Here is a 55,342-nt window from a genome sequence, read left to right on the forward strand (position 1 = left end):
CCGTCCGCGTGGGGACCCCACGAGCCCACGCTCAGGGAGTGGGACCGTGAACGGATCACGGGTTTCGCCGCCGAGCGCAGGCCCCGGGCGTCGATCCTGTACCTGTCCGGGCCGTTCGGCCTGGGACAGCCGCTCTCCGGACAGATCGGTCTCACCTGGCACGGATCCCGCATCCGGGAACGGATCTCGATCGCGGCCGGGTTCGAGGACGGGGACGCGGCGCCCTTCGACGCGCTCCCGCAACTGGTGGAGGCACTCGCCGCCGAGGGGCTTCTCGACGGCTTGCGGGTGCGCCACCTCCCCGGGCACAGCGACACCACCTGCTCACCGGTGTGGGCGGGGCCCGCCATCCCGGTCGGACTGGCGATCGGACCCGAGCGTCTTCGTGCGGTCGGGTCCGACCGCGCCCAGGCGGGCCCGATCGGGGGCACGCTCCTCGGTGAGGGGGCGGATCAGGCGGTCTGGTACCCCGTGCTGAGCAGCGCGGAGGCTCCCTTGCAGGGCCTGGAGCTGATGGGGCGGCAGACCGACTACCTGGCAGCGGATCCCAGAGGGTGAGGGCCGAGCCCGGGATGGTGCCACCACTCGATCTCGTCGATCAGGCCTCGGGGCTGACATCTCGGCTTCGTCGAATGGAATCCGAATGAAGGACTGGGAAACTCGCTTCTGTCAGACAACGGCAATGGTGATGCACATCACTTGATGTGAATGGGTGCCGTGAAAGGCGAACATTCGGGCTGCTCAGGTAACCCTTCATGGTTGTACGGACGGTATTCGACGCACATTTATACCCCGGAGAAAAGTCACCACATGTAGGCATACTGCTACTGCGACCCATGCGGGTCAGGCGCAGTGCCGACAAGGAGAAGAGGCTGGGGCGGATGAAGTTCGAGCTGGTAGAGCCATCAGAGGAAGACTCCACCAACCGTGAACTCCCCGCCCCCGGGGCCAGGAGCGAGGGAGCGCAGGAGCCGTCGGCGCCCCCTCTCGGCCACGAGCACGCCGACGCCCTCGTCAGACCGGTCAGGGAACGTATGAACACGGCGGTGGAGGGTGTTCGTGCTTCCTTGAACCAGCTCAGGGCCCATGTGGCGGACGAGAACACGGCGGAAGCCCTCCGCTCTGTCGCCTCCGTCCCGGAGATCGGAGCCGGCACCGTGTTCCACGCACACCGGTTCGCCGCTCCCACGCAGGCGGGTGAGCGATGAGCCAGTGGGACATCGACGTCCACGGCGTTGCTCTGGTCCTGACCGACCTCAGCACCCAAATCGGCCTCGAAGGCGACGGATTCTCCGCCACCATCGACACCACCGCAGACGGCATCGACATGGCCCTGACCAATGTCAAGAGCCCACCGGTGGAAGCCGCGCTCGGCGGTTTCCTCGGGCACTTCACCAGCCAGACGAACGCCATGTTCACCCGCAGCCTGTCGTGCCTGCAGGGTGCCAACGACGCCGCACTGGCCTACAGCCAGGGGCAGGAGGAGATGGCCGCCGAGGCCCAGAGCCAGGCGGGAACCGGGTTCAACCTCGACCTGGGCCCTGACGCCCCGGCCACCCCCGGAGGACCGCGGTGACGTTCGAGCCGACCCAGCCCCAGGACGGGGTGGACCCGAACATGTTCACCCTCATCGACCCCGGGGCCATCCCCTACCCCCTGACCGACACCTGGTCCCTGAACTACGCGGCCGAGACACTGCGCACCGGCGGGGAGAACCTCTTCGGCGGCGCCGAGGACATGCACGCCACCTGGGGCGGCCTGCAGGCCCACTACGTCGCGCCGGAGAGCGAGACGCTCTTCGCCGCGATGAACCCGGTGGTGACCCGGGGCGAGGACATCCAGAGCGACCTGGCCACCGTCGCCGGCGCGCTGGAAGAGCTGGCCGACGCGGCCGCCACCGCGCGCTCCTCGCTCAACACCCTCAAGATCGAGGCCCAGTCGTTCTGGAACAAGCACCACGACAAGAAGGTGTGGTGGCTGGACAAGGACGACGAAACGGACGAGTGGGCCATCCAGGAGAACATCAGGCTCAAGGACGGGGTCAACACCGCCTGGGCCACGTTCAACGAGGCGGAGAACGCGTGCGCCACCCGCATCTCCACCCTGTTCGGCGGCCCCTCCTACGCCTCCCCCGACCAGGCGGGCGGGGACGACGTGCTCGTCTACGGACTGCCCACCGACGCCGGTGAGCGGGAGGCTCCGGGGTTCGACGAGACTCTCATGGACCCGGCCAACGACTTCACCGCGTGGCTGGGCACCGAGTTCCACCCCTCGATGGCCAGCTTCTCCAACAGCACCGGCCAGGCGGCCTGGGACAACATCGTGGTCGACGGGCTGTGGGGGTCCGCGGTGGGGCTGGCCGGGCTGTCCGGTGTATGGCACCCCCAAGGCGGGTGGCAGCTCACCCCCAGCGGGCGCTGGGAGAACGTGAAGAGCACCGTCAACGACGGGTGGATGGACGCGATGACCTTCATCGGCATCCACGACGACCAAGGGTGGGTCGCCGAGGGCGCCGAGGGCACTCGGTTGGATCGCTGGACCACCAACATCGGCGTCAGTTGGGACGAGGCGGTGGAGGGCCACACCGCCTGGTCGGTGCGGGAGGAGGACCTCGAGTACACCGGTGCCACGAGCACCATCAACACGGCTCTGATGACCGCTGGGTTGCCGATCAAGGTGGCCACGACCGTGCTGACCCTGGGCCCGGGCGGCGACGTGCTCTCACCCTCGTCCCGGAACGGCTCCTACTCCGACGGGTACGACCAGAACTCCGCACATGGCGGGCGTACACCGGTGGGTCCGAGCAGTCCGCTGCCCCGCCACCTGGAGGAGGGCACCGCCCCGATCGGTGAGCGTTTCGGGCACGACCTCACCCTTCTGAGGGAATCGCTCCTGGACCCCGAACAGCACCGCAACACCCCCGCCCCACAGCCGGACAGGCCGTCTCCCACCCCGAACCGTCCCGTGGCCGGCGACGGAGTCGACCAGCCCGCCCGAACCCCGATCACACCGGAGCGCGGCGACACCCCGCACAGCCCGAACGAGGGCTCTCTGCCCCACCGTCCCCGTGAGGAGGCGGATGCGCCGAGAAGCCAGGAGGAGAGGCCCGGCGCACCGGCCTCGACCACGGGGTCGGACGACGGGCCGCGTCGCGGCGACTCCGACGGTCAGCGAGCCGTTGAACCTACGGAACAGCGTCACGCGAATCGCGATGATGACCATTCCAGTGGCCAGGGTGGCGACCGCCCTGCGCGTGGTGATGGCTCCTCACGGGAGGAATCGGAGGCGCCGGAACTCGCCCAAGGCAGCGGAGAGGGTGGCGGTGAGGAGCCTCCCAGGGGTCGTACTGGAACCGGAGGTGGTGACGGTGATGGTGACAGCAACGCCGACAACCGTGATGGCAGTGATGACCCCGTCTACGAGAAGCCTGAGCCTACGAACCCTGACAACCAGAAGCCGGACCACAGCGGGCCAATGTCTCCCGACCGCCGGTCCGAACTCCGGGAGGAGATCCAGCAGGTGCCTGGCTTCAGGCAGCTCGGATTCGACGACAGGGACTATGCGAGCCTCTACAACTCTTTGGAGAACAAAAGGTCGACCGTCGGTGCGCAAACCGCAGATATGATCCTGCAAGGGCGGCTGGCCAATGTTGAAGGATTCAGTGACATGATTGCCTCCCTCAAAAACAGGAACGACCTCCCCGCAAGAAACCAGGAAATGAGAATCGCCACTGATCTGCTAGATGCGGGGTTTTCGGGGGAAAGGGTTTCATTTCCCGGAAAGAATCCGAACACCGGAGAGGATCTTGATGTGGCGTTAAGGGGGGATGATGGTAGGATCGAGTACGGGTATCAGGCGAAGGTTGTCGAAAATCCGGAAGGGATCAGAAGTGCCCTTCGGAAGATTCGAAAGCAGTTCCCGGCGGAAACCGAAGCGGTTCATCGAGGTGGAATCATTGAGGCAAACTTCGAGATGAGCGCCCTTATGGACAGGGATCTGAAGAATCTTATCAATGCGGCGGAGGATGAGGGTATCTCCTTCCATATCAACTTTCAGGACGGAACGCTAGATTTTCCCCCCGGCACCCCTATGTATCCGACTAGCTAGAGAGTTCTGATGTCAGCACTACTGCGAGCGCCCAGTGAAGTCGGTTCGTGGATTTGGTACGTCGAGGCGCCCGAGGAGATAAGTATCGATGGCAGTCTCCTTGTTCTCGCCGGGGTGGCGAGTGTTCTGGAAGATCACCATCTTCTCAGGTCGGATGTCATAGAAGTCTGCTGGAAAGAGCGAGGGAGGGGAAAAATTGGCATTTGGACAAAGTTGGCCCCAGGAATTCCCTTCGCCGATCCTGATTATGCAACGTTTGTGCGGCAGAGCCGGCCGTCTGGGTTCCCCAAAGCCCATGCGGCGCATCTCGACACGGTTGGCACTGGGACATGGATCGATGCGCGCGGGCGCAGGCGCCAAGAACTCCAGCTGGTCAACCTTACGGTCTCCCCTGAGCCTGGTGAGATTCAGGTGGAGATCAGCGTGCACCACGACATCTGGGCTTGGTACGACTTCTCAGGGCGCCCGCATCCCGAGATCTACGACCAGAACGCCCCTCGCCTTGCGGCGGCGCTCGAAGACGTAGAGACGGCGCTCCAAGTTGAAACCGAGAATGGCGAAGGAACGTACTTCGGGCGGGCAGAAGGATTCTGGATCAAGCGCCCGGACTCCGAAGACCTGGTGGACGGATTGGCTATGAATTCCACTGACAGGTTGTGAATTACCGCATAATTTGTGTCCCGTTTGCGAATCGCTCGGGTGCGTGTCCCGTCATGGGTGTAAATCTCGGGCGAGCTGACAAATGTGAATGATGTGTGTTGGCGTATGCCGACTCCGAAGTTCGCTGACTCTTTGAAGCGAACGTCGCCGAACTGCCGCTCTGTGACGGAGGGCAATTCCCGCACGTCAAGTACCTCGGTGGGAAATGGCAGTGGGATGGGGGCGGGCGAAGGTGTGGAACGGTCGCCACTGGCGCCAAGTGAGCCGCACAGGCGGCGAGGTGCACGACAAGGATGCCCTGCCAGATGAAGTCTCCGTGCCGGAGGTGGGTCACAGATTTCGGCGGGTTCCCGTGTGTAGCGCACCAGAAGAGAGCCTTCCCTTCCCTGGTCGGAGCGGTTCCGGACACCCAGGGCGTCCAGAACCGTGTCGATCGCCTCCTGGCCGTCACGGGAGGGCCGGGGGAAGGTCCGGCCCGTCTGCTCGATGGGGGCGGGTGGTCGACGAGATCCCCGACGGCTGGCCACCCCCGAAGCACCACAACGGCAAGGTGGAAAATTATTCACATCGACCAAACGCCTGATGGGAGCGCTCCCTTAGTCTGTTCGCTCCGCTAAATCGAGTTGACACCCGACAGGGGCGAGGATAGGTTCCACGTCGCCCAGTCATAGCAGCGTGGACGCGTACCGCTGTTTTTCTCCTCAGTATTCGATGACGACACGAAGCGATCGACTTCCCCATTGATGCACGCCGAGAGAAAGGCTGGTGCACAGGGTGTCTATCCCTGCCGCCGACGAAGTGGTGCGCCCTGGAAAGAGCAGCCCGATGGCCCTGCTCAAGGCGCGGAGGGAATGGGTCTTCTTCGGCACCCTGTGGAGGTCCCACCGGAGGCTGACCGCGGTGTGGTGGGCGCTGATCCTGTTCCAGGGGGTTCTTCCCGCCGGATTCGTCGTGGCGGTCGGCTCGCTCATCGGCGCCGTCGCCGACGGCTCCCCGCTGCTGGCACCGCTGCTCCTGATCGGCGTCGTCTTCGTCCTGATGCAGGTCACGACACCCCTGCACAACCAGGTCGGTTCCCTCCTGGGCGAGCACGTCTCCGATCGTCTGCACGATCGCCTGCTCGTCGCCGCCGGCACCCCCGAGGGTCTCGCGCACCTGGAGAACCGCGAGCACATGGACGAGCTGACCGCCGCCCGGGACTTCGACCTCGGGATGACCGGCCCGCCCCTGCACATGTCGATGGGCTTCATCGCCGGCGGCCTGGTGGAAGCCATCGCGGGCCTGGCGCAGGCGGTGGTCCTGGCCGCCTACGCGTGGTGGGCGCCGCTCCTGGTGGGGGGCGCCTGGCTCTCCACCCACTGGCTGCTCCGTGAGAGCACCCAGTGGGACCGCAACACCGGGGAGGTCCTCGACGCACAGCGCCGCGCCGAGTACTCCTACAGGCTGGCGGTGGACTCTCCCGCCGCCAAGGAGATCCGGCTCTTCGGCCTCGCGAGCTGGTTGACGGACCGCTTCGCCTCCGAGCGCAGGACCCTGGTCGAGTTGCGCTGGCACACCACCCGGCTGCGGCAGAAGCCGATGGGCTGGGCGGTGGCGGTCCTGACGGTCTCGGGAGGGCTGTTCTTCTGGTCCCTGGGAAGGGACGCCGCCTCGGGCGCCATCGACCTGGGCCAGGTGAGCACCTTCGCCTACGCGGCGGTCGGTGCCAGTGCGCTGGCCTTCGGCGGGCTGAACTGGGCCCTGTCCCTGGCCGCCGACGGGGTGGCGGCCGTGCTGCGCGTGGAGAGGACGATGTCCTCGAGCGCCGAGGCGCGCAGTGTGGTCTCCGGACGGACCCCGGCCGAGGGGATGCCGGCGGCCGAGATCAGGTTCCGCGACGTGACCTTCGCCTACCCGGGCATGTCCGCACCGGTCCTCGACGGTCTCGACCTCACCATCCCGGCCGGGAGTTCGCTGGCCGTGGTCGGCGTCAACGGTGCGGGCAAGTCGACCCTGGTCAAGCTCCTGTGCCGCCTCTACGACCCGGTCTCCGGGACCATCGAGGTCGACGGCACGGACCTCAAGGAGCTGGACCTGGACTCGTGGCGCCGCCGGATCAGCGCGATCTTCCAGGACTTCATCCGCTACGAGCTCTCCCTCAAGGACAACGTCGCACCCCTGGGCGCCGTCACCGAAGAGGTCGCCGACGCCCTGAGGACCGCCGGCGCCGCGGATCTGCGCGACCTCGACCGGATCCTCTCCTCGGGGTACGAGAACGGCACCGACCTCTCCGGAGGACAGTGGCAGCGCGTCGCCCTGGCCAGGGTCCTGTACGCCGTGGGCAGGGGGGCCGGGGTGGTCGTCCTCGACGAGCCCACGGCACAACTGGACGTGCGCGGCGAGGCCGAGGTCTTCGACCGTGTGCTGGAGGCCACCCGGGGGTGCACGACCGTCCTCATCTCCCACCGCTTCTCCACGGTCCGCCGCGCCGACCGGATCTGCGTCGTGGACAGGGGCAGGGTCGTGGAACTCGGGAGCCACGACGAACTCATGGTCCTCGGGGGCACCTACAAGCGACTCTTCGAACTCCAGGCCACGCGGTTCAACGAAGAACAGGACGGAGCCGACTGTGCCGGCTGAAGACCACCCCCTACCCGCGTCCTGGCGGGGCCTGGGCCGCACGCTGCACCTGGGCTGGACGGCCTCACCCGGGCTCATCGCCGTCGCGTTCGCGACGACCATCGGCGCCTCCCTGCCGGACGTCCTGATCGCCGCCGCCCTGGCGATGCTCGCGGACGCGGTGCTCTCCGGGAACCAGGTCGACGTAACCACCGCCGCCGTGCTCCTGGGCGCCCTGGCGGTCATGAGCTGGCTGCTGCGCCTCCTGAGCGAGAGGGCCAACCGTCGCTTCGCCGACCGCACAGCCGTGTTCATGGAAGCCCACGTGGTGCGGCTCCAGAGCGGCATCCCCTCCCTGGAGCACCACGAACGCCCCTCCTACGTCAACCGCGTCCAGCTCGTCCGCGATCACGCGGACACGCTGAGCGAGGTCTACCAGTACCTGTTCCAGGCGGTCGGCGCCGTCCTGCGCCTGGTCCTGACCATGGGCCTGCTGATGACCGTCCACCCCCTGCTGGGCCTGCTGGGTCTGTTCGCGGTACCCACCGCAGTGGTCTCCCACTGGCGTGGTGGGGCGGAGCACGCGCTGGAGGAGAGGGTCGGGCACCACGAGCGCCTGGCACGGCACTTCTTCCTCCTGGGCACGAACGCCTCACCCGGGCGCGAGCTCCGTGTCGCCCGCGCCAGGGAACGGGTGCGCGCGGGACGCCACCAGGCGTGGGCCGCACGGCACCATGCCATGTCCCGGGCCCGCTGGACGACCACGGCGTGGCAGGCGGCGGCGCTCACGGTCTTCGGTTGCGCGTTCGCGGGCTCCGTCGCCGGGGTGGCGCTGAACGGCGGTTCGGCGGCCGAGGTCGTCCTCCTCCTCGCCGCCGGCAGCCGCCTGGCCCAGTACATCGGCCAGACGCTCAGCCAGGTCCACTTCCTGCGCACGATCTGGTTGGAGGGAGGACGCCGCCTGCTGTGGTTGGAGGAGCTGTCCTCCATGGCGGCCGAATGGAGCCCGGCGCCTCCGCCGGAGCGGATGCGCTCCGGCATCACCCTGGACGGGGTCTCGTTCAGCTACCCCGGGACGGACCGGCAAGTGCTGGACGACGTCACACTCCACCTTCCGGCGGGAGCGGTGGTGGCCATCGTCGGGGAGAACGGGGCGGGCAAGTCCACGCTGGTCAAGCTCCTGGCGAAGATGTACGAGCCCGACTCCGGGAGAATCGTCGTCGACGACGTCCCCCTGGCCGACGTGCCGGCCGACGCGTGGCGGACCCGGCTCTCGGGCGCCTTCCAGGACTTCGCGCGCTTCGAGTACCCGCTGCGCCTGTCGATCGGCCTGGGCGACCTGGCCAGGGCCGAGGACGGGGAGGCCGTCGATCGGGCGGTGGAACGGGCCGACGCCCGCGCCCTGGCCGACCGGCTCGACCGGGGCCTGGACACCCAGCTGGGCAACACCTGGGCCGACGGGGCCGAACTGTCCGAGGGGCAGTGGCAGAAGGTCGCGCTCGCCCGCGGCTACATGCGCGACCCCCTGTTGCTTCTCCTGGACGAACCCGCCTCCGCCTTGGACGCCGAGACCGAGCACCTGCTGTTCGAGCAGTACGCCGAGCGCTCCAGGGCCCTCAAGGACCGGGGTCGCCTCACGCTCCTGGTCTCGCACCGCTACTCCACCGTGCGCATGGCCGACCTCATCGTCGTCATGGACGGGGCCCGGGTATGCGAACAGGGCAGCCACGAGGAACTCGTCGCGCTCGGTGGGCGCTACGCCGAGCTGTACGGGATCCAGGCCCGCGCCTACCGCGTCGAGACGTGATCATCGTGGCTCTCCCCTCTCGTGGGTGCCGGGGAACGCGGATGGGGGGCTGCTCCTGACCGGTCGCGGGCAGCGTGGCGGGTCATGTGGCGTCGATCCGGGGGATTCTCGGTGCCGGGGCGGTCGAGCGGTGGTCGGGGGACAACTGCGGTCGTCGGCGTTGCGCGAGAATCAGGGCGAACGTGGCCCATCGAGCATGCAAGAGGTAGCCGTGGCAGACGAAGCGCAGGCATGGGAACTGCTCCGGTTCGCGGACCCGGTGCAGAGCGTCGCCGTCGAGGTGGAGTTCGGTGCTCCTCTGACGATGGGGCGGGAGCGCTACTTCACCGCTCACATCGTGCTGGAGAGCGGCTTCGTCAAGGGGCGGCTCGGACTCCTGTTGGCCTCCAGGGATCTGGACGACTGGGAGCGCTGCCTGGACGCTCTCCAGGCTGAGGAGCGGATCACGTGGCCCATGGGTGATCGCGTTGCCTGGTTGGAGGTGGCGCCGGAGGATCCGGTGGAGGTGACCGTGCGCGATGCGCCCTCGACACAGATCGTGGTGCGCGTGCCGATCGACGTGACGGATGACTGGCTGGATGAGAACCGAGCGCGGCTGGGACGTGCGCGCAGGGCCATGGAGTGGTGATGCGTCTGCGAACGGCGGTTCGGTCGGGCCGGGTACCGCGTGGTGGCGCTCCCGGAGAGGGCGGGAGCGGCAAGGGCCCGCGCCGGTGAAGCTGGTCCCGCGCTGCCGGAGGCGTCGAGGGTGATCACGGACGGCTCCGGGCACACGCCCGGAGCCGCTCTGCCGTGGGAGCCTCGGAGACCTCGCACACCGGGTCGGGACGCCGAGGGGCCTCGGCGATCCGGGTGATGCACAGGCCCCGCTCTCCTGCGGGGCGTCAGGTGCCCGTCAGGTGCCCGCTGTCCCGGTCTCAACGACGTCGACGACCTCGTGCAGGCGCAGCCGACGGTTGAACCCGCCGGCCACCCGCGCGACGACGGTGCGCGGCAGCAGGCGCGCGGGCCAGGTCAGGACCCGGTTCACGGTCCGGCCCGGGTACGACACCGCGCGCCGCCGGGCGTAGTCGTCCAGCGTGTGGGCCGCGACGGTGGCCGCCGTGTCGGCCTGGGGGCCGATCGTGGCCGAGGTGCCGTCGAAGAAACCCGTCGCGATCGCGCCGGGGTGCGCCGCCATGACGTGGACGCCGGTGCCGCGCAGCTCCTCGGCCAGCGCCTCGGTGAAGGAGAGCACGAAAGCCTTGGTCGCGGCGTAGCTGGCCTGGTAGGGCATGGGCTGGAAGGCCGCGGTGGACGAGACGTTGATGATGCCGCCGGAGCCGCGGGCGACCAGCTCGGACCCGATCGCGTGGGTGAGCGCGAGCAGGCCGCTGACGTTGAGCCCGACGGAGCTCAGCTGCGGCCCGAGCGGGCGGCCGAGAAACGGGCCCACACTGCCCGCGCCGGCGTTGTTGAGCAGGAGGTCGACGGTCAGGCCGCGCTCGCGCAGCTCCCGCAGGATCCGCTCGGGTCCGTCCGGGGCGGCGAGGTCGCCGGTGATCACCTCGGCCGCCTCGGTGTCCGGCGCCCCGGCGGCCGGTCTGCCGTGCCGTTCCCGGATCTGTGCGGCGAGCTCCTGGAGGTCCCCGTCCGAGCGGGCCAGCAGGATCACCCGCGCTCCCCGCCGCGCCAACTCCAGCGCGTACGCCCGCCCCAACCCCTTGGACGCGCCTGTGACGAGTGCGGTCACACCGCGGTAGTCGTCTCCCACAAGTCCTCCATTGTTTCGAGTCTCGAAGCATCAAGCTAGCATGATCCTTCGATGCTCGAAGCGTCGGTAGGATGGCGGCATGACCACACCCGAGCTCACCGCGGTGGTCGCGGCGACCCACGACATCTGGATGCGGACCAACGACCTGATCGGGCAGGCACTGGTAGAGCACCGGCTGACACCGGCGACGTTCCAGGCGCTGTGGGCCATCGACCCGGCCGAGCCGCCGCCCTCGATGAAGGTGATGGCCGAGCGCCTGTACTGCAACGCCCCGAACCTGACCTTCATCAGCAACCAGCTCGCAGACCGCGGCCTGGTGGAGCGCGCCGTGGACCCCGCCGACCGCCGCTCCCGCGTCCTGGTCCTGACCGGCAAGGGGCGCCGGGTCCGCGACGAGCTGGTCCGGACAGCACTCGAGAAGTCTCCGCTGGCGGTGCTGTCCGACAGTGAGCTGAGGCAGCTCATGGCCCTGCTGAACCGCGTCGTCCGACCCGGCTGACGCGCCGGGCCGAACCCGGAGGCGGCGCCGAGCCCGCCGACCGCGGTGTGCGCGGCCCGGGTCGGCAGGGAGCCGCCGCCGCGGTTGCGGATGAGCAGGCCGGCGGCGGCTCGGCCGAGTTTCCGCCCGCCCGCTCACGACGGGCGCGATCGGTGCGCGCATGAGCTCCGAGGCGTGCAGGCCCGTGGCCGCTGCCAGGTGCCGTCCGGGTGTAGGTTCCACGGCCGAACGGGTCCGTCGTGCCGACTTCGCAGTTCAGGGTGATCGTGGCAGCGCCCCGACCTTCCGGGGCCCCATGCGGGCTTCCCCGGTCCCGTTCCGCCGGAGGCGTAGGGGCTTTCGCGCAAGGTGCGGCGCCGGACGTGTGCCCGGAGCCGCTACCTGCACAGGAGAGGCCCCGGAAGCCCTGAACCAGGGCTTCCGGGGCCTCACGTCGCGCTACCTGTACCTGTAGCCCTGGCCGCGTCCCACGAGGAACCACAGAACGGCCCCGATCAGGGGGGCGATGATGACGAAGATGAGCCAGACGACCTTCATCGACCCGTCCACCGGTGACCCGATGATGCTGAACACCGCGGCGATGATGAACACGACCACGGCCAGTCCCGCCAGCAGGGCCATGATCAGGATGGCGGCCGCGATTCCGGTTTGCATGGTCGTCGAGTCGGCCAGTGTCAGCAGGGACATGTCATGCCCTTTCGGGGTCGGTCGGAGGGTCGTCGTCCCGGCGGGACCGGACGGCCCCGGGGAACGTTCTCCACGCTAGGTGCGGTGACCCCGCCCGCGCCTCCACCTGCGGGCCACACCGTGACGACGACCAAAGCGGCACAACCGCGGGCGTCCGCGCCCCTTTGGTCGGTGCGCGTACCGACTTTCGTCGGTGGGGTCCGCGATCCGGCCGGCTCCGACCCGTCGGGCGCCGGCCCCTGCGAGGACCTTGCCCCTTCCCATCGTGTGGTGGGGCGCCTGATCGTAGAATCGGGTGATCCCGCAGGATGTCCGAACGTGAGGGGTCCCATCCATGGCCGTGTCCACCGATCTGACGGCTTCCTCCGAGTGGTGGCGAGGCCTGACCGCGGCCATGGCCACCCGGCGCCCCCTGCCCAGGGTGCAGCCGTTGGTCAAGGAACATCTGCGCTGGTACCCCAAGGCGGACGTCGCGCTGCTCAGCCGTGCCTACGCGGTCGCCGACCACCTGCACCGCGAGCAGAAGCGCAAGAGCGGCGAACCGTTCATCATCCACCCGCTCGCGGTCGCCACGATCCTCGCGGAGATGGGGCTGGACACCGCCACCCTGGTCGCCGCGCTCCTGCACGACACCGTGGAGGACACCCCCTTCAGCCTCGCCCACCTGGCGGCCGAGTTCGGCTCCGAGGTCGGGATCATGGTGGACGGTGTCACCAAGGTCGACCAGTCCATGTACGGCAGTGCCGCCGCGGGGGAGACGTTCCGCAAGATGGTCGTCGCCGCCAAGGACGACCTGCGGGTGCTCCTCATCAAGCTCGCGGACCGGGTCCACAACCTCAGGACCCTCCAGTTCCAGCCGCCGCACAAACGGATCAAGATCGCCCGGGGCACCCGAGAGCTGCTGATCCCGCTGGCCGAGAGGCTGGGCGTGTACCAGCTCAAACGCGAGCTGGAGGACCTGTGTTTCGAGTACCTGGAGACGGAGGACTTCGCGCGCGTGCGGGAGCGCACCGACGAGATACGCCGCTCCCACCAGTACGAGATCGACTCCCTGCGCGTGAGCCTGCGGGACGTGCTCCACGCCTTCCGGGTCAAGGCGGAGGTCGTGGTGCGCGAACGGCACCTGTACTCCGTGTACACCTCCGGTCTGCGCTCGGGGACGCAGGTGGGACCGATGGCCACGGTCAGGTTCGTGGTCGTGGTGCGCGGCGGGGAGCAGAACGCCTACCTGGCCCTGGGCGCGGTCCACGGGAGGTGGCGCCCGGTGCCGAGACGGTTCCGCGACTTCATCGCCACCCCCAAGTACAACCTGTACAAGGCGCTGCACACCACCGTCGTCACCGAGTCCGGGCGCCAGGTCCAGATCATCATCTGCGACCCCCACGCCCGTGAGGTGTCGGAGTTCGGGATCATCGCGCAGATCCGCCAGGAGACCTCGAAGGACGGCCGCCTCCTCCAGGGGCGCACGCGTGCCGACCCCGAGTGGCTGACCCGGCTGCTCGGCTGGCAGGAGCAGGCCAGCGCCGAGGACCTGCTCACGGGTGCGCGCACCGACCTGGCCGACACGATCACGGTGCTGACCGGCGAGGGCCGGGTGCTCACCCTCCCCGAGGGGGCGACCCCCGTGGACGTGGCCTACGCCCTGGGGGAGGAGACCGGGAACCACTTCTCCGCGGCCACGATCGGCGGTCGCCTCGCCGGACCCGCGGCCAGGGTGCGCGAGGGCGACACGGTGCGGATCGTCACCACCGACGAGCCCGCCCCCGACCAGGGGTGGCTGGACTCGGTCAGGACGGGTGAGGCGCGGGTGGGCATCACCGCCTGGCACCGCGTCCGCGCCCGCGAACGCGCCTCCGAGGCCGGGCGCGCAAAACTCTCCGACCTGCTGGGACAGGACAGGCTGGTGGAGGCGGAGGGCGCCGGAAAGCTCATCGGGGTCGCCCGGCGCATGGGCCACCCCGACATGGAGGACCTCTACGCAGCGCTGGGCGAAGGGCGACGCGATCCCGGGGAAGTCTCCGACCACCTGTCCTGAGGGCCGCCGCAGAGGAGAGCCGTCGGGCGGGGCGGCGGTGATGCCGGGCACGGGTCCCCGGTCCCGGCGGGGAGTGTGACGGCCGCGGCGGACGTGCCACGGCGAGAATCCGAGGGCCCCGCGACCGTCGTCCGTGTGCCGGCCGGCGTGCTGGTTCGACCCCCGCGGCACCGTGCCGAGGGAGTGGGGGAGCGCCCCGTCCTCGGCGGTAGGACGCGACACGCCGGTCTCCCACGTCCCCCGTGATGCGGGCGGGCATCGCAGGATGTACTCATGGAAAGCACGCAAGACGAAGTTCAGGGCAGGGGATACGAGGATGGTGACGACCCCATCCAGGTGAGTCTGGTCGGTGGGCCGCGTGCCTGGTCCGGTCTGGTGATGGAGGACGTGTTCACCCGCGACGAGATTCTCGGAGTGCCGTGGGAGGACCTGGGCGCGGACCTGGTTCTTCCGGGCGACGTGCGCCCCGATCCGCCGGTGGCCCGCTACCGGCCCCGCGCCGAGGCGGCACGGTGGGTGTGGCACTTCACGGGATGGGAGCCCCCCGAGGCGGACCCGACGGCCGAGGTCCAGCCGACGCAGCGCACCCGGGAGAACGCCCTCCCCCAGTGAGGGCGGCACACCGCGGCTGCTCGGTGGCGCACAGGCTCCGACGGGCCCGACCGGACCCTCCGGTCGGGCCCGTCGGCGTTCCGGGACCGGCTCCTCGGCTCAGGAGGCGGTGGCGCGGGTCCGGGCGACCGGACGGATCACTGGCCGAGCGTGATGGCCTGGGCCTCCACCTCGACCGGCTCGGGTCCGTCGTCGACCCTGCGCAGCGCCCGGCGTCCGAGGAGGACGATCGCCGCCGCCACGACGACCGACCCCGCGGCCGCGTACATCGGGGCGCCCGGGGACAGCGCGGCGGCCAGAGCCGAGGCCGCGGGGGGAGCGGCTGCTCCGCCGAGGAAGCGGATCGCCGAGTAGGACGACGACGCCACCGGCCGGGGAAGGTCGCTGGCCTCCATCACGGACTCCGTGAGCACCGTGTTGAGCACCCCCAGCAGGAGTCCGCCCAGCACGACGCAGGTGATCAGGCCCGCCGTGGAGGAGATGAGGGCGCCCGCGGCGACCAGGTCGGCGGCCAGCAGGAGCAGGGTGGTCCACAGCACGCCCGTGCGGCGCCACCGCCTGGTCAGGACGGGTGCGACGAAGACCGAGGTGACGGCGACCGCCAGCCCCCAGCCGAAGAAGGTGAACCCCAGCCCCATCTCGTCCAGGCCCAGGGGGAAGGGCGTGTACGCCAGCAGCGCGAAGAAGCCGATGTTGTAGAACAGCGCGGTGAACGCCAGCACGAGGATGGCGGGTTCGCGCAGCGCCGTGAACGGGGCCGACAGCGGGACCGGTGCGGTCCTCTCGATGGTGTCGCTGCGCAGCAGGGTGGCGATGGTGACGAACCCGACCGCCATGAGCACGGCGGTGCCGAAGAACGGCCCGCGCCAGCTGACGCTGCCGAGCAGCCCGCCCATCAGCGGTCCGGTGGCGATGCCCAGCCCCAGCGAGGCCTCGTAGAGGACGATCGCGGAGGAGGAGCCGCCGCTGGCCGCGCCGACGATGGTGGCCAGGGCGGTGGAGATGAAGAAGGCGTTCCCGAGCCCCCATCCCGCGCGGAAGCCGATGACGGACTCGACGTTCCCGCCGGCTCCGGCGGCTGCCGCGAAGACCACGATCAGCGCCAGGCCGAGCAGGAGGGTGCGCTTGGCCCCGATCCGGCTCGACACCCAGCTGGTCACGAGCATGGCCAGGCCGGTGACGAGCAGATAGCTCGTGAACAGCAGGGACGTCTGGGTCTGGGTGGCCTCCAGGCTGCGGGAGATCGCGGGCAGGATCGGATCGACCAGGCCGATGCCCATGAAGGCGATGACGGAGGCGAACGCCACCGCCCACACCGCGCGGGGCTGCCGGAGGATCGACCCCGCCGGCGGGGGTGGTGCGTCCCCCGGCTCGTACGGGGTGGTGCGCTGGTTGTCGGTCTCCGCCACCATGCGTCGGAACTCCTGTCGGTTGTCGGTGGGGAGGACGGCGGCCGGTGCGGTCGGGGTCCTCGAGAGGATTCGTATAGGTAACCTATGTTAACGCTCGAAGATTCCCGGACGCACCGGAACGGCGCCGGCGAGGAGGGCGGAAGAGGGGTGCGGACCTGCGGGAAGACGCCCCGCTCAGGCCTCGCCCCGCCGCAACCGGCCGTCCAGGAGCCGCACCGAGTCCCCGAGCAGGTGCCGCTCGTGCTCGGACAGGTCGGTGAACAGCGGGGTCAGCGCGGCGCCGATCCGGGACCGCCAGTCGTCCAGCGCGGCCTCTCCCGCGTCGGTCAGCTCGTGGAGGTTGGCCCGCCCGTCGTCGGGGTCGGGGCGGCGCTCGACGTACCCCGAGGAGAGCAGGGACTCCACGATCACCGTCATGGTGGGCTGGCGGACCCGGCAGTGTTCGGCCAGCACCCCCAGGCGCAGCGGGCCCTTCTCCCGGAGGACGCTGAGCGCGCGCCAGGTCGCGGGCGAGGTGCGCTCGCCGGTCGCGTGCGCGGCATAGCGTGCGAGACGGTTGCTGATGTTGATCAGGCGGACCAGCAGCTCGGAGACATCGTCGTCCTCGCGGCCCTCATGGTCCTCGTTGTTGCTCACGCGGTCAGGCTAGTCGCCACGGGCCCCGGTGCTGCCACGGTGGCGCGGGCACGCCCGTGCGGTGCCCGGGACCGGTTCCCGGCCGCGGACCAGGACGCGCGCTCCTGGGCTGCCGGAGCAGGACGGCCGACCGGTCCGCGGGGAGGGTGAAGTGCGCCCGCGCCGCGCCCGGCGCCGCCGGCGGGGAGCGCCGGTCCGGCCCGGCCGACGGGAACGGGGCGCCCGAATGGTAGAACTACCGCGTACACGGGGCGAGCAGGCCGGTCGACGCGGCCGGACACGCCCCGCACCGACCGCCCCCGGGAGGGCACCGTGAGTGACGACCTGTCCGTGAGCGTGGAGGGCCACGTCGGCGTCCTGGAGTTCCGGCGCCCGCCCAACAACCACTTCGACCTGACGCTCCTCCGCGACCTCGCGGACGCCGCCGCCGAGCTGGAGAGCGCACGCGGCTGCCGAGCCATCGTCCTGTGCTCCGAGGGCAGACACTTCTGCGCCGGTGTGGACTTCGGAGGCGAAGGGGTCGGCCCCGACCCGGACACCTCGCTGAGGGCCATCTACGCCGAGGGACTGCGCCTGTTCTCCGTCCCCGTTCCCGTGGTCGCCGCGGTGCAGGGCGCGGCCGTCGGGGGCGGCCTCGGGGTGGCGTGCGCCGCCGACTTCCGTGTCGCCGCGCCCTCGACACGGTTCCACGCCAACTTCGGTGCGCTCGGCATCCACCAGGGGTTCGGCCTCAGCGCCTCCCTGCCCCGGATCATCGGCGCGCAGGGCGCCGCCGAGATGCTGTACACCGCTCGGCGGGTCACCGGCGAGAAGGCCCTCGCCCTCGGCCTGGCGGACCGGCTGGTCGAGGACGGGAAGGTGCGGGAGGCCGCCGTCGCCTACGCGCACGAGATCGCCGCCAACGCCCCGCTGGCCGTGCGGTCGATGAGGCAGACCCTGCGCTCGGGCTACGTGGACGAGGTCCGTGCCGCCATGGAGCGCGAGGTCACCGAGCAGACGCGGCTGCTGGCGACCAGCGACAGCGAGGCCGGTATCGAGGCGTCCCTGGCGCGGGCCGCGCCCGTCTTCACCGGAAAGTAGGCCCCGCCCCGCGGAGCGGACGGCTACCCTGGCGTGCCATGCGCCTGCTCATCATCTCCGACACCCACCTGCCCAGACGCGCCCGTGACCTGCCCGCGCAGGTCTGGGCGCAGGTCGAGCGGGCCGACGCGGTGATCCACGCGGGGGACTGGTGCGTCCCCGACGCGCTGGACGCCCTGCAGGCGCGCGCCGCGAGGGTCGTGGGCGTCTACGGCAACAACGACGGCCGCGAGCTGCGCGAGCGCCTGCCCGAGGTGGCGCGGGAGACCCTCGGCGGTGTCCGGTTCGCGGTCGTCCACGAGACAGGGCAGGCGACGGGGCGGGAGAAGCGGTGCGCCGAGCGCTTCCCCGACACGGACGTCCTCGTCTTCGGGCACTCGCACATCCCCTGGGACACGCGCGCGGACAGCGGACTGCGGCTGCTCAACCCGGGGTCGCCCACGGACCGCCGGCGCCAGCCGCACCACACCTACATGACGGCCGAGGCCGCCGAAAGGATCCTGTCCGACGTCCGGCTGCACCGCATCGACCCCGCCTGAGCCGGGACGGCGCGGTCCCGGGCGGCCGTCGTGCCGGGCCGCCCGGACCGCGTGATCCTAGGGCGTGTTCTGTGGATACTTTCGGTTGACTCGGCGCTTGCGCCGATCGACGCGAGCGGCTTCCAGACCATCTCTCGCAAGACGGGTAGCGCAGGTCAGCCCGGGTTCGGCTGTCCGAGCGCAGTCGGTGCGGCGAGAGGCAGCCCGGGGGACGCGAGCCCGGAACGATCCGCGGAACTCGGCCTAGTTCTCGGTGGCGCGGAGCAGGCGCAGCTGCCCGATCTCGGCGGCGTTCTTCATCAGCTCGGCGTTGACCCAGGCCGCCGTGTGCGCGACGGTCAGGCCGGAGTCGGGCGGCCACGGGAAGGAGGCGGGCGCGTCCAGGCCGTCGGCCGTCAGCCCGTCCAGCACCTCCAGCCACTCCGAGCGCAGGCCGCGCAGCCACGCGACCGCCTCGTCCGCGCCGGGCCAGACGACCTCCTCCCGCTCACGCGGGGCATGCCCTCGCAGGTGGTCGAGGGTCACCGACCACCACCAGCCGATGTGCCAGGTGACCCACGCGACGGTGGGGACGGGCACGGGGTCGGGCTCGGTGTCCGCCCAGTCCGGGACCCACACGCCCTCCTCCTGCCAGACGGTCCAGCAGAGGGGGCCGGGCTCCCAGAGGAAGTCGCCGGGTTCCAGACGCTCCAGGTGGTATTCGAACAACGACCAGGTGAGGTCGAACTGCCAGCGCAGCAGTTCGCGGGGTGTGTCGGGCATGGGGACACCCTGGCACAGGGGTCCCTCCGGGCCGAAACCCTTTTCCGCGGTCGGCCCGGTGGCGGGACCGGAGCCCCCGGGAGGTCCGTGCGCCCGGGCACCGCCCGCCCGACCGCCGACCCGCACCGACCTCGCGCGGAGGACCTGGAATGCCCGCTCGGGACACCGAGAGCCACATGGTGGATGCTGTGGGTAGTTGCCGGGGTGGAGTATCAGCGGGCCCATCCGGGGCCCGGGCCTGCCCGCCCAGGCCACCAGACCCCCCGGAGGCGCCGAGGAGGTATCCCCTCCCCCCGAGGCGTCTCCGGGGCCCCTCCGGCTCCGTCGCCACCACCCCGCGACCGTCGGGGACGGGGGCCGCACCGCCGCGGAGCTCGGACTCCACCCCGCGGGGGTGTGATGGGCCTCAGCCGACGGCCTGCCTGACCAGCGCGGCCATCGCCTCCTCGGCCTTCTCGGTCAGTCCGGACACGGCGTACGAGGTCGGCCACAGGCCGCCGGGATCGTCGAGGTTCGCCTCGGTGGTGAACCCGAACGAGGAGTAGCGCTCCCTGTCCGCCTGCCCGCTGCGGAAGAAGCAGACCACCTTCCCCTTCCGGGCATAGGCCGGCTGCCCGTACCAGAGCTTCGGCGCCAGCTCCGGGGCGTTGGCCGTGACGATGGCGTGGATGCGTTCGGCCACCGCGCGGTCGGGCTCCTCCATCTCGGCGATCTTCGCCAGCACGTCGAGTTCGGCTGCGGCGGCCTTGGTGCCACGGCCCGACTCCTTCCTCAGCTCCGCCGCGCGCGCCTTCATGGCGGCACGCTCCTGCTCGGAGAAACCCTGCGACTTCCCGGTGCCCCTGCCCGCGGCGTCCGTGCCCATGGTCGGCATCCTCCTGCTCGTGACCGGTGTTGATGTGCTCGTCACGCTAGCCCCGCCGGGACGCGCGGAGCTTCTCGATTCCTGACCGACACCCCCCGGCGCGGCGTGGGATGATGGCGCCTATGGCCGACAGGGGTGCGGAGAAGCAGAGGTTGCGCGACATCGCCGTCATCCGCCGTGTCCGCGACCGGATCGACCGCGAGTACGCCGAGCCGCTCAACCTCGAGGCCCTGGCCCGCGGGGCGCACATGTCGGCCGGGCACCTGAGCAGGGAGTTCCGCCGCATCTACGGTGAGTCGCCGTACTCGTACCTGATGACGCGGCGGATCGAACGGGCGATGACGCTGCTGCGCCGCGGAGACCTCAGCGTCACCGAGGTCTGCTTCGCGGTGGGCTCCTCCTCGCTGGGGACGTTCAGCACGCGGTTCACCGAGCTGGTCGGCGTGCCCCCGAGCGTCTACCGCCGCGACCACTCCCAGGCGGCGGCGGGTATCCCGCCGTGTCTTGCCAAACAGGTGACCAGACCGGTCAGGAATCAAGAAGCGCGCACCCCGTAGCCGTGCCTAGCGTGAGGGGCATGAACCTCACCATCCACTACGCCTTCCTGCCGCACACCGACCCCGAGGCCGCCCTGGCCTTCTACCGCGACGTCCTCGGGTTCGAGGTCCGCAACGACGTCGGCTACGAGGACATGCGCTGGATCACCGTCGGGCCGGTCGGACAGCCCGGAACCTCCATCGTCCTGCACCCGCCGGCCGCCGACCCCGGCGTGACCGAGGACGAGCGCCGCACCGTCCTGGAGCTGATCGCCAAGGGCTCCTACGGCGCGATCACCCTGGCCACCGACGACCTCGACGGCCTCTTCCAGCGCCTGGAGGCCGCGGACGCCGATGTGGTCCAGGAGCCCATCGACCAGGGCTACGGGGTCCGCGACTGCGCCTTCCGCGACCCGGCCGGCAACCTCATCCGCATCAACCAGCTCCCCTGAACGCGTCCGTGAGGACCCCGCCCGGGGCCGACCAGGCCCGCCCGGGCCGGAGGACACCGGCCCGGGCGCCCCGTCAGCCGTCGTCAGGGGTGACGCGGCCCTACAGGACGTCCGGCGAGACGTCCAGGACGGTGCGGTCGCGGGACGCCACCAGGTCGAACTGCGGCCCCGTGCGGGGCAGCTCGTGGCGGAAGAAGTACGCCGCCGCCGCGCGCTTGCCCTCGTAGAACCCGCCGGAGCGCCCGTGCGCGGCCACCAGCTGCTCCAGCCACAGCCACGCCACCACCACGTGTCCCACCGCCTCCAGGTAGGGGGTGGCGTTGGCCAGGGCGACCGCCGGGTCGCCCTCCGACCAGGCGGAGGCCGCCGTCTCCGCCGTCCGCACCAGGGCCTTCGACAACAGGTCCGCGTACTCGGCCTCCGGCCCGCCCAGCCCCCGGGCGCGGTCCGCGGTCCGCTGCGCGGTCTCCACCAGGAGCGCCAGCCGGGCCCCGCCGTCCTGCACGGCCTTGCGCCCCAGCAGGTCCAGGGCCTGGATGCCGTGGGTGCCCTCGTGGATCGGGTTGAGCCGGTTGTCCCGGTAGTGCTGCTCCACGTCGTACTCGCGCGTGTACCCGTACCCGCCGTGCACCTGGATGGCCAGGCTGTTGGCCTCCACGCACCACTGCGAGGGCCAGCTCTTGGCGATCGGCGTCAGGACGTCCAGGAGCAGGTTCGCGCGCTCGCGCTCCGCCGCGTCGTCGGCGCTCGCCGCCTCGTCCACCAGCCTCGCGCAGTACAGCACCAGGGCGAGGGCGCCCTCCACGTAGCTCTTCTGCGCGAGCAGCATCCGCCGCACGTCGGTGTGCCCGATGATCGGCACCTGCGGCCGGGCCGGGTCCTTGTCGCCGAGGGGGCGCCCCTGGAGCCGCTCGCGCGCGTAGGCCAGCGACTTCAGGTAGCCGGTGTAGCCGACGGCGGTCGCACCGGCGCCGACGCCGATCCGGGCGCCGTTCATCATGTGGAACATGTACCGGAGGCCCTGGTGGGGCTCGCCCACCAGGTAGCCGACCGCACCGGGACGGCCGCCGGGGGTGTGCTTGCCCTCGCCGAAGTTGAGCAGGGCGTTGACGGTGCCCCGGTACCCCATCTTGTGGTTGAGCCCGGCGGGGACGACGTCGTTGCGCTCGCCGATCGACCCGTCCGCCTCCACCAGGTACTTGGGGACGACGAACAGGGAGATGCCCTTGACCCCGGGAGGGCCGCCGGGGAGCTTGGCGAGCACCAGGTGCACGATGTTCTCGGTCAGCTCGTGGTCGCCGCCCGAGATCCACATCTTGTTGCCGAAGACCCGGTAGCCGCCCTCGCCGTCCTCCTCGGCGCGGGTGGTGATGTCGGCCAGGGAGCTGCCCGCCTGGGGTTCGGACAGGCACATGGTGCCGGTGAAGCGCCCCTCCACCATCGGGAGCACCCACGTGTCGACCTGCTCGGGACTGCCGTGCGCCAGGAGCAGACGGGCGTTGCCGGAGGTGAGGAAGGGGTAGGCGGAGGTGCCCAGGTTGGCGGCCTGGAAGTAGGCGCCGCACGCGCTGGACACGACCTGCGGGATCTGCGCGCCGCCCACGGAGGAGGGCATGCCGGCGGCGCCCAGGCCCGTCTCGGCGTAGACCTCCAGCGCCTTGCGCACCTCGGGGATGACGTGGACGCGCTCGCCGTCGAAGCGGGGCTCGTTGGCGTCGTTGGCCTTGTTGTGCGGGGCGAAGTGGTCGGTGGCCACACGCTCGGCCAGCTCCAGCGCGGCGTCGAAGGTCTCGCGCGAGTGGTCGGAGTAGCGGGGGCGCGCGGTGAGGGCCTCGGTGTCGAGCCACTCGTAGAGCAGGAAGTGCAGATCACGCGCGGACAGCAGGGTGGACTCCACGGTCGCCTCCTCAAGATCTTTAACCGACTGGTCGGTATGCTATCCGTTCTTTGAGTGTCCTCCGTGACCGGGGTCACGGGGGTGTCCTGGGGCCTAGGCTGGTGGCGACCGACCCCAGAAGGAGCCCTGGCCCATGCCCGCTGCCGCCGAACCGTCCCGCACCGTCCTGCTGCTCAACGGCCCCAACCTCAACCTGTTGGGCACCCGCGACCCCGAGCAGTACGGCACCGTCACCCTCGACGAGGTCGAGCGGCGGGTGGTGTCCCTCGGCGTCGAACTGGGGGTGGAGGTGGTGTGCGCGCAGAGCAACAGCGAGGGCGTGATGGTGGACCGGATCCACGCCGCCCGGCACTGGGCGGGCGTGGTGCTCAACCCCGGCGCCTACGCCCACTACGGCATCGCCCTGCGGGACGCCATCGACGCGGTGGAGGCGCCCGTGGTGGAGGTGCACATCTCCAACATCTACGCGCGCGAGGAGTTCCGGCACACGTCGGTGACCGCGCCCGTGGCGGCCGGGTACGTGGCGGGATGCGGGGTGTTCGGCTACGAACTCGCCCTGCGCGCGGTGCTCCGGCGCGACGCCGAGCGCCGCGCCTGAGATCCCGGCTCGCGGAGCCCCGGTCGCGGGCGGGCGGTGTCCCGCCCTCGGCCCCGGCCGCCGGGAAGAAAGACCCCAGAGACTCTCCGTGGCGTGCGACCCGCGCCCGAGGTACGCGCCCCCTCCGCGGGGGGCGTCGGCTGCGCCGCAGGGGGGCGGACGGGCCCTGTCGAGAGGGAACCGCCCGACGTGGAAGCTGATCGGCGCCACCCGCAAGATGGCGCCGACCAGCCTGGGGCCATTGTGCCCCACGTCAGCGGTAGGTCATCAACCCGGGGCCGCCCTGTTCCAGATGGGCGTGGTCGTTGAAGGACAGCACCTGGGTGCCGCCGCGCCCGTGCAGCAGCTTGCTCACCGAGCCGTTGACCACCACCCGGTTCATCGCCAGGAACCCGGCGGGGGAGGCGCCCAGCAGCGTCGAGCACACCGTCGCGACCACCCCTGCCGAGGTGAACACCAACGCCGTCTCGCCTCGCCCCAGGCCCGAGACCAGGTCGGACAGTGCGGAGCGCACCCCGCCCCGGAATTCCTCCCAGGTGCCCGGTCCGCTGTCCCCGGACCCGATCCACGAGGTCAGGGCCGCGTCCAGGCGGTCCTGGAGGGAGCCCTCGCCGACGGGACGGGCGTGTAGAAGGCCCAGGTGGTCGTACTCGTCCCACCGGGGGTCGGTGGCCGGCTCGGCGCCGATGCCCGCCTCGGCGAGGACGGCCGCCGCCGTCTGCCGCTGCCTGCGCAGCGCGCCCGTGGCGACCGTTCCGACCCGCAGGCCGCGCCGCTTGAGCTCGGCGCCGAGCAGTCGGGCCTGCTCGTAGCCGGTGGGGCTCAACTCGTCGTAGTCCTCGGCCTCCGGTGAGGCCTTCCCGTGGCGGATGAGGTAGATAGCTGGCATCGCACCAGGGTACGAACGGGCCCCGGACCGTCCGGCGCCGGGGTCCGAGTAACATACCGTCCGGTCGGTTCGGGTGTTCTCCGTGGTGGCGACCGGGGTTCGCGAGCAGTCCCCTCCTCTCCCCGATGTCTTCGGTTCGGCCATGGCAGGGGGCTGGTGCGGTCGACCGCTCGCGTGAGGCGCGGTCGGGGCAGGGTCGTTCGGCGCGCCCGGGCCGGGCGGTCCTGACCCGCGTCGCGCCGAGCGCCCTCTTCGGGGGACGTGACGAGATGCCGAGGCGATGTCCGTGCTCGGCCTCCGTCGGTGCGGGCGGCGCTCCGACTGTGATCGCCGCTCCAGAACCGGTATAGTATGGCCGGTATAGTTATTCGTTGCATGAGAAGGGCGTCGCATGATCGAGATCCTGAAACCCACCGAACTGGCCCGAGCCAAGGACACGGGCGCCCTGGTCGCCGACATCCTGCAGACTCTGAAGAGCCGTAGCGCGGTCGGCACGAACCTCCTGGACATCGATCGGTGGGCCAAGGCCATGATCATCGAGGCCGGAGCGGAGTCCTGCTACGTCGACTACGAGCCGTCCTTCGGGCGCGGGCCGTTCGGCCACTACATCTGCACGGCCGTCAACGACGCCGTGCTCCACGGACTGCCCCACGACTACACGCTCGCCGACGGCGATCTGCTCTCACTCGACCTCGCCGTCTCCCTCGGAGGAGTCGCCGCGGACTCCGCCATCAGCTTCGTCGTGGGCGCGTCGGAGCCTCCGGCGAGCGTCGCGATGATCAGGGCGACCGAGCGCGCTCTGAGCGCGGGGATCGCCGCCGCCCGACCCGGGGCCCGCATCGGCGACATCTCCCATGCCATCGGCTCGGTCCTCCGCGGGGCGGGCTACCCGATCAACATCGAGTACGGCGGCCACGGGATCGGAACGACGATGCACCAGGACCCGCACGTCGCGAACACCGGACAGCCCGGCCGCGGGTACAAACTGCGCCCTGGGCTCATGCTCGCACTGGAGCCGTGGGTCATGGAGGACACCGCCGAGCTCGTCACCGATGCCGACGGGTGGACGCTCCGCAGTGCGACGGGCTGCCGGACGGCACACAGCGAGCACACGATCGCCATCACCGACGACGGAGCCGAGATCCTCACCCTGCCGAAGCAGGCGCGCCACTGAGGTCGGAGCCGGGCCGCGGCGCCACGGTCGGGCGGGTGCCTCCGGACGACGGGAGCGCCCACGGGCCTGCCGGAGCCGGCCAGGCGCCCACCACGCGACCGGCCGACGCCCCGGACCGGGAGACCTAGTTGCGCCCGCCGCGGGACCAGCGCTGTGCGGCCAGCGCGGCCGGGGCGTCCGCGAGCCGATCCGCGAACGGCCGCACGACCTCCGCCGCCTCGTCCGGCAGGGCCCGCACGGCCGCGATCATTCCGGTCGTGTGGGTCCCGCCGTCGTCGACGAGGAGTGCCGCGAAGAGCAGGCGGCCACCGGGGCCGGTGTCCGACGGCAGCGGGTCGGACCCGCCCTCGGACCGGGGCCTCGGGGGCCACGCGCCGGTGACCAGCGAGTGGGGCGCATCCGCCTCGTCGGTGTCCCGCCCGCGGTCGAACAGCACGACCGCGCGGACGGCCGTGTACCCCGCGTAGAGCCCGGCCGACCAGTAGGGCTCCTCGGTCGCGAACCGCTCCGCGGCGGCGCGGTCGGGGACCTCGACCACGTGGATGCTCCCCGTGTGCTCCTCACCGTCATCGGTCAGGGTGGGGCCCCGCAGGACGAACCGGTCCTCGAACCGGTCCATGTAGGACCAGTGCTCCTCCGCGAGGTCGTACAGTTCGGACCCCAGCCCGGGGCGGTCCTCGGCGTGCACGTGAAACAACATGGGCGAAAGATACCGTTTCGCCCCCCGGGTGGCGTGCCGGGGGTAGCTCGGACCGCCCGCGTCGACGACGCCGAGGACCGGGTACCCCCGCCCGGTGGGCGCGGGACCAACCGGCTCGAACGCCGACGGACGGTGGCCCCGCGCCACGACAGGATCTCCCGCCGGTACGGGGTCGCCGTCCGCGGTCACCGGGGATCGGATCCGAACCCCGGCCGGACCCTAGGAGCCGATCGCCCCGGAGTCCGGCTCGAAGCGCACCACCACCGACTTCGACGTCGGGGTGTTGCTCACCTCCGCCGTGGAGTCCAGCGGGACCAGCACGTTCGTCTCCGGGAAGTAGGACGCCGCGCAGCCGCGCGCCGTCGGGTAGTGCACCACCCGGAAGTGCGCCGCGCGCCGCTCCCGCCCGTCCCGCCACTCACCCACGATGTCGGTGTACGCGCCGTCCTCCAGCCCCAGCTCGCGGGCGTCCTCCGGGTTGACCAGCACGACCCGGCGGCCGTCGGTGATGCCCCGGTACCGGTCGTCGAGGCCGTACACCGTGGTGTTGTACTGGTCGTGCGAGCGCAGCGTCTGCAGCAGCAGCCGCCCCTCCGGCACCTCCGGCGCGTACGTGCCGTTCACCGTGAAGTTCGCCAGCCCCGTCGCGGTGGGGAAGCGACGGTCGTCGCGCGGAGCGTGCGGCAGGGTGAACCCGGCGGGCTTGCGAGCCCGGGCGTTGAAGTCCTCGAACCCCGGCACGACCGCCTCCACGTGATCGCGCACCCGGTCGTAGTCGAACAGCTCCGACCACGCGACCGGCTCCTCGCCCAGCACCCGCCGGCCCAGGTCGCAGATGATGTCGACCTCCGAGCGCATGCCCTCCGACAGCGGCGGCAGCACCCCGTGCGAGGCGTGCACCTTGCCCATGGAGTCCTCCACCGTCACCCAGCGGGCCTCGCCGTCGCGCAGGTCGCGGTCCGTGCGCGCGAGTGCGGGCAGGATCAGCGCCCGCGCCCCCGTCACCACGTGCGACCGGTTCAGCTTGGTCGACACGTGCACCGTCAGGCCCACACGCCGCATCGCGTCCTCGGTGACGAGGGTGTCGGGCGTGGCCGCCACGAAGTTGCCGCCCATCGCGAAGAAGACCCGCACCTCGCCGCGTCCCATCGCATGGATGGCGTTGACGGTGTCGTGGCCGTGCTCGCGCGGGGGCTCGAAGCCGAACTCGGCGCCCAGGGCGTCCAGGAACTCGTCGGAGGGGCGCTCGAAGATCCCCATCGTCCGGTCGCCCTGCACGTTGGAGTGGCCGCGCACCGGGCACACGCCAGCACCGGGGCGTCCGACGTTGCCGCGCAGCAGCAGGAAGTTGACGACCTCGCGGATGGTCGGCACCGAGTGCTTGTGCTGCGTCAGGCCCATCGCCCAGCACACGATGATCCGCTCGGACCCGGTGACCATCGCGGTGATCTGCTCGACGAGCTCCCGCTCCAGGCCGGTGGCCCGCTCGACCCTGGGCCAGAACTCGTCGTCCGGTTCGGCCAGCAGGTCCTTGGAGAACTCCTCGAACCCGTGCGTGTGCGTGGCGATGAACTCCCGGTCCAGGACCTCCTCACCGCGCTCGTGGGCCTGCAGCAGCAGCCTGTTGACCGCGGAGAACAGGGTGAGGTCGCCACCCAGGCGGATCTGCGCGAACAGGTCGGTGAGCTCCGTGCCCCGCCCGAGCAGGCCGCCCACGTTCTGCGGGTTGCGGAACTCGCGCATGCCCGCCTCGGGCAGCGGGTTGACCGTGATGATCCGGGTGCCGGAGCGCTTGGCCTTCTCCAGGGCGGAGAGCATCCGCGGGTGGTTGGTGCCGGGGTTCTGACCGGCGACGATGATCAGGTCGGCCTTCTTCAGGTCGTCCAGGGAGACGCTGCCCTTGCCCACCCCCAGCGTCTCGGTGAGCGCGGAGCCGGACGACTCGTGGCACATGTTGGAGCAGTCCGGCATGTTGTTCGTGCCGAGCTCACGGGCGAAGAGCTGGTAGCAGAACGCCGCCTCGTTGCTGGTGCGGCCGGAGGTGTAGAACACGGCCTCGTCGGGCGAGGACAGCGCCCGCAGGTCCTCGGCGACCAGGTCCAGAGCCCGGTCCCAGCTCACCGGCTCGTAGTGGGTGGCGCCCTCGGCCAGGTACATCGGCTGGGCCAGCCGGCCCTGCTGCCCGAGCCAGTAGCCGGAGCGCTCGGCCAGCTCGGCGACCGGGTGCGCGGCGAAGAACTCGGCGGTCAGCGACTGGGAGGTCGCCTCCTCCGCGACGGCCTTCGCGCCGTTCTCGCAGAACTCCGCGGTGTGCCGCTTGTCTCCCTCGGGCCAGGCGCAGCCCGGGCAGTCGAAGCCGCGTTTCTGGTTGATGGCGAGCATCGCGGGCAGTCCGCGGCGGACGCCGGCGTGCTCCCCGACCTGACGGACGCTGCTGAGCACCGCGGGGAGACCCGCCGCGCTGGTCTTGGGCGGGCCCACCTTGGGGGAGTCCTGGGCGGGATCGTGCTGTGCGGAGTTCTGGTGCTTCACACTTCGCATTGTGGCATCGCGAACCCGCGCACCGTGACGCCGGGGGAGCGGAGCGGCCGGTCACCGGGGGTCGGGCACCGCCGCCAGGGCCTCCCGGGCGACCACGCGGACGAAGAGGACGGCCGCCGGCGGGCCACGACACCGAAGACGCCGCACGCCGCCCGCATCCCCGCGAACTCCGCGAGGAGTCCGACCGGGCCGGCTCCCGACGGCATCGCGCCCCAACCGAACAGCCGTGCGGCGGAACCGTAGCGTCCCGGCATGCCGGGCCCGACGACCCGCCGGCCGATGGTGCGGCTGAAGTCCTGTGCCGAGCACACCTGCCGTGAGGTCTTCTGGGACGGCTCCAAGAACCGGAGCCGCCGTGGACGCGGGAGCGTCGTGCGGGGCTTCGCGGCCGGGGCCGCCACGGAATTCGACGGTGGCCCCCGGCGGGACCAACCCGAGAAGTGGAATGCCCGGAATGGAACTCGGCGGTGCGGTTGTCTTTCCTTATGCCTTGGCTGTCATGACATGACAGGATATTTTCCTTTTCTGTCATGCTGATATGTTTGCCATGTCCCTATCATGGATTATTTTCGCCGGACGTGGCTTTCGTGGTATTGGCCGGATCGGGCCCGAAGGGGTTGCGGATATCCACCTTCGGGCATCTCGGTGGAAGCGACGATCCCAGGCCGGGGCGGGGTAGACCTCCCAGTCCCCATCGGAGGGCTGTGGAACACCGGAGTGCCGGGTCACACAATGACCCAGGGGCCGGAAAGAAAACGGACTCAGGTGGCCGATTTCCAGGATGGTGAGAACCCCCGTGTCCTCGCCGCAGTCCTGTCCCCGGGCTCCCGGTCGTCCCCCGGATGGTCGCACTGCTCAATGCCCTCAGTAACTCGTCGCAACATTCCAAGCGAACAGAGATGAGTGTCATGGCTCACTGGAAGAACATCAGCGGTGGTCTGTCGAGGATCTCCGCGGGGTCCCGGAGCAACGTGTGGGGCGTCAACGCCGGTAACGCCATTTATCGCTTCACCAACGACGACGCCACCCCCTGGGTCAACATTCCGGGTGGGTTGACCGACATCAGTGCGGCTGCGGACGGCACGGTCTGGGGTGTCAACGCCAACAACCAGATCTACCGCTACACCGGAGACCAGGGGTCGTCGCACTGGAAGGGCATTTCCGGTGGTCTGTCGAGGATCTCGGCAGGGTCCCGGAGCAACGTGTGGGGGGTCAACTCCGCGGGTGCCATCTATCGGTTCACCAATGACGACGCCAATCCCTGGGTCAACATTCCGGGTGGGTTGACCGACATCAGTGCGGCTGCGGACGGCACGGTCTGGGGTGTCAACGCCAACAACCAGATCTACCGTTACACCGGAGACCAGGGGTCGTCGCACTGGAAGGGCATTTCCGGTGGTCTGTCGAGGATCTCGGTGGGGTCGCGGAGCAACGTGTGGGGGGTCAACTCCGCGGGTGCCATCTATCGGTTCACCAATGACGACGCCAATCCCTGGGTCAACATTCCCGGAGTCCTGAAGGAGATCACCGCGGCAGCGGACGGCAACGTCTGGGGCGTCAACGCCGACGGCGCCATCTTCCGCTACACCGGCGACCAGCCCTAGGGCACACCCGCACGCGCGAAGGTCCCCCGCGACGAGTGGTCGCGGGGGACCTGTGGTCCACCACTGCGGCCGGGCCCGCCCGGGAGAACCCGGGCGGGCCCTCACTCCCGGTGGGAGGCCGACCCCTCCCGGGTCAGCAGCGGTAGGTGGTGCCGTTGGCGGCCTTGCCCCAGTTGCAGGTGCTGATGGACCCGGACGAGGAGTTGTTGTCCGCGCTGCCGGGCTTCTTCAGACGCAGGTCGGGGCTGCGGCCGGTGCCGTCGTTGGGCAGCACGTGGCGCGCGTAGCCGCGGTAGATCTGGTGGTTGCCGCCGGCGTCGCGGCGGTTCGTGCCGCTGCCGGTGCGCACGTAGGCCACGGCCCCCGCGGGCAGGTTGTACGAGGGCAGCACCCGGCCGTACGTGTTGCTCGTGATGTCGGGGACGTACCCGCGCAGGTTCACCGGGCGGGTCGTCACGTTCTTGATGATGAAGTACTCGCCGTTCAGATTGCTCTTGGTGTCCGTCCCGGCCGAGTTGGGGCGCACGTGGGTCACCATCAGCGCACCGGACGTGGAGGCGGCCTGCGCGGGAGCCGACAGCAGGGACAGGGCGGTGACGGCTGCCGCGGCGATGGCGAAGGCGCGCAAGGCGGGTCGTGGCATGGGCTCTCCAGGGGCGAGGTCTGTTGGAAGCGTCATCGTGGCAGGAGCCAGATCCTGAATGAGGTGTTTTCGCAGGTTGTGGCCAAGGTTGGCCAACGTGTGCACCTATGTGGCGGTAGCGCGTCACCGCGTGGGACGGGAGTCCGGCCCCGGGGCGGGTCTCGGAGCTCTCGAAGGCAGCGGTGGAGGCTTGCCACCGGTTCCCACACGTCACCGCCCTCGGAGTGCGCGAAGCGGTGACCGTCCGCGCCCCGCGGCGGGCCGTAGGGGGCGGGTGTGACGCGGACCGAGTGACCGTCGAGTCGACTCGACGGCCTACCGTGTGTGCATGGTGGTGCACGGACCCGCGCAACGGCTTCCGTCGGCGGGTGCACCTGCACGTACCTCCACCCCGACCACCGACCCGAACCCGGCAGCCCCGCCGGGCGGGAGGCCCGTCTGCCGGGAGCCCTCGCCCCCGTCAAGGAGAACCGACCGATGCCGATGATCGAACGCCTCCAGAGCCTGTTCGTGGCCCTGGCCGCTCTGATCGGTCTCGGCGCCGGACTGCTGCTGCCGATCGGTCCGACGGCCGAGCACGTGGTGCTGCCCGCCCTGCTGGTGATGCTCACCGCCGTGTTCGTGCAGATGGACGCCGCCCACGTGGGGGAGGCGCGGAGCGCCAAGTCCCTGGTGGTCACCAGCCTGCTGTTGAACTTCGTGTTCACCCCGGCCCTGGCCTGGGCCCTGGGGGCCGGTCTGCTCGGGGGTGAACCGGACCTGCGCATCGGCCTGCTCCTGCTGCTGGTGACCCCCTGCACGGACTGGTACCTGGTCTTCACCGCCATGGCGCGCGGGCACACCGGCATCGCCGCCGCGCTGCTGCCGGTCAACCTCGTCCTCCAACTCGCCCTGCTGCCGGTGTACGTGCTGCTGCTGGGCGGTCGGGCGGCGATGGTCGACGCGGGCACCCTGGCCGAGTCGGTCCTGCTCGTGCTGGTCGTTCCGCTGGCCGCGGCCCTGCTGCTGAGGTGGGCCTCGGCCCGCTTCAAGGGCGTCGCCTGGCGGGAGCGGTTCGTCACCGGTCCGGCCGGGCGCCTGGTGCTGCCGCTGCTTTACCTGGCGGTGCTGGCGATGTTCGCCTGGCAGGCCCGCACGGTCCTGGACCACGCCGCCGACCTGCTGGCACTGCTGCCGCCCCTGGCGGTCTTCTTCGTCCTGCTGCCCCTGCTCTCGGTCGGCCTGTCGCGGCTGCTGCGCCTGCCCGCGGACCAGTCGGTGACCCTGACCATGGTGACCACCGCCCGCAACTCGCCCATCGCACTGGCGATCGCGGTCGCGGCCTTCCCCGACCGGCCCCTGATCGCGGTCGCCCTCGTGGCTGGACCGCTCCTGGAGCTGCCGGTGCTGGCCCTGCTCGCCCAGTGGGTACGGGTCCGCTCACCGCGGGCGGAACCGTCCGCCCGGGGGTGAACCCCCGTTCCGCGGAAACTCGGGTCCACCGCCGGCTGATCACGTACCGAGAAGGCTCCACCCGTCGGGTGGAGCCTTCTCGCGCTCGAAGAGCCGCGCCGCGCGGGCCAGGAGCCGCGCACCGGCCGTCTCCCGGGCCCCGCCGCAGGAGGCGCACCGGAGGACCGGACGGCCGACAGCCGAGCGACTCCGCGACTCCGGAAAGCCTTCCCCCACGAAGGCCGAAAACTTATAGCGGCCACGGTAGACATTGCCTTCTCTCGCTGCTATTTTTTCTGTCGTAGCCACCGAGACACACGGCTGGACCACCGGATACGCCGGTGGGGAGCAGGACGGCTCGACCGGCGCGCCTGGTTGTACGGCGCCGGGGGCCGGTAGGACCGCGGTACCGGTGTCCCGCCAGGACGGGGGATACCGCGCAGGAGTGGAGCAGGACGGCTCGACGGCGTGCACGTGCTTCAAGACGCCGGGGGCCGGTAGGACAGCGGTACAGAGGTGTAAGCAGTAACGGCAGGACCGGCCTTCCGCTCGCACAGGGGATGCCGTGGCAGGAAGAAGGACGCGGTAGGGCTCGACCGGCGCACGGTTGTACGGCGTCGGGAGCCGGTAGGACCGTAGTCGAAAGCAGTGCACGAAGTGAGAACGAGAGGAGTAGATGCCATCAGGATCGCCCGGGCGCGAGAAGTACCGCTCGGGTACCGCAGGACCCTGCTTTGGAAGAAGGTGGTCCCCGGTCACACAACCGCGATCCCCGCGATCCCGACCCGGCTTGACCTCGGGCAGCGGAAGACCGGCAGCAGCCGGTAGGTGGTATTGAACTCTCGGGCCCCAGCGCCGAACGGCGCTGGGGCCCTCGACGTGCGTTCAACAGAAGGAAGACACGCACTTGTCCCGTCCCGACACCGGTGACCGGTTCGACGATGACGACTATCCCGCCTACACCATGGGCGGCGCGGCGGAGATGATCGGCACCACGCCGGCGTTCCTGCGCGCCCTGGGGCAGGCCAAACTGATCGAGCCGCTGCGCTCGGAGGGCGGGCACCGCCGCTACTCCCGCTACCAGCTCAAGCTCGCCGCCCGGGCGCGCGAACTCGTGGACCAGGGCACACCGATCGAGTCCGCGTGCAGGATCATCATCCTGGAGGACCAGCTGGAGGAAGCCCTGCGGATCAACGAGGAGCTGCGCGCCACGGATCCGGTGGCCGACCACCGGAACGACAGCCCGCGCTAGGCGCCGGATCCTCTTCCGAGGTCTTCGAGCCTCTCGCGCTGCCCGCCGGATCCGTCCGGGGCGGCGAGCCCCGCCCGGTTCGCGTTGACCGGGCGGGCTCTCGTGTTCCCCGAGGCCTGCGGCGCGCCCCTTCGGGGAGGCCCGTTACCGGACGGCGGCACGCGGGAGCGGAAAGGGGAGGGTGCATCTCCCATTCGCTACTCCGAGTGTATGATTCATTACTCAGGGCCACGAAAGGTGGTCCGATCGAAGGGATCACCGTGCGCCGCGTGCTTCTTCCTCTGACCTTGTCCGCCGTTCTCCTGGCCGGGGCCGCGTCCTCGGTCGCGGCATCCCCGCTCATCGACACCCCGACCACCGAGGCCGCGGCGACCCCGACCGCCCAGGCCCCGGCCGCGGAGTCTCCGGCTGCCGAGGCCCCGGCCGCCGAGACCCAGACCGGGATCGACGAGGTGTTCGGGTCCTCCGCCGGGATCCAGGGCATCCTCCAGATTCCCCAGGACGTCATCCAGGCTTTCGTCCCTTCCTCCTTGTAGGCAGGGCCCTACACCGTGGCGGGTCGGGAGCCGCGGGCTCCAGGAGTGGGTCCGCCGCCCGATTGGGAGCCCGGAAGGAAGTCGGCCTCGGGTCCGACCCCGGTTCCTCACGGCGAGATCACGTCGGCCCCCGTGCGACGCCCTGGAGTTCCAGCGGTCGTCGCGCGGGGGCCTGCCCGTGCCCGGGTTCGTCAGCCCGGGGCGACACGGGCCCGGTCCCAGGATCGGGCACCGTGTTCCCGAAGCATCGGTCGGGGGCGACTGTCGGTGCAGCCGCCCCCGGACCGACGCTGTGACGGCCGGTGGTCAGGTCAGTTTTCGATGCCGATCTGCCAGACGTGGCCATCGGGGTCGGCGCACAGGGCCGTGTACCCCCAGGGTTTGTGCTCGGGTTCGGCGACGACCTCTCCTCCGGAGTCGCGGATCCGCGCGACCAGATCGACGACCTCCTGCTCGGTGCCCACCTCGACACCCAGAAGGCACTCGCTGGTCCCGGCTGGAGCGAGTCCGCGGCTGTCACCCAGGACCCAGTCGAAACCGCCGGCGGGCACGAGCACCAACAGGGTGCGCTGGTCGAGTCGGAACATCAGAGGTTCGGGGACCCCGTCCTCGGCGGGTTCGCCGACGAGTTCGAAGCCGAAGGTGTCGCTGTAGAACCGCATCGAACTCGTGCGGTCCGCGATCGGCAGGCTGACGTGGAGTCCACGGGCTGTGGTGGGCATGCCACTCCGTCCGGTTGGTGTACGTGACACGATCATCCCTACCGACCACCGGTGACATCCGAACTCATCGCGTGTGGATCCCGGTCGTGTTTCTCCGGGCGCGTGGGTCGGGTCCGGCACGAGCGCGTCGGCAGCGGTTCTCCCCGACGCCCGCCACCCCGCCGCGTCCGTCGCCCGCCCGTACCCGCCCCCTGCCCGAGCACCGGGAACATCCGGTGCGGGCGGTTGATCCGGCAGCCACGGACGAGGACGGCGACCTGGACGACGAAGCCCCGCACGGACCAGCGTGTCCGGGCGGGGCTTCGGTCGAGGGATGGGGAGTGGACGCGACCGGTGGGACCGCGAGGAGGGGGTCGATCCGCTCAGCCCGCCGGCTGGTCCGCCTCGTCGGCCGAGCCGTCCCGTCCGCCGCAGAACCACTCCCTGACGAGCCTCTGCGTCGCCTTCTGGAAGGCCCCGCCCAGGGACAGGGCGGCGTCGTCCACATAGTTCAGCGAGGCGGTCAGGGTCCTGCCGCCGTCGGGTGTGCTGTACATCAGCGCCCCGTGACCCGAGATGCCTCCGTTGTGGGTGACGACGGTGCCGCCGCAGTCCGTCTCCTGCACGAACACCCCCAGGCCGTAGCCGGCCTTGGGATGCGGGCTGCGCATCTCGGCCAGGAGCGGGGCCGGCAGGAGCTTGCCGCCCATGAGCGCGGAGATGAACGTGTCCAGGTCCTGGGCGGTCGAGATCATGTCACCGCCGCCGGAGATCCAGGAGGGGTTCTGGCTCGTGACGTCGACCGTCTCCTCCCGGCCGTCCTGCTCGTACCGGTAGTAGGCGTGGGCGTGCGGTTCGGGGACGTCCCGGCCGGTCTCCGGCATCAGGGTGTCCGACAGCCCGAGCGGATCCAGGACCAGCCGCCGCATCTCCTCGGCGAGTGAGCGACCGGTGACACTCTCGACGAGCAGCCTCGCAAGCACGTAGTTGGTGTTGGCGTAGCTCCAGTCCGTCCCCGGTTCGAACCTCGCCGGCTCGGACAACGCCAGCCGCACCAGTTCCTCCGGCAGGTAGGTCCTGAACCGGTCGTCCACCCACTCCTTCCCCGACCAGGTGATCCCCGGCGCGAACGTCCCGTCCTCGTAGTACTCGCCGGTGAAGTTGAACAACCCGCTGGTGTGCTGCAGCAGCATCCGGACGGTGATCCGCCGGTCCAGTCCGAACGCGGGCAGGTGGTCGGCCACCGCGTCGTCCAGTGCGACCCTGCCCTCGGCCACCAGCAGCAGAACCACGGTCGCGATGAAGGTCTTGGTGTTGCTGCCGATCCGGACCCGCCCGTTGGTCGGCGGCTTCGCGGCCTCGCCCAGTCTTCGCACCCCGGCGCTGCCGACCCACGTGCCCCGTTCATCGTGCACACGCAGGTGCACCCCGGCGAAACCGGAAGCGACGATGTCCTCGATGGCCTTCTGCAGTTCCGGGTGGGCCGGCTCGGCGGCCTCGGTGGTCCCGGTGTTCTCTCGGCTCGTGTCTGTCATGGCGGTGCTCCTTCGGGAGGTGAGTCAGGGGCGGGCAGGGGGCGGCGGCCTCAGAGGCCGCGGGCGGTGATGTCGCCCTGCAGGGTGGTCGCGTGGATGTTCAGGCCGGACGCGTCGCCGTCGGTGTTCCTGAGCGAGTTGTGGATCCGGCCGTCGGCGGTGCTGGCGTCGAGGGAGGCCGAGACACCGGAGGCGGCGCCGACCGACACCTCACCGACCTCGGTGCGCAGCACGACCGCGCCGCTCACGGCCTCGGTAACGCGGATGTCGCCCTTCCTCGTGCTGATCTCCGCGGGGCCGTGGAGGCGGCCGACCTCGACGTCACCGGCCATGAGGTCGAGGCGGGCGCTCGCGGCCTCGTCGAGCTTGACCGAGCCGTGCGGGCTCTCGAGGGCGACGTCGCCGAGCCGTCCGACCCCCCGGAACTCGGTGCTCGCCGCCTTCGCCTCCACCCGGGAACCGGCGGGCACCCGGACCGTCACCTCGATGGATCCGGAGGCGCCGAGGACCTGGTTCTTCGCCGTGGACGTGATGCGCAGTACGCCGTCGCCGTACGAGACCTCGGTCCGGTCCGCGCCCTTCACGTCGCGGCTCTTGGAGGGGTCCGCGGGAAGGACCTCGACCGTCGTGTCGGCCCGGTCGGCGGCGATGATCTGGACGCGCCCCGCGGGGATGTCGAGAACGGCGGTGATCGGGGCGGGGGTGGCGAACTTCTGCATCGTGCTCTCCTGTGGATCGTTGTTTCCGATGCAGGAAAAGCTACGTTGCATTTCCATTTTGGGCAACATCTTCGTTGCGCAGAAGATGCATCAATGCAGTTCAAAGCCTCGATATTGTTGCAATGGATCTATATTCAACGCAACGATCGCTGTCGGGGGTGTTGCAATGAATGTGAAGTGAACGCTATGCTGGCGGTCCCGAGGACAACGGAGGAGCACACGATGCCGGGAGGCAGACTCACCCAGCAGGAGCGTCGGCAGATCGCGCAGGGGCTGGCCGACGGCCTGGCCTACGCGGAGATCGCCCGAGGCCTCGACCGCCCGACCTCGACGGTCACACGCGAGGTGATGCGCAACGGCGGCCCCACCGCCTACCGCGCCGACCTGGCCCACCGGGCCACCGAGAACCGCAGCCGCCGGCGCAGGAGGACCGCTCCCCGGGAGCCGGAGGCGCCCCAGGCCCACGGGCGCGACGCCGAGGAGGTGCGCGCGTACGAGGAGGCCTTCGCCGACGTGTTCGTCCGGACCGGTCTGCCCAGGATGACGGCCCGTGTCCTGGTCAGCCTCCACACCGCCGACGCGGGCAGCCTCACCGCGTCCGAACTCGTCCAGCACCTCCAGGTCAGCCCGGCCTCCGTCTCCAAGGCGACCACCTTCCTCGAGGGCCAGGGCCTCATCCGCCGCGAACGCGACGAGCGACGCCGCGAGCGCTACGTCGTCGACGACGACGTCTGGTACCAGTCGATGCTGGCCACCGCCCAGGCCCACACCCACCTCGTCGAGGTCGCGCGGCAGGGAGTCGGCATCCTCGGCCCCGACACCCCGGCCGCCGCGCGACTGGAGAACATCGCCCGCTTCGTCGACTTCGTCAGGGAGAGCATCATCCGCGCCGCGGAGCAGGCCCGGGAGGTCCTCCACACGCCGGTCGAGACGGACACGGGCGACATCGCCGGTCCGGATCCGAGCCCGGGCCGCGGGTAGACGGCCGTCCCGACGACGCGGCCCGGCGGATCCCCCGCTAGCGGCCGATCCGGTCCAGCTCCGCGAGATCCTCGTCGCCGAGCGGAAGCCCGGCACCGGCGGCGTTCTCCCGCAGGTGCGCCGCCGACGAGGTTCCGGGGATCAGCAGGATGTTCGGCGACCGCCGCAGCAGCCAGGCGAGGGCGACGGACATCGGCGCCGCCCCCAACCGGGTGGCGACGCCCGTGAGCGCCGAGGACTGGAGCGGGCTGAAGCCGCCGAGCGGGAAGAAGGGCACGTAGGCGACGCCCTCCCGGGCGAGCATGTCGATCAGTGCGTCGTCGTGGCGGTGGGCGAGGTTGTACATGTTCTGCACGCACACGATCGGCGCGATCGCCCGCGCCTCGGCGACCTGGTCCCCCGTGGCGTTGCTCACGCCGAGGTGCCTGATCAGGCCCTGCTGCTGGAGCTCGGCGAGCGTCTCGAACGGCTCGGCGAGCGAGCCCGGCTGAGGACCTGTCGCGTCACCGAGCCGGAGGTTGACCAGGTCGAGCGCGTCGAGGCCGAGCGTCCGGAGGTTCTCGTGGACGGCTCGGCGCAGGTCGTCGGGCTGCCGGGCCGTGGGCCAGCCGCCCTGCCGGTCACGCGTGGCACCGACCTTGGTCACGATGTGCAGCGGTTCGGGGTAGGGGCGCAGGGTTTCCGCGATCAGCCTGTTGGTGACGCGCGGTCCGTAGGCGTCGCTGGTGTCGATGTGGGTGATGCCGAGGTCGACGACCTCGCGGAGCACCGCGCGTGCGCCGTCGTGGTCAGCAGGCGGCCCCATCACCCCGGGGCCGGCGAGCTGCATGGCGCCGTAGCCGAACCGGGTGACGGTCAGGTCGCCCAGGGCCCAGGTGCCGCCGGGAAGCGAGGTGGAGAGCGCGCTCATGTTCCTGCCTTTCGTCGCGAGCCGAGGGTGGTGCCCGACAGCTCCTTGCCTCAGTATGGAAATGCAACTTCCTGATGGGAAGTAGGCACTTCGGAGTGCGTAAGCCACTCGCGGGTGAAAGGAACGGTCGATGACAACGACGACGGCGGCCCAGAAGCGGGCAGAGGCCAAGGCCCGGTACGACGCCTTCCTGGCGTCATGTCCCAGTCGCAAGCTCCTCGACCGGATCTCCGACAAATGGGTCACACTGATCCTGTGCGCACTGGGCGGCGACGGCTCCCAGCCGGGTTCCGACGGCCCCGGCGAGCCACGGCCGATGCGCTACTCCGCGCTGGCCCGCCGACTGGCCGGCGTCAGCCAGAAGATGCTCACCCAGACGCTGCGCTCCTTGGAACGCGACGGTCTCCTCACCCGCACCGTGACGCCGACCGTGCCCGTCACGGTCACCTACGAGCTGACCGACCTCGGTCTCTCACTGCACCAGATGGTGCGCGCCATGAGGACCTGGGCCGAGACGCACATGGACGACGTGCTCGCCAACCGCGCAGCGCACGACGCCGACGTCGCCTGAACCACGCGGCGAGGCGCCCCCGACCGTCGCGCCGGGACCACCCCAGGATCTCCCCGGCGTCGAGCAGACGCGCCGCCACCGGCTCCCTGCACTACCGGGGCGGGCCGGCGCCGCCCGGCACTGCGGGGGCGGGCCGGCGCCGCCCTGTGCTACAGGGGCTCCTCGTCGACCAGGATGTCCCACTGGACGTCGGAGCCGTCGACCGAGGTCGTCGTGATGGTCACGCCGTAGTTCATGCCGCCGTCCACGAGATTGCAGCGGATCTCGGCGCCCACCTCCGCGGGGAGGTTCTCGGAACAGGTGAAGTCCTCGGGGGCGTGGCCGACCAGCGTCTCCAGCTGCGCGGACGACTGCTGGGCGACCTGATCGGCGGGGACGGCGCCACCGCTCGCCATGGCGCCGGTGTCGTCCTCGGAGGTGTCGTCGGCCGCGGCGCCGTCGGCAGGGGCGTCGTCGACCTGGACGTCCCACTGGACGTCGGAGCCGTCGACCGAGGTCGTCGTGATGGTCACGCCGAGGCTCTCCCCGCCCTCGGTGAGCTCGCAGCGGATCTCGGCGCCCACCTCCGCGGGCAGGTCCTCGGCGCAGGTGAGGTCGTCGGGGGCCTGACCGATCTGCTCGGCCAGCATCTCGCTCGACCGCTCGGCGACCTCGTCGGCGGCGACGGCGCCGGGTCCGCCGAAGCTGAAGTCGAACGAACAGCCGGTGGACAGGAGGAGGGGCAGCGCGCCCAGAGCTGCTCCGGTGATGATTCGATGACGTCTGATCTGCCGCATCGCGGCCTCCTGGGGGTGTGGTGACATGCCACGTGGAGAGACGGCGGGAATCGGTGTGGAGGTTCCGAAGCCGTGTCCTTCGATACGCAACCGTGGCCTGGGGGGTGCGTGGCGCGCCTGCGGGCGGAGCAGGGGAAGGAGACCGACGAGCACGCGGTTCCCCGACCCGGACGGGTTTCCCCGCAACCACGCCGAAGAGGGAGCGACCCCGCCGTGCGCTTCCCCCGGAACGGGAGAGGCCCCGCCCGGCGGCGGGCCGGGCGGGGACCGGGCAGTGCGGGTCCACCTCCGCACCGTCGGGGCGCGGACGAGGGCTACCGGTCCCGCCAGGAGGCGGCGAGGAACGAGCGCAGGGACCGGGGGGCCGTGCCGGTGATGTCCTCCACGGCCGTGGTCGTGCGGTCCTCGGACCCCGCGGCGATCCGCGCGTCCATGGCGGCCAGCAGGTCCGCGAACGCCGCTGGGACACCGTCGTCCTGGTGACGCCGCGACAGCTCCTCCACACTGACCCTGCGGTGTCGGACGGGGCGACCGGTGACCTCGGAGAGCGTGGCGGCGACCTCGTCGAAGGTCAGCGGACGCGGACCGGTCAGGATCGGTTCCCCTCCGGTCGGGAGCGCCCCCAGGAGGGCCTGCGCGGCCACCGCCGCGATGTCGCCGGGGTCGATGAACGGGATCCGGCCCTCCCCGGTGGCGCTGACGATCTCGCCGTCGCGGCGGACGGAGTCGCCGTGCAGGTGGCGGCCGGTGAAGTTGCTGGCGAACCAGGTCGGCCGCAGGACCACGGGGTGGGGCGCGAACTCGGCCAGGCGCGCACCGAGCACGCCCGGGCCGGGGCTCCCGACCGGGACCGCCGACGAGCCGAGCAGGACGATCCGCTCCACGCCGGCGACCCGGGCCGCCTCCAGGAACGGGATTACGAGGGGTTCGGGGTCGGCCGCACCGGGTGGTGCCACCAGGTAGATCGCCCGGACACCGCGGACGGCGGGGGCGTGGGTGGCCGGGTCCGACCAGTCGAAGCGCACGTCGGCCGCCGGGGAGCGGCCGGCTCGGCGGACGGGGACACCGCGGTCGTGCAGGACACGGGACAGGCGGCTTCCGGTGGTTCCGGTCGCGCCGGTGATCAGGACCGTCACGGTGTGGCCTCCCCACCCGTGGCCTGGAAGGCCAGGGGGTTCCAGTAGTCGCGGTAGTGCCGGATCAGACCGCCGGAGATCGTCAGGACGGCCACGTAGCGGGCGGTGTAGGGAGTGCCGGCGGGGAGCGTGCGGCCGCTCACCGCCAGCTCGGCGACGATGACGTCCGGGTCGGTGGTCTCGTGGACGACGACGTCGTGGATCCGCCGGACGTCGAGCGCGTCGGTGTAGCCGGACAGGTACTCCTCCACCGCCCGGCGGCCCTCCAGCCGCGCGGGCGCTCCCGGGGGCGCGAACGGGAACTCCATCACGGCGTCATCCGCGTACAGGGCGGTGAAGGCCGCCATGTCGTGGGCGAGCAGGTGCTCGGTGGCGCGGCGGAACACCGCTGCGGGGCTGTCGGACACACGTCCTCCTCTAGGCTGCGCTCATCGGCGGACCACGGGTCCGCTTCACAGTAAGCGGACTAGTGGTCCGTTTCGACTATAGCGGACCTGCGGTCCGCTTCGGGAGGGTGCATGCGAGCGGACAAGGCACGCAACCGGGATGCGGTTCTGGCGGCGGCGGGCCGCCTGTTCGCCGAGGCAACCGACCCCGACCAGGTCTCCATGGACGCGGTCGCGGCCGCCGCCGGCGTCGGCAAGGGCACCGTCTTCCGCGGTTTCGGCGACAGGCACGGCCTGATCCGGGAGCTGTACGACGACTACGCCACCCGCGAGTTCCGGACCCTGCCCGACAACGTGCTGGACGTGCTGACACGCACATGGGACTTCAAGCGGACGCACCGCGTGCTGACCCTGGCGCTGGAACGGGAGGGATTCACCAGCCCGTACCGCAACGACAGCTACGACCGCCTCCATGCCCACCTGACGGAACTGGTGACCCGGGCACGGGGCCCCCGCAACGCCGGCTTCCTGGCCCACGCCCTGCTGGCCGCCGTGCGCAGCGACCTCGTCGAGTACCTGCGGGAACGCCCCGGGGTGGACCCCCGGGAAGGGCTGCGGGACCTGGTGGTGTCGATCCTCGGGCCCGAATCCGCCTACCAGGGGCGTGGGGACGAGAACCCCCGCTGACCGGGCGGACCCCGGTGGTCATCCGCGGGCGGGGAGGCGGACGACCACGCGTCGCGAGCCTCGCCGTCGGCGCGACGGCCCGCCCCGCGGCGCGCAGGCGGGTCGGCCGCGGTCTCCGCCTCCCTCCGGCGCGGTCCACCGGACGGGCCCCGGCCTCCGCCGACGTGAGGAGCTGCTCCCGGTCGTCCCCGGAACAGCTCGGGCCGGTCACCCGACCCCACCAGCACGACCCCGCACCGACCACCGTCGATCACCACGGGGGCAGGGCGGCGCCGCGCAGCGCGCCCATCCACATCTCGTCCCCGAAGAACCGGCCCACCGGATAGCGCTCCAACGCGCAGTGGTAGTGCTCGTGCCAGGCGTCGTGCAACACCACGACCGTCGAGGGGCCCAGGTGCTCGGAGACCGAGAGCAGGCACCGCCGCCTCATCCGCCCGTCGACGAACACCACGTCGAAGGGTTCCCGTCCGGCCGGGTAGTCCACATAGGCGTCCAGGTCCACCCTGCGGTCACCGGGGTCCTCCGCGGGCCGCAGACGCGTCCGGTTCCAGCACACCGCGGTGACGCGGCTCGTTCCCGCCGCTCCGGGAACGGTCAGGACGGAGCCGTCGTCGGGGTAGCGCACCACCGATCCGGGACGTTCCATGAGCGGGGGAAGAACGCGCTCGTCGAAGAACGCCCTGTCGTACTCCAGAGCCGTCCACTCATGGGCCACACCGCGCTCCCTGAGCAGACGTGTGAACTCCACAGTGCTCTGGCCCGACCCCCACTCCAGCACGCGCAACGGATCGTGCCGCCGCGCGACGAACTCCAGCACCGCCGCGAAGAGCTCTCCGTCCCTCAGACTCATCCAGGCAAGAGGGCTCCGCGCCTCACGCCAGGCCCCCGGCCGCAGCCCGCTCGCGTCCATCCGCCGCTCCTCCTCGCAACCGTTCATCCCAGTACCAGCAGGTCGATCCGATCCGTCACCGGTTCAGGGACACCGGTGCGCAGTTCACGCCGGGCCGCGGTCCGCAACCGCTCCATGCCCCGCGCGAACTCGGCGTCGCTCAGGCAGCGCAGCATCCCGTCCCCGTCCCTGCGGACACGGGCCGACAACCCGGCGCAGGACTCGGCGAAGGGCTCCTCCACCGAGACGGTCCCCCCTGGGGTGAAACCGGCGTCCGAGAACGCGGCCACCGTCTCGGCCAGCGTCGGCCGTCCCTGTGCGGCCCGCACACCCTCGGGGAAGAACCTCGCGTAGGCGCGTGTGTGCGCCTTCTCCGGGAACGCCTCCCGCACCAGGAGCGGTGCGCCCGGAGCCAGGACCCGGCGAACCTCGCCCGCCAGAGCCGCGAGGTCGGTCGCGTGGTGGAGCACCCGGGACAGCCAGGCCGCCGCCCCGGCTCCCGACGCCAGGGGGATGACCGGAGCGCGTCCCGCGACGAACACCGCGTCCGCGCGGTCGGCGCGGGCCAGGGCTGCGACGTCGGGGTCGATCCCCACCACCGGTCTGCCGCTCCAGCGGGCGAGGGCGCCCACCCAGGCTCCCGTCCCGCATCCCACGTCCAGGACCGGGCCCGGACCCAGGTCGCGCAGGTGGTGGTCCGCCCTCTCCCACACGGCGGTGAGGCCGTCGGCCGTAGCAGGACCGGACAGGTGTCGTTCGTCGGTCACATGCCCCCCTTCCCGGGCCGTGCGGGCTCTCGCGGAACGGCGAGAGCACTCCGAGCGTGTACCGTGCGCCCATGGAAGCCTCCCCCTGGGACGCCGCCCTCGACGCCTGGCGGCCTCCCGCTCCACCGGTGTCGGCGCAGGTCCGAGAAGCCGCTTTCCAGACAGCTCTGACCGACGACGCCGACGTCACCGGTTCGCCGTCCTTCGTCCTGGCGCGCCGGTCCCTGACCGAGGATGCCGGTGTGCTCGACGTGGGCTGCGGCGCGGGCCGCGCCTCGGTCGCCCTGGCCGCGAGCGTTCCGGGGACCACGCTGACCGGGGTGGACTCCAGCGCACCCGTGCTGGAGGCCTTCGCCGCCCGCGCCCGCAGGGCCTCGGTGCCGGTCCGGACGGTGCTCGGCACCTGGCCGGCGGCCGCTGGGGAAACGCCTGCCGCCGAGGTCGTCGTGTGCCACAACGTGCTCTACTACGCCGAGGCCCTGGTGCCGTTCGCCCGTGCGCTCACCGATCGGGCGCGGCGGGGCGTGGTCGTGGAGATCCCCTGGGAGCACCCCCATTCCTGGATGCGTCCCCTGTGGTCGGCGCTGAACGCATCGGAGCGCCCGGACCCGCCGACCGCTCCGGGGGCGACGCGCGTCCTGCGGGACCTGGGCCTCCGGGTACGGATCGAGCAGTGGACCGACGGTTCCGATCCCTGGCGCGGACGCGGTGAGGCGCTGGTGCGTCATGTGTGCGACCGGTTGGGCACGACCGACACGGACCGGGTGCGCTCCCTGCTGGACGAACACGGGCTGCCACCACGCGGCAGGCGCATGGCGACGTTGTGGTGGCCTGTGCCCTGACCCGGGCCGGTTCATCCTCCGGAGATGCACGGCAGTACGTGGATGCGGCTGCCGGGCGGGACCGGGACCTGTTCCAAACGGCTGCGTCGCAGGTTCTCCTCCTCCAGGAAGACGTTGACGTGGCGGCGGATACGGCCCTGCTCGTCCCGGATGCGCCGGTGCAGCGCCGGGTAGTCGGCGAGCACCCGGGCGAACACCTGCTCGACGTTGGCGTCCGCGGGAACGTCGATCGACAGTGTTCCCCGGCCGCCCGCGAGATCGCGCAGCACACCGGGAATGAGCATCTGGACGGTCATCGGGTCCTCCTTCGGTCAGTGGCGCAACGCGCGCAGGGTCAGGACGTCGGGAAGGTGCTCGGCGACCGTCTCCCACGAATCGCCCTCGTCGAGGCTGGCGTAGACCTGGCCGCCACGCGTGCCCAGGTAGACACCGGCCGGGTCCCCTCCGTCGGTAATCAGCGCCTCGCGCAGCACCGACGGGTAGAAGTGCTCCTGCGGCAGCCCCTTGACCAGTCCCTCCCAGGTGAGTCCCGCGTCACGGGTGCGGAAGGGACGGCAACGGGCGTCGGGGGAGATCCGCTCGGTATCGGCCACCAGCGGGTACACGTAGAAGGTGCCGGGCCGGTGCGGGTGCGCCACGACCGTGAAACCGAAGTCCGCGGGCAGGCCGTCGCCCACGGGGAACCAGTTGGCCCCCTCGTCGTCGCTGCGGTACACGCCGAAGTGGTTCTGCAGCATCAGCTGCTCAGGCGCGGTGGGCACACGGGCGATCTTGTGCACGCACTGCCCGTACAGCGGGTAGCGCACCGGCAGCGACGTCGACTCGATGCCCTCGTTGGACGGGTTCCAGGTGCGGCCGCCGTCGACGCTGCGGTAGACGCCGCCCGCGGCGATGCCGATCGTGATGCGGTCGGAGTCGTCCGGGTGCATGAGCACGGTGTGCGTGTACAGGGCCCCGGCCTCGGGGATCCAGTCGATCAGTGCCTGCCGTTGCGGGTGGTCCCACAGTTCGCGGACCAGGTGGAAACTCTCCCCGCCGTCCTCGGAGCGGAAGAGCGAGGCGGGCTCGGCCCCGGCGTACACCAGACCGGGGCGGTCCGGGCCCGCCGGGCGGATGTCCCACAGCCGTACGAGTGAGGTGCCGGTGTCGGCGGGGAAGGCGACGGCGGCCTTGGGACTCTCCTTCCAGGTGCTTCCCAGGTCGTCGGAGCGGAACAGGCCCGGGCCCCAGTGGCCGTGGCTGGTGCCCACCAGGATGCGGGGCGTGCTCGGTCGGGTGTCGACGGCCAGGCAGTGGATGGACTGCATCAGCAGGTGAGGGCCCTGCAGTTCCCAAGGGCTGGTGCCGTCCAACGTCCGGCGCGCCAGGAACAGTCCTTTGCGGGTGCCGATGACCAGGGTCACCTTCTCCATGGGGGCTTGCCTTTCTGCTAGGGAACGATCGGCGTCGACCGTGTGGGTCGGCGAACGGCCGGCGGGTGTGCCGCGGTCATCCGGTCGAGGTGTTCGTGGATCAGGAGCGCGCCCCGTTCCGCGCCTCCGGCGGAACGGATGAGGGAGCGCATCCGCGCCACCCGTTCCCCGATCCCCGGATCGGTCGCCAGCAGTTCGACCGCCGCCCGCAGCACGTCGGGGGTGACCCGATCGGGCGCCAGCCGGACACCGAGCCCCAGCTCCTCGACCCGGCGCGCCACGGCGTCCTGTTCGGGGGTCTGCGGAACCGCCAGGACGGGCACGCCCGCCGCGAGAGCCTCCATGGTCGATCCCATCCCCGCGTGGCAGACGACGACCCGGGAGCGGGAGAGCACCGAGGGCTGGGGGACGTGGGCGTGGACCTCCACGTTGGGCGCGAGCCGCCCCAGCTCGCCGGGCGACACACGCCCTCCCACCGCCAGCACCGCGTGCCACGCCGTGCCGCGCACCGCCTCGACACAGGCCCGGTAGAACGCGGGACGCCGGTTGTAGAGGGTGCCCAACGCCACCAGGAGCACCGGTCCCGCCCCGGGGGGCGGACGCCACGCCGACCGGGCGCGGCGTGGGGACAGGCACGGTCCGACGAAGGCGAACGCGTCGGGGGCGAAGGCCTCCGGCCTCTGGTGGAAGGCGCGGGGCTGAAGAACGAGGGACAGCCGCTCCCGGGGGGCCAGCAGGGCGGCGGCCCGGTCGCGCCCCAGACCGTGGTCCGCGGCCAGGCGCAGCAGTTCCGGGTCGGGTTCCGGAGGGGGCAGCCTGGCCAGGTCCGGGTATCGCGCGGCGAGGATCGGCGCGAGGCTGAAGCCCGGGCTCGCCGCCACACCCGTGAACACCTGGACGCCCGGGACCTCCCAGAGCCCGGTGAGCACCCGCGCGGCCGGGCCCACCGCGGTGTCGTAGACCACGGCCCGCGGGGGGCGCCGTCCCCTGCGCGTCAGCGCCGTTCGGGCCTGCGCCAACGCCTCCTGGGCCAGCATCCTCCTCATGAGCACGGCGTCCGCCGTGGTGCGGGGGGCCGGAAGAGCGGCGGGGACGGGCCAGGCGGTCGGATAGGTGAGCGGCCGGGAACCGCTCGCCCGGGCCGCGTCGGCGAACTCCTCCGAGACCAGGAACTCGACCGGGACACCTCGGCCGACGAGGCTTTCGGCCAACGCCAGGGTCGGGATCATGTGGCCGTGGGCCGGTATGCCGACGAACAGGACCGGGCCGCCTCGCACCGGTCAGCCCTCCTCGGGGGCGTACGGCGACGCGCCCGCGGTCGTCGTCCGGTGGAGGACCCGGAGCAGGCCCGGCGGTAGGTCGCCGGCGCGGTGCAGCACTCGGGAGTTGTCCCACACCACGACGTCGCCCTGGTGCCAGTGGTGCCGGTGGACGAACCGTTCCTGGGTCGCGTACTCGTGCAGTTCGGCCACGCCGACGGAGACCGGCGTTCCGTCGGGGCGGTGCAGGCTGGCCACGCACAGTTCGTTGAGGTAGAGCGCGGGGCTCCCCGACTCGGGGTGGGCGCGCACCAGCGGGTGGACGGTCGGGGGGTACTTGCGGGCGTACCCCTGTTCCAGAGGGGTGCCGTGCACCCGGGAGCGGAGCTTGGCGACGGTGTCGTAGGAGTGCACCGCTTCGGCCCCGGTGATCACGGCGCGCCACTCGTCGTCCAGGTCCCTGTGGGCGGCCGTCATGTCGGCGAACAGGGTGTCTCCGCCCTCCTCGGGCACCACGTCGGCCCTCAGAACGGTGAACCGCGTCGGCTCGGGCAGAAAGGACCTGTCGGAGTGCCAGTGGGTGTTGCCGACCACGGGGGTGGACCCCGAGTTCCGGATGACCAGGATGTCGGTGCTCTCCGGGTGGTGGTTGCGCATGTCCGTCACGACCTCGGGAGGGCCGAGCAGGCGGGTCAGCGCCACCTGCTCGCATGGCGCCAACTCCATTCCGCGCATAATGACGACGGAATGCGAGAGAAGCGCTTTTTTGACCACGTCACCGTCGCGACCTGCGAGGATTTCACGGTTCTGCCCCGTCACCTCCGCGACGAATCCAGGTTTGATCTCCCTGATTTCCAACGGGCATCCTCCTCGAATCACGATGACTCGGCAACCTTATATGAGGAGCAAAAGAAACCATGAGTCACCATCCGGACACAAAATTATCACCAGGATCAACCGTGCCGGTTCCCCGCGTGCACGGGACCACCGCTGAGTCGACGTCGCTGAAAAAGGCCTGTTCAAAGCGCTCAACGCCAACACCACGAAACTCATCTGCCCCACCACAGTCAGTTCGTGACATGAGTCCCATGGGTCACATCAGAAACACCAGCCCATTGTTTCTCGGTAGACCACTGTAGTCTGGTCTCTCTCGGGCGGGTTCCAGGAGAACTCCGAAAAAAATCCGACGCGGTATTGACCGCAGGAGAAGGCGGGTGAGGGCTTCCGGTGTCCTCAGCGCAACCCCAGGTGGGGGAAGGCGTCGGGAATCCGGGAACCCCATTCCGAGTTCGGTATCGACGATCGAATCCGTGGCAAACTCAAAGGCCGAGGATCATGCTTGGCCGAGGGCCTCGAACTCGGATGTGGCCTTGAGTTCCGCGAGTATTTCCAACGGATTACCATTGGGGTCCCCGACCGCATCACCGCAACGATCTGCCGCGCACCCCGGCCCGCACCGGAACCCGAGGAGGCGGGCCGGACCGCTGACCGACCCGCCCCGGGTGAGAAGCACGGCCCCGCGCGGACCCCGGCGACCCAGGGGTGTGAGGCGCGGAAGGCCGAGCCGCCCGGTTGTCACGGCACCGGGTAACCGAGCCGGTCCGCGTGAACCCGGATGCGTTCACGCGTCGCCATCGCCGCGAACCGGCGGGCGACCTCCTCGTTTCCGGGCAGCGTGCGGGGGATCCTGCCGACCGCCCCGGGACGGTGTACCCGCTGGTCCAGGACCGTGCGGTCCAGGGAGCCCGCGGTCAGGCACAGGTGTTCCTCCAGTTCCTCCAGCACCTCGGCACGGCCGGAGACCAGCTCCTCGTACGAAAGGCGCAGCAACCAGGCAGGGTCGCCGCCCGTGGTGTGGAACGAATCGACCACGTCGAGCCAGTTGCCCATCGCCTCCGCGGTCAGGTCGGGTGTCCACCGCGGTACCTCCTCCTCCCAGGAGAGGAGGGACCTGAGCACGTCGAGGGGATGTCTGACCAGGTGGACGACACGCGCCCGGGGGTACAGGTCCACGAACCACTCCGCGAAGGACAGCCCCAGCCGCACCTCCTTGAACCCCCACCGGGCGTCGGCCCCCCGGTGGGGCACGTCGGCGAACGCGGTGTCGAACCACGCACGCGCAGCCGCGCTGTAGTCCCCCCTCGAGGGAAGGACCACGGCGATGAAGCCGGGGGAGCCCACGCCGTCGACCTCCGCCGCGGCTTCGTGCGAGCGGTAGTCGCTGAGCGCGCGCAGAGCGAGGTCGGCCTCCCGCAGTCCGTGCATTCCGGGTCCGGGCTCGCCCCACACCCACAGATCCGGGCCGGAGGACACGAGCCGCTGGAGGAGGGTGCTCCCCGACCTCTGGCCGGAGCACAGGAGGAGGACCGGGCCGGGGGCGGACCCCTCCTTCCCCGTTGTCGACGATCTGGCGTTCGTTGGGGGTCTGGTGTACATGGCCCTGCTTCTTCCCGGTCTCGCCTCGCGCGACACGCCCCGCCGCACACGAGCTCATGTCCGGGGCAGAACCCCGGAGGTCGGGTCCTGCGCGTCCATCCCGGAGACCAGCTCGCCCCACAGCCTGCGCCACGGCTCGACGGGGAAGTGGGAGTCCAGCCTGGTCAGGTTCCGCCGCATGGCCTCGGTGAACCACGGTTCGCCGTCCGCCCGGGCGCGCATGAGTCCGAGCATCTCCTCGGCGGTCTCCCGCAGATCGCCGTCCCCGTGGAGACGGGCGCACAGGAACGCGTCGCCGTAGATGTCCGAGAAGGCGTGGAAGTCGCCGACGGCACTGGGGATGCCCGCGACGGTGGCGAGCGCGGGACCCAACCCCACGCTCTCCACGTCCGGGCGGTTCGGCGTGAAGAGCACACCTCCGCCCGTGGCGGCGCCCACACGCAGGAGGTCGATCTCGTCGAGGCGCCAGCGGCGATCCGTTCCCCTGTGGCTTCGGAGCGGCACTCCGTCCAGGAACCTCACATGGTCCAGAACCTCCTCGTGCAGGGCCTCGTCGAGAACCTCCTCGGTGTAGTCCGGGTCCTCGCCGAGGTCCCCGAAGACCAGGAGAAGGGGCTCCGGCCGTCCCTGTTCCCTGCTCACCTGCCGCATGCGGGAGAACAGCCGGATCGAGATCTCCACCCCTTTGACCCTGAAGACCCGAACGGGGACCAGGAGCAGGGGCTGCCCGGGCGCCGCGCCGATCTGGCCCAGGAACTCCCTGTGCCGGTCCTCCAGCTCCTCGGGGGGCGTCTCGGGCAGCACGTTGGGGACCGTGACGGCCTTCAACGGGGTGGGGTACCCGCAGGTCTCCACCCGCAGTGCCTCCGAGACCACCGCCCAGCGGTGCGCGTGGTGCCGGCCAGGCAACGGGGTGAACTCGTTGGGGGCCGGGGGATAGACCCGTTCTTCGCCCTCGTGTACGGCGTAACTGCCGAACAGGTCGTGGTCCCAGAAGAGGACTCCGCCGGGCCGTCCGCCGTCCCAACGCCGCGCCGCGGCGCGGTGGAGGGCGAGGGTCACCGGGACCGCGTCGGAGAGGGTCATGTTGACCGCCACCACCCAGTCCACGTCGTGCTCGTCGAACCAGGCGGAGAAGTACGCCTCGTAGGGGCCGGCCAGAGCCTCGATGCGCTGCCACAGGTGTGCCCTCTCCCCGGGGTCGAGGTCGCCCGCCCGTGCGACCCGGCGTCGTACGTCGAGCAGCTCTTCGGGCAGATCCGGCCCCGCGCAGGGGAGGGTCCGGCTCACCTCGAGCCAGGGAGGGTAGCAACCCGGTCCTGTGCCGTGGGGGAAGAAGGCCGGCTTGTCGGGGCGCCAGGAGTAGCCGAGGTCGGCCGGGATGGGCTCCTGTGAGGTCGGTTCCCCGTGAAAACGGGTCACGATATTGCGGAAGACGGTGAGCAGACCGCTGACGGGGAGCCCGTCTCCGCAGACCAGTGCGAGTTTGACCAACGTCTCACCTTTCTCGTCGCGCTGCCTGACGCGGTTGTACTACCCGTATTCGGGCCCGTGCCGCAGGTCCGGAGAAGCGCCGGCGGACGCCGATGGTGTTTCGGGTCCGGTCCGACCCGCGAGGACACCCCGGGCCGAGGGAACCGCCCGACCCGCGGCGGGGCCCCTGACACGGCGACGCCATCCGGGGCGGGCGGGCTCCGGGAGCATCTGGACGGGACCCTCACGGGCAGGCGGTCGGGGGAGGCGGTGCCCGCCCCCGGGGAGAGCGGGCGGTGCACCGCGGCGGGCGCCCGGCCGGGATCGGCCCGAGCCCCCCAGGAGCCAGGGACCTTCCGTGAACGGCGAACGGCCCCGACCGAAGGCGGGGCCGTTCATCGTTCAGGGGCAGGCCGTCCTCGATCGGACGGCGCCGGGCCACCCGTGTCGCGCACGGGTGGCCCGGGGCGTCACTTCGCGGCGCTGTGGCTGCGGAAGACCTGAGCGCCGTCGGGGCCGGCGAAGTAGGTCACCCTCTTGTAGGTGACCTTCCCGTCGTCGCCGACCACGCTGCGGATCACGGTGATGCTGGCCCCCTGCGGCCCGGCGAAGCTGTCCACGCTCTGGAAGCGGGCGTCGGCCGCGGCGACCGCGGGGGCGCCCAGGGCGATGCCCAGTGCGAGCACCACCGTGGTCAGGGCACGAGATGAAAGACGCATCGATCCTGCCAATCGTGTTCTGAGGTGGAAGACGACTCCGGCGCGGCGCCCTCCCGCAACCGCGCCAGAGTTCACCCGTGTCCGGGCGGTGTTCCGCGCGGGCCCGCGGGCGGTGCACCCGTGGACCCGCGCTCAGAACGTCCTAGCTGGCGGCGCTGATGACGGCACCCTGGGAGGCCCCGTGGGGGCCCGCCTGGCTGAACTTCTTGGCGTAGAAGCTGCCGCTCTTGTCGTCGCCGTGGCCGTCCTTCGCAACGGCGATGACGCTGCCCTCGAAAGCCCCGTGGGGGCCGGCCTCGCTGTAGCTGGCACCGAAGAAAGTGTCCGCCATGGCAACAGCCGGCGCGCCGAGAGCCAGAGCGGGGGCGACGACGGCGGCGAAGACAAAGCGGGTCACGGTCTTGCGGTTCATACTGTTTCCTTTCGGTATGGTCTGGCACCCCACCAAGGCGATGGAGTGTCGCAGGAGCCATGTGGGGGGTCGGAGTTGGTGCCGTCCCCCCGCGGAATAGATATCCACGACCCGCCATCGGTAACCCTGAGTATCTAAACGATAACTTAAAGTAGTTTTGGCTGTGTCATGGGAACCCTTTGCCCGCACCGACGTGCTGCGCGCTTGCCTCGGCGCCCGGCTGCGCCTAGGGAGTGTTTTTGAGGAGGCTTCCGGGTCGGTGAGCGGCCGTCCAGGCGATCTCTCGCAAGACGATGTGCGACGTTCAGCCTGGTTGTGCTTCACGAGCGCAGAGGCGCAGCGAGAGGAAGCCTGGCGGACGCGAGCCCGGAAGGATGCAAAAAACACGATCTAAGCGCTCGGCGGCGATGCGGCGCGCGGAGTGCCGCGGGAGCTCGCTCCGCTCCACGCTGTGGATCAAGTTCTCCATGATGCCCCGCTGAGCTGTGCCCGATTCATCCCGAAAGGGGGTCGGTGCGTCCCAGGAACCCGGGGCACAGGAACCCCGTCCCCTGCCAGGGTCGCCCCCGGCACGGCGGTGGCAGCCTGGACGAGAAGCGGTCCGCGCGGCGACGACACGGGCGGTCCGGTGCCCGATCCCCCGGTCGGCCGGGGTCTGTCCGGCGGATCACGCGGACGCTAGGCTACGGCGATGGACCGAGCAACCGATGCGCCCGAGACCCTCGCCCCGCCCGCGGACCCGGCCCAGGTGAACGACTACGACAGCTTCGCCGAGGCGTACGCGGCGGACAACGAGAACAACCTCCAGAACGCCTACTACGAACGGCCCGCGATGGTGGCCCTCGCGGGAGACGTGACCGGCCGCCGGATTTTGGATGCCGGCTGCGGCGCGGGACCCCTGTCCTCCGCCCTGCGCGACCGCGGCGCCGTCGTCACCGGCATCGACGCCAGCGCCGAGATGCTGGCGCTCGCCGGGCGGCGGCTCGGGGACGACGCGGACCTGCGCGTGGCCGACCTGAGCGACCCCCTCCCGTTCGCCGACGGTGCGTTCGACGACGTGGTCGCGTCGCTGGTGCTGCACTACCTGGAGGACTGGGGTCCGACGCTGGCCGAGATGCGGCGCGTGCTCAGGCCCGGCGGCCGGCTGATCGCTTCGGTGCAGCACCCGTTCGTTGACTACGCCGTCCAGGACCCTCGGCCCGACTACTCCGCGACCACCAGCTACGCCGACGAGTTCACGTTCGGCGGGCAGTCCGTCCGGCTGAGGTTCTGGCGCAGGCCGCTGCACGCGATGACCGATGCCTTCACCGCCGCCGGCTTCCGCCTGTGCGTCATCAGCGAGCCGCAGCCCGACCCGGCCGCCCGTGAGCTGTTCCCGGACGACTTCCAGGCCCTCTCCACCCGAATGGGCTTCCTGTTCTTCGTCCTCGAGGCACCGCCGGCGCCCGCCGGATAGCCGGTCGCCGTCTCTCCGTCCTGTCGCACCCGAGCCGGTTCGCCCGAGCAGAGGCAGGTGCGGGTGGGACGACCACGATCACCGCGGGAGGGGCGAGTCGACGGCGACCACCGCCGAGACACCGCCCGTCACGGGGCGGCCCACCTCTTGCTGAACCGGGGCATCCCCCGTCCGAGTGACAGGCTGTCACCTCACCACGGGACCGGTGCCGGAACCCGGCCCGTGCCCGTCGACAACGGGCCTGCCGGCCGGAGTGAAGACGCCGGCTGCCGCGGGGTGCTGTCAGCCGTCCGTGACCGTGGAGGCCCGGTGCGCGGCCACCGCTCCGGGCCTCCACAGACCCACCGCCACCAGGGCGCACACCCCCGCGAACACCCCGGCCCCACCCAGCACCAGCGCAGGGTCCAGGCCTGCGGCCCACCCCGCCAGCGGGTAGGTGAGCAGGAAACAGGCGTGGGAGAGCGAGAACTGGGCGGCGAAGACCCCGGCCAGGGCGCCCTCGGGAGCGGCCTCGCGCAGCAGCCGCCCCGTGGGCGCGGACACCAGCGCGCAGCCCGCGCCCAGCACTGCCCATCCGGCGCAGAGCACCACCTGCCCCGGGGTCACAGCCCACCCCAGGGCGGTGGCCGCCGCCCCCGCGGTGATGACCCCGGGTCCGGTGAGCATCAGGATGCGCGTGCCGAACCGGTCCACCAGGAACCCGAGGCCCAGGGCCACGAGCATCGACCCGGCGCCGAAGCAGGCCAGCGCCAGCGCCACCCCCGTGTCGGTGCCGCCCGGGCGGGAGCGGACGAGGACGACGGTGTCGACCAGGACCAGAGCGGTGGCCACGGCCACGGCCGTGTTCAGGGCCATCAGCGCCAGCAGTCGCCGGTCGGTGGCGAAGACGCGCCAGCTCGCCGCGGCCCGGCGAGCACCGAGGGAGGCTGGGGTCCGGTCGGGCAGAGCGGTGGTGGCCACCAGGATTCCG

At 70.9% G+C, this 55,342-nt stretch carries 56 protein-coding genes (2 of these 56 running past the window's edge); 27 read left to right on the forward strand and 29 right to left on the reverse strand.

Annotated features, from left to right (window positions below; all coding sequences use genetic code 11):
- From Q8791_RS10650 to Q8791_RS10685, 8 genes are all read left to right on the forward strand, one after another.
- On the forward strand, positions 1-558 hold the 3' portion of the coding sequence (locus Q8791_RS10650; protein WP_330091473.1) for a DUF6177 family protein. 858 nt of this gene lie to the left of the window's left edge; 558 of the gene's 1,416 nt are visible here — the last part of the coding sequence; its start codon lies off the left edge, out of view; it ends in the stop codon at positions 556-558.
- Positions 559-881: 323 nt separating this feature from the next.
- The gene (locus Q8791_RS10655) at positions 882-1,208 is read left to right on the forward strand and encodes a cell envelope biogenesis protein TolA (protein ID WP_330091474.1); all 327 of its coding nucleotides are present in this window, start codon (positions 882-884) and stop codon (positions 1,206-1,208) included.
- Positions 1,205-1,576 carry a DUF6507 family protein gene (locus Q8791_RS10660; protein ID WP_330091475.1) on the forward strand — a complete coding sequence of 124 codons (372 nt, stop codon included), beginning with the start codon at positions 1,205-1,207 and terminating at the stop codon, positions 1,574-1,576. The genes Q8791_RS10655 and Q8791_RS10660 overlap by 4 nt, the downstream gene beginning before the upstream one ends.
- Positions 1,573-4,107 (forward strand): hypothetical protein, encoded by a 2,535-nt coding sequence (locus Q8791_RS10665; RefSeq protein WP_330091476.1) that lies wholly within the window; start codon positions 1,573-1,575, stop codon positions 4,105-4,107. The genes Q8791_RS10660 and Q8791_RS10665 overlap by 4 nt, the downstream gene beginning before the upstream one ends.
- A gap of 9 nt (positions 4,108-4,116) precedes the next feature.
- Positions 4,117-4,767 (forward strand): hypothetical protein, encoded by a 651-nt coding sequence (locus Q8791_RS10670; RefSeq protein WP_330091477.1) that lies wholly within the window; start codon positions 4,117-4,119, stop codon positions 4,765-4,767.
- A gap of 825 nt (positions 4,768-5,592) precedes the next feature.
- Complete coding sequence (locus Q8791_RS10675) at positions 5,593-7,386, forward strand: ABC transporter ATP-binding protein (RefSeq protein ID WP_330091478.1); 1,794 nt, start codon at positions 5,593-5,595, stop codon at positions 7,384-7,386.
- A complete protein-coding gene (locus Q8791_RS10680) occupies positions 7,376-9,172 on the forward strand; it encodes an ABC transporter ATP-binding protein (RefSeq protein ID WP_330091479.1) in 1,797 nt (598 codons plus the stop codon). Before Q8791_RS10675 ends, Q8791_RS10680 begins: the two co-directional genes overlap by 11 nt.
- Before the next feature lie 211 nt (positions 9,173-9,383).
- Positions 9,384-9,800 (forward strand): DUF5959 family protein, encoded by a 417-nt coding sequence (locus tag Q8791_RS10685; RefSeq protein WP_330091480.1) that lies wholly within the window; start codon positions 9,384-9,386, stop codon positions 9,798-9,800.
- A gap of 267 nt (positions 9,801-10,067) precedes the next feature.
- On the opposite strand, the gene Q8791_RS10690 is transcribed toward Q8791_RS10685, so the two are convergent.
- Complete coding sequence (locus tag Q8791_RS10690) at positions 10,068-10,925, reverse strand: SDR family NAD(P)-dependent oxidoreductase (RefSeq protein ID WP_330091481.1); 858 nt, start codon at positions 10,923-10,925, stop codon at positions 10,068-10,070.
- Positions 10,926-11,004: 79 nt separating this feature from the next.
- Between Q8791_RS10690 and Q8791_RS10695 the strand changes: the two genes are divergently transcribed.
- Positions 11,005-11,424, forward strand: coding sequence for a MarR family winged helix-turn-helix transcriptional regulator (locus tag Q8791_RS10695; protein ID WP_330091482.1), 420 nt, complete (start codon positions 11,005-11,007; stop codon positions 11,422-11,424).
- 438 nt (positions 11,425-11,862) lie between these two features.
- Here Q8791_RS10695 and Q8791_RS10700 read toward each other — a convergent pair whose 3' ends face one another.
- Positions 11,863-12,111, reverse strand: coding sequence for a PLD nuclease N-terminal domain-containing protein (locus tag Q8791_RS10700; RefSeq protein WP_330091483.1), 249 nt, complete (start codon positions 12,109-12,111; stop codon positions 11,863-11,865).
- A 334-nt stretch (positions 12,112-12,445) separates the two neighbouring features.
- Between Q8791_RS10700 and Q8791_RS10705 the strand changes: the two genes are divergently transcribed.
- The gene (locus Q8791_RS10705) at positions 12,446-14,146 is read left to right on the forward strand and encodes a RelA/SpoT family protein (protein WP_330091484.1); all 1,701 of its coding nucleotides are present in this window, start codon (positions 12,446-12,448) and stop codon (positions 14,144-14,146) included.
- A gap of 273 nt (positions 14,147-14,419) precedes the next feature.
- Positions 14,420-14,758 (forward strand): hypothetical protein, encoded by a 339-nt coding sequence (locus tag Q8791_RS10710; protein ID WP_330091485.1) that lies wholly within the window; start codon positions 14,420-14,422, stop codon positions 14,756-14,758.
- Positions 14,759-14,895: 137 nt separating this feature from the next.
- Here the strand turns inward: Q8791_RS10710 and Q8791_RS10715 are convergent, their stop codons facing one another.
- Complete coding sequence (locus Q8791_RS10715; protein WP_330091486.1) at positions 14,896-16,170, reverse strand: MFS transporter; 1,275 nt, start codon at positions 16,168-16,170, stop codon at positions 14,896-14,898.
- A gap of 174 nt (positions 16,171-16,344) precedes the next feature.
- A complete protein-coding gene (locus Q8791_RS10720) occupies positions 16,345-16,806 on the reverse strand; it encodes a MarR family winged helix-turn-helix transcriptional regulator (protein ID WP_330091487.1) in 462 nt (153 codons plus the stop codon).
- Between the two features lie 312 nt (positions 16,807-17,118).
- Here Q8791_RS10720 and Q8791_RS10725 point away from each other — a divergent pair, with 312 nt between their 5' ends.
- Positions 17,119-17,886 (forward strand): enoyl-CoA hydratase/isomerase family protein, encoded by a 768-nt coding sequence (locus tag Q8791_RS10725; protein ID WP_330091488.1) that lies wholly within the window; start codon positions 17,119-17,121, stop codon positions 17,884-17,886.
- Positions 17,887-17,924: 38 nt separating this feature from the next.
- A complete protein-coding gene (locus Q8791_RS10730) occupies positions 17,925-18,425 on the forward strand; it encodes a metallophosphoesterase family protein (RefSeq protein WP_330091489.1) in 501 nt (166 codons plus the stop codon).
- Between the two features lie 243 nt (positions 18,426-18,668).
- On the opposite strand, the gene Q8791_RS10735 is transcribed toward Q8791_RS10730, so the two are convergent.
- Both Q8791_RS10735 and Q8791_RS10740 read right to left on the reverse strand, forming a co-directional pair.
- A complete protein-coding gene (locus Q8791_RS10735; protein ID WP_330091490.1) occupies positions 18,669-19,187 on the reverse strand; it encodes a DinB family protein in 519 nt (172 codons plus the stop codon).
- A gap of 406 nt (positions 19,188-19,593) precedes the next feature.
- Positions 19,594-20,052, reverse strand: coding sequence for a DUF1801 domain-containing protein (locus Q8791_RS10740; RefSeq protein ID WP_330091491.1), 459 nt, complete (start codon positions 20,050-20,052; stop codon positions 19,594-19,596).
- A gap of 122 nt (positions 20,053-20,174) precedes the next feature.
- Here Q8791_RS10740 and Q8791_RS10745 point away from each other — a divergent pair, with 122 nt between their 5' ends.
- A complete protein-coding gene (locus tag Q8791_RS10745; RefSeq protein WP_330091492.1) occupies positions 20,175-20,609 on the forward strand; it encodes a helix-turn-helix transcriptional regulator in 435 nt (144 codons plus the stop codon).
- Between the two features lie 20 nt (positions 20,610-20,629).
- Entirely contained in the window at positions 20,630-21,040 is a 411-nt protein-coding gene (locus Q8791_RS10750; RefSeq protein WP_330091493.1) for a VOC family protein, read from the forward strand.
- Positions 21,041-21,140: 100 nt separating this feature from the next.
- Here the strand turns inward: Q8791_RS10750 and Q8791_RS10755 are convergent, their stop codons facing one another.
- Positions 21,141-22,937 (reverse strand): acyl-CoA dehydrogenase, encoded by a 1,797-nt coding sequence (locus Q8791_RS10755; protein WP_330091494.1) that lies wholly within the window; start codon positions 22,935-22,937, stop codon positions 21,141-21,143.
- Positions 22,938-23,070: 133 nt separating this feature from the next.
- On the opposite strand from Q8791_RS10755, the gene aroQ reads away from it, so the two are divergent.
- A complete protein-coding gene (gene aroQ, locus Q8791_RS10760; protein ID WP_330091495.1) occupies positions 23,071-23,535 on the forward strand; it encodes a type II 3-dehydroquinate dehydratase in 465 nt (154 codons plus the stop codon).
- A gap of 253 nt (positions 23,536-23,788) precedes the next feature.
- Here the strand turns inward: aroQ and Q8791_RS10765 are convergent, their stop codons facing one another.
- Positions 23,789-24,424 carry a histidine phosphatase family protein gene (locus Q8791_RS10765; protein WP_330091496.1) on the reverse strand — a complete coding sequence of 212 codons (636 nt, stop codon included), beginning with the start codon at positions 24,422-24,424 and terminating at the stop codon, positions 23,789-23,791.
- A 391-nt stretch (positions 24,425-24,815) separates the two neighbouring features.
- On the opposite strand from Q8791_RS10765, the gene map reads away from it, so the two are divergent.
- Positions 24,816-25,598: a type I methionyl aminopeptidase gene (map, locus tag Q8791_RS10770; protein ID WP_330091497.1), complete on the forward strand. Its 783-nt coding sequence runs from the start codon at positions 24,816-24,818 to the stop codon at positions 25,596-25,598.
- Between the two features lie 124 nt (positions 25,599-25,722).
- Here map and Q8791_RS10775 read toward each other — a convergent pair whose 3' ends face one another.
- Positions 25,723-26,298: a YciI family protein gene (locus tag Q8791_RS10775; RefSeq protein ID WP_330091498.1), complete on the reverse strand. Its 576-nt coding sequence runs from the start codon at positions 26,296-26,298 to the stop codon at positions 25,723-25,725.
- Between the two features lie 219 nt (positions 26,299-26,517).
- Positions 26,518-28,839 (reverse strand): FdhF/YdeP family oxidoreductase, encoded by a 2,322-nt coding sequence (locus tag Q8791_RS10780; RefSeq protein ID WP_330091499.1) that lies wholly within the window; start codon positions 28,837-28,839, stop codon positions 26,518-26,520.
- A gap of 279 nt (positions 28,840-29,118) precedes the next feature.
- Between Q8791_RS10780 and Q8791_RS31830 the strand changes: the two genes are divergently transcribed.
- Together Q8791_RS31830 and Q8791_RS10785 are read left to right on the forward strand one after the other, a co-directional pair.
- A complete protein-coding gene (locus Q8791_RS31830) occupies positions 29,119-29,376 on the forward strand; it encodes a CGNR zinc finger domain-containing protein (protein ID WP_407941983.1) in 258 nt (85 codons plus the stop codon).
- A gap of 371 nt (positions 29,377-29,747) precedes the next feature.
- Positions 29,748-30,443, forward strand: a complete 696-nt coding sequence (locus tag Q8791_RS10785; RefSeq protein WP_330091500.1) for a tectonin domain-containing protein — start codon at positions 29,748-29,750, stop codon at positions 30,441-30,443.
- A gap of 133 nt (positions 30,444-30,576) precedes the next feature.
- Here Q8791_RS10785 and Q8791_RS10790 read toward each other — a convergent pair whose 3' ends face one another.
- Positions 30,577-31,086 (reverse strand): lamin tail domain-containing protein, encoded by a 510-nt coding sequence (locus Q8791_RS10790; RefSeq protein WP_330091501.1) that lies wholly within the window; start codon positions 31,084-31,086, stop codon positions 30,577-30,579.
- Between the two features lie 477 nt (positions 31,087-31,563).
- On the opposite strand from Q8791_RS10790, the gene Q8791_RS10795 reads away from it, so the two are divergent.
- From Q8791_RS10795 to Q8791_RS10805, 3 genes are all read left to right on the forward strand, one after another.
- Positions 31,564-32,538 carry an arsenic resistance protein gene (locus tag Q8791_RS10795; protein WP_330091502.1) on the forward strand — a complete coding sequence of 325 codons (975 nt, stop codon included), beginning with the start codon at positions 31,564-31,566 and terminating at the stop codon, positions 32,536-32,538.
- A gap of 886 nt (positions 32,539-33,424) precedes the next feature.
- Positions 33,425-33,769: a MerR family transcriptional regulator gene (locus tag Q8791_RS10800; RefSeq protein ID WP_330091503.1), complete on the forward strand. Its 345-nt coding sequence runs from the start codon at positions 33,425-33,427 to the stop codon at positions 33,767-33,769.
- 269 nt (positions 33,770-34,038) lie between these two features.
- Positions 34,039-34,305, forward strand: coding sequence for a hypothetical protein (locus Q8791_RS10805; RefSeq protein ID WP_330091504.1), 267 nt, complete (start codon positions 34,039-34,041; stop codon positions 34,303-34,305).
- 311 nt (positions 34,306-34,616) lie between these two features.
- On the opposite strand, the gene Q8791_RS10810 is transcribed toward Q8791_RS10805, so the two are convergent.
- The 3 genes from Q8791_RS10810 to Q8791_RS10820 all read right to left on the reverse strand — a co-directional run bounded on the left by Q8791_RS10810 (position 34,617) and on the right by Q8791_RS10820 (position 37,260).
- On the reverse strand, positions 34,617-35,027 hold the full coding sequence (locus Q8791_RS10810) for a VOC family protein (RefSeq protein WP_330091505.1): 411 nt from the start codon (positions 35,025-35,027) through the stop codon (positions 34,617-34,619).
- A 362-nt stretch (positions 35,028-35,389) separates the two neighbouring features.
- Positions 35,390-36,541: a serine hydrolase domain-containing protein gene (locus Q8791_RS10815; protein WP_330091506.1), complete on the reverse strand. Its 1,152-nt coding sequence runs from the start codon at positions 36,539-36,541 to the stop codon at positions 35,390-35,392.
- Between the two features lie 50 nt (positions 36,542-36,591).
- A complete protein-coding gene (locus Q8791_RS10820) occupies positions 36,592-37,260 on the reverse strand; it encodes a DUF4097 family beta strand repeat-containing protein (RefSeq protein WP_330091507.1) in 669 nt (222 codons plus the stop codon).
- A 222-nt stretch (positions 37,261-37,482) separates the two neighbouring features.
- Between Q8791_RS10820 and Q8791_RS10825 the strand changes: the two genes are divergently transcribed.
- Positions 37,483-38,241: a GbsR/MarR family transcriptional regulator gene (locus Q8791_RS10825; protein WP_330091508.1), complete on the forward strand. Its 759-nt coding sequence runs from the start codon at positions 37,483-37,485 to the stop codon at positions 38,239-38,241.
- A gap of 37 nt (positions 38,242-38,278) precedes the next feature.
- On the opposite strand, the gene Q8791_RS10830 is transcribed toward Q8791_RS10825, so the two are convergent.
- Positions 38,279-39,151 (reverse strand): aldo/keto reductase family oxidoreductase, encoded by an 873-nt coding sequence (locus Q8791_RS10830; protein WP_330091509.1) that lies wholly within the window; start codon positions 39,149-39,151, stop codon positions 38,279-38,281.
- A 130-nt stretch (positions 39,152-39,281) separates the two neighbouring features.
- Here Q8791_RS10830 and Q8791_RS10835 point away from each other — a divergent pair, with 130 nt between their 5' ends.
- The gene (locus tag Q8791_RS10835) at positions 39,282-39,722 is read left to right on the forward strand and encodes a winged helix-turn-helix transcriptional regulator (RefSeq protein ID WP_330091510.1); all 441 of its coding nucleotides are present in this window, start codon (positions 39,282-39,284) and stop codon (positions 39,720-39,722) included.
- Positions 39,723-39,871: 149 nt separating this feature from the next.
- Here the strand turns inward: Q8791_RS10835 and Q8791_RS10840 are convergent, their stop codons facing one another.
- From Q8791_RS10840 to Q8791_RS10850, 3 genes are all read right to left on the reverse strand, one after another.
- Positions 39,872-40,498, reverse strand: coding sequence for a DUF4333 domain-containing protein (locus Q8791_RS10840; protein WP_330091511.1), 627 nt, complete (start codon positions 40,496-40,498; stop codon positions 39,872-39,874).
- 314 nt (positions 40,499-40,812) lie between these two features.
- Entirely contained in the window at positions 40,813-41,634 is an 822-nt protein-coding gene (locus Q8791_RS10845; RefSeq protein WP_330091512.1) for an NAD(P)H-binding protein, read from the reverse strand.
- Positions 41,631-42,041 carry a nuclear transport factor 2 family protein gene (locus tag Q8791_RS10850; protein WP_330091513.1) on the reverse strand — a complete coding sequence of 137 codons (411 nt, stop codon included), beginning with the start codon at positions 42,039-42,041 and terminating at the stop codon, positions 41,631-41,633. The genes Q8791_RS10845 and Q8791_RS10850 overlap by 4 nt, the downstream gene beginning before the upstream one ends.
- Before the next feature lie 111 nt (positions 42,042-42,152).
- Here Q8791_RS10850 and Q8791_RS10855 point away from each other — a divergent pair, with 111 nt between their 5' ends.
- The gene (locus Q8791_RS10855) at positions 42,153-42,707 is read left to right on the forward strand and encodes a TetR/AcrR family transcriptional regulator (protein WP_330091514.1); all 555 of its coding nucleotides are present in this window, start codon (positions 42,153-42,155) and stop codon (positions 42,705-42,707) included.
- 250 nt (positions 42,708-42,957) lie between these two features.
- Here the strand turns inward: Q8791_RS10855 and Q8791_RS10860 are convergent, their stop codons facing one another.
- Complete coding sequence (locus tag Q8791_RS10860) at positions 42,958-43,644, reverse strand: hypothetical protein (protein ID WP_330091515.1); 687 nt, start codon at positions 43,642-43,644, stop codon at positions 42,958-42,960.
- Positions 43,641-44,363 (reverse strand): class I SAM-dependent methyltransferase, encoded by a 723-nt coding sequence (locus tag Q8791_RS10865; protein WP_330091516.1) that lies wholly within the window; start codon positions 44,361-44,363, stop codon positions 43,641-43,643. The genes Q8791_RS10860 and Q8791_RS10865 overlap by 4 nt, the downstream gene beginning before the upstream one ends.
- A gap of 71 nt (positions 44,364-44,434) precedes the next feature.
- Here Q8791_RS10865 and Q8791_RS10870 point away from each other — a divergent pair, with 71 nt between their 5' ends.
- Positions 44,435-45,205, forward strand: a complete 771-nt coding sequence (locus Q8791_RS10870) for a class I SAM-dependent methyltransferase (RefSeq protein WP_330091517.1) — start codon at positions 44,435-44,437, stop codon at positions 45,203-45,205.
- An 11-nt stretch (positions 45,206-45,216) separates the two neighbouring features.
- Here the strand turns inward: Q8791_RS10870 and Q8791_RS10875 are convergent, their stop codons facing one another.
- From Q8791_RS10875 to Q8791_RS10910, 8 genes are all read right to left on the reverse strand, one after another.
- The gene (locus tag Q8791_RS10875; RefSeq protein ID WP_330091518.1) at positions 45,217-45,501 is read right to left on the reverse strand and encodes a MoaD/ThiS family protein; all 285 of its coding nucleotides are present in this window, start codon (positions 45,499-45,501) and stop codon (positions 45,217-45,219) included.
- A gap of 15 nt (positions 45,502-45,516) precedes the next feature.
- Positions 45,517-46,617 carry a WD40/YVTN/BNR-like repeat-containing protein gene (locus Q8791_RS10880; protein WP_330091519.1) on the reverse strand — a complete coding sequence of 367 codons (1,101 nt, stop codon included), beginning with the start codon at positions 46,615-46,617 and terminating at the stop codon, positions 45,517-45,519.
- A gap of 17 nt (positions 46,618-46,634) precedes the next feature.
- Positions 46,635-47,894, reverse strand: coding sequence for a macrolide family glycosyltransferase (locus Q8791_RS10885; RefSeq protein WP_330091520.1), 1,260 nt, complete (start codon positions 47,892-47,894; stop codon positions 46,635-46,637).
- A 3-nt stretch (positions 47,895-47,897) separates the two neighbouring features.
- Positions 47,898-48,755 (reverse strand): TauD/TfdA dioxygenase family protein, encoded by an 858-nt coding sequence (locus tag Q8791_RS10890; protein WP_330091521.1) that lies wholly within the window; start codon positions 48,753-48,755, stop codon positions 47,898-47,900.
- 696 nt (positions 48,756-49,451) lie between these two features.
- Entirely contained in the window at positions 49,452-50,312 is an 861-nt protein-coding gene (locus Q8791_RS10895; protein WP_330091522.1) for a sulfotransferase, read from the reverse strand.
- Between the two features lie 54 nt (positions 50,313-50,366).
- Entirely contained in the window at positions 50,367-51,806 is a 1,440-nt protein-coding gene (locus Q8791_RS10900; protein ID WP_330091523.1) for a glycosyltransferase family protein, read from the reverse strand.
- Between the two features lie 449 nt (positions 51,807-52,255).
- Positions 52,256-52,504: a hypothetical protein gene (locus Q8791_RS10905; RefSeq protein ID WP_330091524.1), complete on the reverse strand. Its 249-nt coding sequence runs from the start codon at positions 52,502-52,504 to the stop codon at positions 52,256-52,258.
- Between the two features lie 142 nt (positions 52,505-52,646).
- Positions 52,647-52,916, reverse strand: coding sequence for a hypothetical protein (locus Q8791_RS10910; RefSeq protein WP_330091525.1), 270 nt, complete (start codon positions 52,914-52,916; stop codon positions 52,647-52,649).
- A gap of 691 nt (positions 52,917-53,607) precedes the next feature.
- Here Q8791_RS10910 and Q8791_RS10915 point away from each other — a divergent pair.
- Positions 53,608-54,372: a class I SAM-dependent methyltransferase gene (locus tag Q8791_RS10915; RefSeq protein ID WP_330091526.1), complete on the forward strand. Its 765-nt coding sequence runs from the start codon at positions 53,608-53,610 to the stop codon at positions 54,370-54,372.
- A 282-nt stretch (positions 54,373-54,654) separates the two neighbouring features.
- On the opposite strand, the gene Q8791_RS10920 is transcribed toward Q8791_RS10915, so the two are convergent.
- Positions 54,655-55,342: the 3' portion of an MFS transporter gene (locus Q8791_RS10920; RefSeq protein ID WP_330091527.1), read on the reverse strand. 563 nt of this gene lie beyond the right edge of the window; only the last 688 of its 1,251 coding nucleotides appear in the window; the start codon falls outside the window, past its right edge — the gene reads right to left on this strand; the stop codon is at positions 54,655-54,657.

The organism is Nocardiopsis codii, assembly GCF_036327455.1.
In the GTDB taxonomy this organism is placed as follows: Bacteria; Actinomycetota; Actinomycetes; order Streptosporangiales; family Streptosporangiaceae; genus Nocardiopsis; species Nocardiopsis codii.

Excerpts from the sequence above, each read along its gene's own strand:
- Q8791_RS10655 (WP_330091474.1), top strand. The coding sequence starts at position 882 with ATGAAGTTCGAGCTGGTAGAGCCATCAGAGGAAGACTCCACCAACCGT.
- Q8791_RS10660 (WP_330091475.1), top strand. The coding sequence starts at position 1,205 with ATGAGCCAGTGGGACATCGACGTCCACGGCGTTGCTCTGGTCCTGACC.
- Q8791_RS10670 (WP_330091477.1), top strand. The coding sequence starts at position 4,117 with ATGTCAGCACTACTGCGAGCGCCCAGTGAAGTCGGTTCGTGGATTTGG.
- Q8791_RS10675 (WP_330091478.1), top strand. The coding sequence starts at position 5,593 with ATGGCCCTGCTCAAGGCGCGGAGGGAATGGGTCTTCTTCGGCACCCTG.
- Q8791_RS10695 (WP_330091482.1), top strand. The coding sequence starts at position 11,005 with ATGACCACACCCGAGCTCACCGCGGTGGTCGCGGCGACCCACGACATC.
- Q8791_RS10700 (WP_330091483.1), bottom strand. The coding sequence starts at position 12,111 with ATGTCCCTGCTGACACTGGCCGACTCGACGACCATGCAAACCGGAATC.
- Q8791_RS10705 (WP_330091484.1), top strand. The coding sequence starts at position 12,446 with ATGGCCGTGTCCACCGATCTGACGGCTTCCTCCGAGTGGTGGCGAGGC.
- Q8791_RS10710 (WP_330091485.1), top strand. The coding sequence starts at position 14,420 with ATGGAAAGCACGCAAGACGAAGTTCAGGGCAGGGGATACGAGGATGGT.
- Q8791_RS10715 (WP_330091486.1), bottom strand. The coding sequence starts at position 16,170 with ATGGTGGCGGAGACCGACAACCAGCGCACCACCCCGTACGAGCCGGGG.
- Q8791_RS10730 (WP_330091489.1), top strand. The coding sequence starts at position 17,925 with ATGCGCCTGCTCATCATCTCCGACACCCACCTGCCCAGACGCGCCCGT.
- Q8791_RS10735 (WP_330091490.1), bottom strand. The coding sequence starts at position 19,187 with ATGCCCGACACACCCCGCGAACTGCTGCGCTGGCAGTTCGACCTCACC.
- Q8791_RS10740 (WP_330091491.1), bottom strand. The coding sequence starts at position 20,052 with ATGGGCACGGACGCCGCGGGCAGGGGCACCGGGAAGTCGCAGGGTTTC.
- Q8791_RS10745 (WP_330091492.1), top strand. The coding sequence starts at position 20,175 with ATGGCCGACAGGGGTGCGGAGAAGCAGAGGTTGCGCGACATCGCCGTC.
- Q8791_RS10750 (WP_330091493.1), top strand. The coding sequence starts at position 20,630 with ATGAACCTCACCATCCACTACGCCTTCCTGCCGCACACCGACCCCGAG.
- aroQ (WP_330091495.1), top strand. The coding sequence starts at position 23,071 with ATGCCCGCTGCCGCCGAACCGTCCCGCACCGTCCTGCTGCTCAACGGC.
- Q8791_RS10765 (WP_330091496.1), bottom strand. The coding sequence starts at position 24,424 with ATGCCAGCTATCTACCTCATCCGCCACGGGAAGGCCTCACCGGAGGCC.
- map (WP_330091497.1), top strand. The coding sequence starts at position 24,816 with ATGATCGAGATCCTGAAACCCACCGAACTGGCCCGAGCCAAGGACACG.
- Q8791_RS10775 (WP_330091498.1), bottom strand. The coding sequence starts at position 26,298 with ATGTTGTTTCACGTGCACGCCGAGGACCGCCCCGGGCTGGGGTCCGAA.
- Q8791_RS10780 (WP_330091499.1), bottom strand. The coding sequence starts at position 28,839 with ATGCGAAGTGTGAAGCACCAGAACTCCGCACAGCACGATCCCGCCCAG.
- Q8791_RS31830 (WP_407941983.1), top strand. The coding sequence starts at position 29,119 with ATGGTGCGGCTGAAGTCCTGTGCCGAGCACACCTGCCGTGAGGTCTTC.
- Q8791_RS10785 (WP_330091500.1), top strand. The coding sequence starts at position 29,748 with ATGGCTCACTGGAAGAACATCAGCGGTGGTCTGTCGAGGATCTCCGCG.
- Q8791_RS10790 (WP_330091501.1), bottom strand. The coding sequence starts at position 31,086 with ATGCCACGACCCGCCTTGCGCGCCTTCGCCATCGCCGCGGCAGCCGTC.
- Q8791_RS10795 (WP_330091502.1), top strand. The coding sequence starts at position 31,564 with ATGCCGATGATCGAACGCCTCCAGAGCCTGTTCGTGGCCCTGGCCGCT.
- Q8791_RS10810 (WP_330091505.1), bottom strand. The coding sequence starts at position 35,027 with ATGCCCACCACAGCCCGTGGACTCCACGTCAGCCTGCCGATCGCGGAC.
- Q8791_RS10815 (WP_330091506.1), bottom strand. The coding sequence starts at position 36,541 with ATGACAGACACGAGCCGAGAGAACACCGGGACCACCGAGGCCGCCGAG.
- Q8791_RS10820 (WP_330091507.1), bottom strand. The coding sequence starts at position 37,260 with ATGCAGAAGTTCGCCACCCCCGCCCCGATCACCGCCGTTCTCGACATC.
- Q8791_RS10825 (WP_330091508.1), top strand. The coding sequence starts at position 37,483 with ATGCCGGGAGGCAGACTCACCCAGCAGGAGCGTCGGCAGATCGCGCAG.
- Q8791_RS10830 (WP_330091509.1), bottom strand. The coding sequence starts at position 39,151 with ATGAGCGCGCTCTCCACCTCGCTTCCCGGCGGCACCTGGGCCCTGGGC.
- Q8791_RS10835 (WP_330091510.1), top strand. The coding sequence starts at position 39,282 with ATGACAACGACGACGGCGGCCCAGAAGCGGGCAGAGGCCAAGGCCCGG.
- Q8791_RS10840 (WP_330091511.1), bottom strand. The coding sequence starts at position 40,498 with ATGCGGCAGATCAGACGTCATCGAATCATCACCGGAGCAGCTCTGGGC.
- Q8791_RS10855 (WP_330091514.1), top strand. The coding sequence starts at position 42,153 with ATGCGAGCGGACAAGGCACGCAACCGGGATGCGGTTCTGGCGGCGGCG.
- Q8791_RS10860 (WP_330091515.1), bottom strand. The coding sequence starts at position 43,644 with ATGAACGGTTGCGAGGAGGAGCGGCGGATGGACGCGAGCGGGCTGCGG.
- Q8791_RS10870 (WP_330091517.1), top strand. The coding sequence starts at position 44,435 with ATGGAAGCCTCCCCCTGGGACGCCGCCCTCGACGCCTGGCGGCCTCCC.
- Q8791_RS10875 (WP_330091518.1), bottom strand. The coding sequence starts at position 45,501 with ATGACCGTCCAGATGCTCATTCCCGGTGTGCTGCGCGATCTCGCGGGC.
- Q8791_RS10880 (WP_330091519.1), bottom strand. The coding sequence starts at position 46,617 with ATGGAGAAGGTGACCCTGGTCATCGGCACCCGCAAAGGACTGTTCCTG.
- Q8791_RS10895 (WP_330091522.1), bottom strand. The coding sequence starts at position 50,312 with ATGTACACCAGACCCCCAACGAACGCCAGATCGTCGACAACGGGGAAG.
- Q8791_RS10905 (WP_330091524.1), bottom strand. The coding sequence starts at position 52,504 with ATGCGTCTTTCATCTCGTGCCCTGACCACGGTGGTGCTCGCACTGGGC.
- Q8791_RS10910 (WP_330091525.1), bottom strand. The coding sequence starts at position 52,916 with ATGAACCGCAAGACCGTGACCCGCTTTGTCTTCGCCGCCGTCGTCGCC.
- Q8791_RS10915 (WP_330091526.1), top strand. The coding sequence starts at position 53,608 with ATGGACCGAGCAACCGATGCGCCCGAGACCCTCGCCCCGCCCGCGGAC.